This window comes from Paenibacillus sp. FSL H7-689, assembly GCF_000517905.1.
Classification (GTDB): domain Bacteria; phylum Bacillota; class Bacilli; order Paenibacillales; family Paenibacillaceae; genus Paenibacillus; species Paenibacillus amylolyticus.
On the sequence record NZ_ASPU01000017.1, the window covers coordinates 173,015 to 216,214 of the forward strand.

40 protein-coding genes and 1 tRNA gene (1 of these 41 running past the window's edge) are annotated in these 43,200 nt (G+C 44.6%); 13 read left to right on the forward strand and 28 right to left on the reverse strand.

Features of this window, described 5'->3' with window-relative positions; all coding sequences use genetic code 11:
- The 11 genes from C170_RS16775 to rpsF form a co-directional block, all read right to left on the reverse strand.
- Positions 1–922 carry the 5' portion of an MFS transporter gene (locus tag C170_RS16775; protein WP_036611935.1) on the reverse strand. It extends 665 nt beyond the left edge of the window, so 922 of the gene's 1,587 nt are visible here — the first part of the coding sequence; it begins with the start codon at positions 920–922; the stop codon falls past the left edge of the window.
- 251 nt (positions 923–1,173) lie between these two features.
- Positions 1,174–2,079, reverse strand: a complete 906-nt coding sequence (locus C170_RS16780; RefSeq protein WP_036611937.1) for a D-alanyl-D-alanine carboxypeptidase family protein — start codon at positions 2,077–2,079, stop codon at positions 1,174–1,176.
- A gap of 254 nt (positions 2,080–2,333) precedes the next feature.
- Positions 2,334–4,160, reverse strand: coding sequence for an oligopeptide ABC transporter substrate-binding protein (locus C170_RS16785; protein ID WP_036611939.1), 1,827 nt, complete (start codon positions 4,158–4,160; stop codon positions 2,334–2,336).
- Between the two features lie 19 nt (positions 4,161–4,179).
- Entirely contained in the window at positions 4,180–5,085 is a 906-nt protein-coding gene (locus tag C170_RS16790; RefSeq protein ID WP_036611941.1) for an ABC transporter permease, read from the reverse strand.
- Positions 5,086–5,114: 29 nt separating this feature from the next.
- On the reverse strand, positions 5,115–6,077 hold the full coding sequence (gene opp4B, locus C170_RS16795) for an oligopeptide ABC transporter permease (protein ID WP_036611942.1): 963 nt from the start codon (positions 6,075–6,077) through the stop codon (positions 5,115–5,117).
- 7 nt (positions 6,078–6,084) lie between these two features.
- Complete coding sequence (locus C170_RS16800) at positions 6,085–7,017, reverse strand: ABC transporter ATP-binding protein (protein WP_017691436.1); 933 nt, start codon at positions 7,015–7,017, stop codon at positions 6,085–6,087.
- Between the two features lie 14 nt (positions 7,018–7,031).
- Positions 7,032–8,021, reverse strand: coding sequence for an ABC transporter ATP-binding protein (locus C170_RS16805; RefSeq protein WP_036612047.1), 990 nt, complete (start codon positions 8,019–8,021; stop codon positions 7,032–7,034).
- Between the two features lie 727 nt (positions 8,022–8,748).
- Entirely contained in the window at positions 8,749–9,339 is a 591-nt protein-coding gene (locus C170_RS16810; RefSeq protein WP_051447246.1) for a M15 family metallopeptidase, read from the reverse strand.
- A gap of 228 nt (positions 9,340–9,567) precedes the next feature.
- The gene (rpsR, locus tag C170_RS16815; RefSeq protein WP_017691433.1) at positions 9,568–9,840 is read right to left on the reverse strand and encodes a 30S ribosomal protein S18; all 273 of its coding nucleotides are present in this window, start codon (positions 9,838–9,840) and stop codon (positions 9,568–9,570) included.
- A 56-nt stretch (positions 9,841–9,896) separates the two neighbouring features.
- Complete coding sequence (ssb, locus tag C170_RS16820) at positions 9,897–10,382, reverse strand: single-stranded DNA-binding protein (RefSeq protein ID WP_036611943.1); 486 nt, start codon at positions 10,380–10,382, stop codon at positions 9,897–9,899.
- A 48-nt stretch (positions 10,383–10,430) separates the two neighbouring features.
- Entirely contained in the window at positions 10,431–10,724 is a 294-nt protein-coding gene (gene rpsF / locus C170_RS16825; RefSeq protein WP_036611944.1) for a 30S ribosomal protein S6, read from the reverse strand.
- A 202-nt stretch (positions 10,725–10,926) separates the two neighbouring features.
- On the opposite strand from rpsF, the gene C170_RS16830 reads away from it, so the two are divergent.
- Complete coding sequence (locus C170_RS16830) at positions 10,927–11,121, forward strand: YjzC family protein (RefSeq protein WP_036611947.1); 195 nt, start codon at positions 10,927–10,929, stop codon at positions 11,119–11,121.
- 438 nt (positions 11,122–11,559) lie between these two features.
- Here C170_RS16830 and C170_RS16835 read toward each other — a convergent pair.
- From C170_RS16835 to C170_RS16850, 4 genes are all read right to left on the reverse strand, one after another.
- A tRNA-Ser gene (locus C170_RS16835) sits at positions 11,560–11,650 on the reverse strand.
- A 103-nt stretch (positions 11,651–11,753) separates the two neighbouring features.
- Positions 11,754–11,963: a DUF951 domain-containing protein gene (locus C170_RS16840; RefSeq protein WP_036611950.1), complete on the reverse strand. Its 210-nt coding sequence runs from the start codon at positions 11,961–11,963 to the stop codon at positions 11,754–11,756.
- A complete protein-coding gene (locus C170_RS16845) occupies positions 11,953–12,894 on the reverse strand; it encodes a mechanosensitive ion channel family protein (RefSeq protein WP_036611953.1) in 942 nt (313 codons plus the stop codon). The genes C170_RS16840 and C170_RS16845 overlap by 11 nt, the downstream gene beginning before the upstream one ends.
- Before the next feature lie 14 nt (positions 12,895–12,908).
- Positions 12,909–13,172 carry a DUF3343 domain-containing protein gene (locus C170_RS16850; RefSeq protein WP_017691427.1) on the reverse strand — a complete coding sequence of 88 codons (264 nt, stop codon included), beginning with the start codon at positions 13,170–13,172 and terminating at the stop codon, positions 12,909–12,911.
- Between the two features lie 117 nt (positions 13,173–13,289).
- Between C170_RS16850 and yyaC the strand changes: the two genes are divergently transcribed.
- Positions 13,290–13,895, forward strand: a complete 606-nt coding sequence (gene yyaC / locus C170_RS16855; protein ID WP_036611957.1) for a spore protease YyaC — start codon at positions 13,290–13,292, stop codon at positions 13,893–13,895.
- Here yyaC and C170_RS16860 read toward each other — a convergent pair.
- The 12 genes from C170_RS16860 to rpmH all read right to left on the reverse strand — a co-directional run bounded on the left by C170_RS16860 (position 13,870) and on the right by rpmH (position 25,863).
- Entirely contained in the window at positions 13,870–14,370 is a 501-nt protein-coding gene (locus tag C170_RS16860; RefSeq protein ID WP_036611960.1) for a DUF4446 family protein, read from the reverse strand. The two genes, yyaC and C170_RS16860, sit on opposite strands and share 26 nt — an antisense overlap.
- Positions 14,371–14,510: 140 nt before the next feature.
- Positions 14,511–15,665: an aminotransferase class V-fold PLP-dependent enzyme gene (locus C170_RS16865; RefSeq protein ID WP_036611962.1), complete on the reverse strand. Its 1,155-nt coding sequence runs from the start codon at positions 15,663–15,665 to the stop codon at positions 14,511–14,513.
- 161 nt (positions 15,666–15,826) lie between these two features.
- Complete coding sequence (locus tag C170_RS16870) at positions 15,827–16,672, reverse strand: ParB/RepB/Spo0J family partition protein (protein ID WP_036611964.1); 846 nt, start codon at positions 16,670–16,672, stop codon at positions 15,827–15,829.
- Entirely contained in the window at positions 16,665–17,426 is a 762-nt protein-coding gene (locus tag C170_RS16875) for a ParA family protein (protein WP_036611966.1), read from the reverse strand. Before C170_RS16875 ends, C170_RS16870 begins: the two co-directional genes overlap by 8 nt.
- A gap of 185 nt (positions 17,427–17,611) precedes the next feature.
- On the reverse strand, positions 17,612–18,430 hold the full coding sequence (noc, locus tag C170_RS16880; protein WP_036611968.1) for a nucleoid occlusion protein: 819 nt from the start codon (positions 18,428–18,430) through the stop codon (positions 17,612–17,614).
- A 515-nt stretch (positions 18,431–18,945) separates the two neighbouring features.
- A complete protein-coding gene (gene rsmG, locus C170_RS16885) occupies positions 18,946–19,668 on the reverse strand; it encodes a 16S rRNA (guanine(527)-N(7))-methyltransferase RsmG (protein ID WP_036611970.1) in 723 nt (240 codons plus the stop codon).
- Positions 19,668–21,557 (reverse strand): tRNA uridine-5-carboxymethylaminomethyl(34) synthesis enzyme MnmG, encoded by a 1,890-nt coding sequence (gene mnmG, locus C170_RS16890; RefSeq protein ID WP_036611972.1) that lies wholly within the window; start codon positions 21,555–21,557, stop codon positions 19,668–19,670. Before mnmG ends, rsmG begins: the two co-directional genes overlap by 1 nt.
- A 222-nt stretch (positions 21,558–21,779) precedes the next feature.
- Positions 21,780–23,156 carry a tRNA uridine-5-carboxymethylaminomethyl(34) synthesis GTPase MnmE gene (gene mnmE, locus C170_RS16895; protein ID WP_036611974.1) on the reverse strand — a complete coding sequence of 459 codons (1,377 nt, stop codon included), beginning with the start codon at positions 23,154–23,156 and terminating at the stop codon, positions 21,780–21,782.
- A 211-nt stretch (positions 23,157–23,367) separates the two neighbouring features.
- On the reverse strand, positions 23,368–24,069 hold the full coding sequence (jag, locus tag C170_RS16900) for an RNA-binding cell elongation regulator Jag/EloR (protein ID WP_036611977.1): 702 nt from the start codon (positions 24,067–24,069) through the stop codon (positions 23,368–23,370).
- The gene (locus C170_RS16905) at positions 24,066–24,944 is read right to left on the reverse strand and encodes a YidC/Oxa1 family membrane protein insertase (protein WP_036611979.1); all 879 of its coding nucleotides are present in this window, start codon (positions 24,942–24,944) and stop codon (positions 24,066–24,068) included. The genes jag and C170_RS16905 overlap by 4 nt, the downstream gene beginning before the upstream one ends.
- A 75-nt stretch (positions 24,945–25,019) precedes the next feature.
- Positions 25,020–25,370 carry a ribonuclease P protein component gene (gene rnpA / locus C170_RS16910; RefSeq protein ID WP_036611981.1) on the reverse strand — a complete coding sequence of 117 codons (351 nt, stop codon included), beginning with the start codon at positions 25,368–25,370 and terminating at the stop codon, positions 25,020–25,022.
- Positions 25,371–25,728: 358 nt separating this feature from the next.
- The gene (gene rpmH / locus C170_RS16915) at positions 25,729–25,863 is read right to left on the reverse strand and encodes a 50S ribosomal protein L34 (protein WP_017691413.1); all 135 of its coding nucleotides are present in this window, start codon (positions 25,861–25,863) and stop codon (positions 25,729–25,731) included.
- Between the two features lie 576 nt (positions 25,864–26,439).
- Between rpmH and C170_RS16920 the strand changes: the two genes are divergently transcribed.
- The 9 genes from C170_RS16920 to gyrB all read left to right on the forward strand — a co-directional run bounded on the left by C170_RS16920 (position 26,440) and on the right by gyrB (position 37,603).
- A complete protein-coding gene (locus tag C170_RS16920; protein WP_036611983.1) occupies positions 26,440–27,114 on the forward strand; it encodes a GntR family transcriptional regulator in 675 nt (224 codons plus the stop codon).
- 210 nt (positions 27,115–27,324) lie between these two features.
- Positions 27,325–28,686 carry a GntT/GntP/DsdX family permease gene (locus tag C170_RS16925; RefSeq protein ID WP_036611985.1) on the forward strand — a complete coding sequence of 454 codons (1,362 nt, stop codon included), beginning with the start codon at positions 27,325–27,327 and terminating at the stop codon, positions 28,684–28,686.
- Positions 28,687–28,752: 66 nt separating this feature from the next.
- Positions 28,753–30,300 (forward strand): gluconokinase, encoded by a 1,548-nt coding sequence (gene gntK, locus C170_RS16930; protein WP_036611988.1) that lies wholly within the window; start codon positions 28,753–28,755, stop codon positions 30,298–30,300.
- Positions 30,301–31,172: 872 nt separating this feature from the next.
- Entirely contained in the window at positions 31,173–32,519 is a 1,347-nt protein-coding gene (gene dnaA / locus C170_RS16935; RefSeq protein WP_036611990.1) for a chromosomal replication initiator protein DnaA, read from the forward strand.
- 220 nt (positions 32,520–32,739) lie between these two features.
- Complete coding sequence (dnaN, locus tag C170_RS16940) at positions 32,740–33,882, forward strand: DNA polymerase III subunit beta (RefSeq protein ID WP_017691408.1); 1,143 nt, start codon at positions 32,740–32,742, stop codon at positions 33,880–33,882.
- 16 nt (positions 33,883–33,898) lie between these two features.
- Positions 33,899–34,114, forward strand: a complete 216-nt coding sequence (gene yaaA, locus C170_RS16945; RefSeq protein WP_036611994.1) for a S4 domain-containing protein YaaA — start codon at positions 33,899–33,901, stop codon at positions 34,112–34,114.
- Positions 34,115–34,171: 57 nt separating this feature from the next.
- Positions 34,172–35,284 carry a DNA replication/repair protein RecF gene (recF, locus tag C170_RS16950; protein ID WP_017691406.1) on the forward strand — a complete coding sequence of 371 codons (1,113 nt, stop codon included), beginning with the start codon at positions 34,172–34,174 and terminating at the stop codon, positions 35,282–35,284.
- A 14-nt stretch (positions 35,285–35,298) separates the two neighbouring features.
- Complete coding sequence (gene remB / locus C170_RS16955; protein WP_017691405.1) at positions 35,299–35,547, forward strand: extracellular matrix regulator RemB; 249 nt, start codon at positions 35,299–35,301, stop codon at positions 35,545–35,547.
- 145 nt (positions 35,548–35,692) lie between these two features.
- Positions 35,693–37,603, forward strand: a complete 1,911-nt coding sequence (gyrB, locus tag C170_RS16960) for a DNA topoisomerase (ATP-hydrolyzing) subunit B (protein WP_036611997.1) — start codon at positions 35,693–35,695, stop codon at positions 37,601–37,603.
- A 93-nt stretch (positions 37,604–37,696) separates the two neighbouring features.
- Here the strand turns inward: gyrB and C170_RS16965 are convergent, their stop codons facing one another.
- Positions 37,697–38,644, reverse strand: a complete 948-nt coding sequence (locus C170_RS16965; RefSeq protein ID WP_036612000.1) for a YheC/YheD family protein — start codon at positions 38,642–38,644, stop codon at positions 37,697–37,699.
- A gap of 427 nt (positions 38,645–39,071) precedes the next feature.
- Here C170_RS16965 and gyrA point away from each other — a divergent pair, with 427 nt between their 5' ends.
- A complete protein-coding gene (gyrA, locus tag C170_RS16970) occupies positions 39,072–41,636 on the forward strand; it encodes a DNA gyrase subunit A (protein ID WP_036612002.1) in 2,565 nt (854 codons plus the stop codon).
- Between the two features lie 222 nt (positions 41,637–41,858).
- Positions 41,859–42,977: an HD-GYP domain-containing protein gene (locus C170_RS16975; RefSeq protein WP_036612005.1), complete on the forward strand. Its 1,119-nt coding sequence runs from the start codon at positions 41,859–41,861 to the stop codon at positions 42,975–42,977.
- Positions 42,978–43,200: the final 223 nt, after the last annotated feature.

A 43,200-nucleotide genomic window follows, 5' to 3' on the forward strand; every position in this document is an offset into this window, starting at 1 on the left:
AGTACCCGGAAGCTGTATTGGATACGCCGAGATATTGCTCAACAAATCCGGGAATGAAGATCACTGAGGCCAGAATGGCTCCCGAGAAAAAGGCAATTAGCAACGTCCAGCGAAAGGAAGCAATGCCCAGAAGCTGTGTCGATACAACAGGTTCACGTTCAGATCCTTCCAGCCTTTTTTCCATGAAGTAAAAGAGCACCAGGATGATTACACCTGCTAAGAAAAAGCCGTAGAACATCGGTGATCCCAGACTTTGAAGCATGTTCACACCGTCCAGATTGCTGAAGCTATACATTAAACTGAGTACACCCAACGTTAGGACAGCAATACCGCTCCAGTCCACTGCTGCACGATTCAGTTCCTGCTCTTCCTGAATAAATCGAATACCTGCAATGAACAGCAGAATCGCGATAGGTACATTGATCAGGAATAACCAATGCCAGTTGCCCGTAAGGTCCAGTATAAAAGCACCGACATTGGGTCCCAAAATAGCGGCAACACCATTCATCCCTCCGAGCAGACCCAAGGCTGTACCTTGTCGCTCCGCCGGGAACTTGCTTAATACGTATGAGCTGGCAATGATAAAGATCCCCCCACCGCCCAAAGCTTGAATGACACGAGCAATCAGGAAAAAGGTAAACGATGTGCTCAGCGCGACGAGCAGGGACCCGATCCCAAACAACGCCACTTCAATCAAAAATAGCTTCTTGCGACCATAACGGTCCGACAGTTTGCCCGCAATAGGTACACTCACCGCAAGCCCCAGCGTGTAAAGCGTAATCGTCCATGCTCCCCATGTTGGCGACACACCAAATGATGCATTTAAGGTGGTCAGTGAAGAGGTGATGATCCCGTTATCCAGCGCAGCCATAAATACCCCTATGGCAAACAGGATTAGCGGCCATTTCATTTGTTTTTGCATCACATGTTACCTCCCGATCAGATCTTAAATTCAGTATCGTACAGTTGGTTTGGTACATATATATTAAACCGAATTGAATAATAATGACTCACTGGTCATTTTAAAACAAAAGAAATCCATATGTCAATTTAATAATATGGTTATATGGATCAATTTACCTCAGATTCGATAAAATAGAGCTACCACATGTTCAGTCGAACCTGCGGACAGCCCTCATATCTTATCTAACGTACTAACGCTTGCGTAATGCTTCAATAATCTGGTCTGACTCGGTTTCCCGAAAACCCATAGTTGAATAACTTCCGAGTCTCCACAAAACGCCCTTCACGAGTATCTGTTCCAAATACAACTGATATCAGTCTTTTGCCATCACGTTCAGCTGTCCCCACAAAATGATATCCGGAATCTTCATCATACCCGGTCTTTAATCCGTCATTCCCATCATAAGCATACGGTCCACCAATAGAGGACAACATCCAGTTCGTGTTACTCATGTACATCCCTTTTTGGTGCATTGATACTTGCATTTGACTGGAGATTCTTAAAATCTCGGGATGGTTATTTAGCAGATATCGCGCAAGCTTGCATGCATCTATAGCCGTCATTAAGGTCTGCCCTTGTATATCCATCGGACGGTTAGGACCAAGCAGCTTTTCACTGAGGCCCGTTGAATTCGTGAATTGTGTATCCTCAGACAGCCCAATCTGAGTTGCTTTCTGATTCATCTGTTGCACAAACTTCTGCTCTGTACCACTGATATGTTCAGCCAGAGCAACCGCTGCATCATTGGCTGAATAGACAGCTATGATCTCGAACAACTCCTGAACGGTGAATTGCTCTCCTTGTTTCAGGGTCAGTTGACTGCCCCCCACGGAGCTGGCATACAGACTCACATTAACAAGATCATTCCAGCCTATATGACCATTGATCACGGCCTCCATTACTAACAGTTCTGTCATCAATTTACTGACGCCTGCCGGAGCAATCTCTTCGGAGCCGTTAAAATCCATTAAGATCTGTTCAGAGTTCATATCCATTAAGACCGCAGATTCAGCTTTAATTCCCGGTTTGCCTACCAGCATGTCCGGTTTCACACCCAAATATATAATAAGCAAGAGAGCCAGCAGCATACCTGCCCGTTTCCACCATTTTTTCATAAGATGATCACCTCTTACCTATATAGACGAAGTAAAGAGGCATTTTGTCTGCACTTTTTTGAAAAAAAGTTAAATTTTTTTTATTTTTTGGTTACAAAAAAAACATGAACCCCATACACCCATGCCAGAGTGTACAGAATCCATGTTTTTAAAGACACTTTTTATTCATTTTTCCAGGAGAATTCTTCATTAATAATCTAGCAACCGGCTTCTTAAAGGACCCCAATCCTTACAGCTGCTAATTTAAGAATGTTTTACTGAGCTACAACTGCTTTGTCTGCATTAACTTGCAGGTCGCTCAGGTAAACGCCTGTTCCATCACCAATCGCATAGTTCATTACACGTTTGTTAACGGGTGCTACAACTGCACGATACAGTGTAGGGAATACAGGAACTTCATCTACCATGTATTGTTGCCATTGATTGTAGATCTCTTTACGCTTGTCTACATCAAATGCTTCAGCAGAGATACCTTGTGCCAGCAATTTGTCATTCTCTTCGCTGGAGAATCTGGAGAAGTTGTAGAGTGCATCACGGCCATACAGACCAGATGGATCTACGTCAATACCAACGCCCCATGCTGCTTGATACACATCAATGTTCGGATCATCTTTACCTGTGTTACCTACACGGTCATAGAAGCTGTTGAACTCAACCATTTCCAGATTTACTTTCAAACCAATAGCTGCCCATGATTGAACATAATAACGAGCCAATGGTTCAGCTGTGTCTCCACCAGTCATGGATACAAAGTTGATTTCGAGTGGTGTTCCATCCGGATTCGTACGGAATTCACCATCCAGTTTGTAACCAGCTTCGTCGAGCAATGCTTTCGCTGCTTCTGGATCATATGTTACACCCGGATTGTTGGAATCATGGAATTCTGGGTGAGACGGTGGAATCAGGGTTGTTGCGTTCCAACGCAGGCCATTATAGAAACGTTTACCAACTTGATCGTTATCTACAGCCATCCACATTGCTTTACGCAATTTTTTGTCGCCCATTTTTGCTTCGGCATTGCTTACAACTTTTCCGTTCTCTTCATCCCACGTACCCAGTTTGAAACCGATGTACGTATAAGCACGATCGATTGCGCCCAGGAATTCTACGTTGGACAGGTTAGCATTATCTTTGTATTGATCTGTCGGGAATGCATCCACGAGGTCTACCCCGCCAGATTTCAGTTCTTGAACAACCGTTGTCGGGTTGATAACTTTCAGAGTCACTTTGTCCAGTTTCGGAGCCCCACGCCAGTAGTCTTCGTTCTTAACATAAGTTACAGACTCACCCGGAGTGATTACATCCACTTTAAATGGACCAAAACCAATTGGTTTTTCACGTACTTCTTTGGAAGAAGACATTTTTGCTACATCCATATCGCCGAAGATATGTTTAGCCAGTGGATACGTCCATACGCCACCTGTCAGCAGGGACGGAGTGGATTCTTTATACGTAATGCTGATTTGTTTGTCGCTCAGCACTTTAATACCAGAGATTGTTTTTGCTTTTCCAGCATGGAATTCTTCCATACCTACTATGCTAGTAAAGTTGGAGTCATAACGTGGACCATCATACGCTTTGTTACCAATAACTTCATAAGCAAATTGCAGATCTTCAGCCGTTACCGGCTTGCCATCATGCCAGTTTACGTTGTCACGAATGGTCAGTGTGAACGTTTTGCCATCTTCAGATGTCTCATATGTTGCTGCACCATCATTGGTGTACACATAGTCTTTGTCCCATGTAAGTAATGGCTCATCGAACCATTGCAGTACCTGAACATCCGGGTTACCGGAATAGAAGTTATAGTTCAGTGTACCTTCAAAAGCAGTATCCGATACAAGTCCGAATGTAATCGATCCACCCTCGATCGCAGTACCCTCATTCGTTTTGACATTGTTGAAGTCATCAATGGAGTAAACGCCCTCTTCATTAGCAGGCTTTTCCTCCGTTTTTCCCTCTTCTGTGTTGGAAGCTGGAGCTGGAGTAGCTGCCTCTTTCTCAGAGCACGCTGCGAGCACCAATACAAAGACCAACATCATCGTGAAAAATAGTCCCCGTGAAAATAATCCCTTTTTCATGAACCTTTCCTCCCTTTTTTTAACCTCTTCTTTGTCTTGCATCAGTCGCACGCTTTAGGGCTTGACCGACATTATTTATACTCAACATCAATACCAGAATCAGTACCGATGCGGGTAGCCATATCCACCATCTGGATTCCAGGGTTTGCGGATTACGTGCATAACTTACGAGTGTTCCAAGACTAGGCGTACTTTCGGGAAAACCAAACCCGAGGAAAGACAGCCCGGATTCGAGGCCAATATTGGCAGCGAGATTCAATGTCATCGTTACAATAATAATGGAGCTCAGATTCGGAAGAACCTGTGAGAGCATAATCTTCAGATGAGAAGAGCCCAATGTTTTTGAAGCTTTTACATAATCCAGTTCCCGTTCCTGTAATGCTTTGGAGCGAATCAATCTGGCGATACCCATCCAGAGAAATGCCGTCATGATTAGAGAGAACGAGATGATATTGTATTTCGGTACTGCCGTAACAAACGCGATAACAATCATCAACATCGGAAGGATCATGAAGAAATCAACAACACGCATAAACAGGTTGTCTATCATTCCACCGAAATAACCGGATAAAAGGCCAATTAAGATACCTATGAAGCCAGTCATTAACGTTACGATAATTCCAATGGTCAGGGAGTTACGTGTACCGATGACCAGCTGGCCAAATACATCACGACCTCCATAATCCGTTCCTAACCAATATTTCGCGGATGGTGGTTCATATAAGGCAAACAGATCCACGCGTACGATATCATCCTGATTCAGAATGAGAGACGTGCCATATACCAGCAACATGACCAAGCCCAAGAAAATGAGCGAGATTAGTGCCACCTTATCTCTGACAAGCTCCCTCCATAAAATACTCAAGCTGGAGGGGCTTTTATCAACCTTTTGTGAAGTTACAACTACCTCGTTGGCCTTGCTCATCTTGTTTTCACCCCGAAATCTTCAAGTTCTTACTTGATCCGTATACGTGGATCTACAATTCCTAGAATTATGTCAGACAGCAATGCCCCGAGAATGGAAGCTACGCCATACAACAATACGAGTGCAGTCACAACGCTGAAGTCACGCAATGAGATGGAACTCAGGAACAACTGCCCCATACCTGGATAACTAAATATACTTTCAATAAATACCGTACCTCCGATAAGCCCTGTAATCTCATATCCGAAGAACGCGGCGATAGGTAATAGTGAGTTCCTCAAGATATGCCTGTTGTAGATCCGGGATTCCGAGGCGCCTTTGGCTCTGGCAGTAATAACGAATTCCTTATGCTTGATATCAATGATTTCACTACGTAAATATTGAACCGTAGATACCGTTGTAATTAGTGCCATCGATAATGCCGGCAATAATAGATGATAGAACTTACTCATTACGTAGCTGAATGTGCCTGGTGTAAGACCCGGCGCAACGCTACCTCCTGTCGGGAACCAGCCGAAGTGGAATCCGAAGATCCATACCATCACCAGTGCGAAGATGAACAATGGTGCGGCAAACCCCAGGTAAGTGTATCCCGTGATCAACCGATCAGACCAGGTATCGTTGTAACGACCACTGATGATACCCAGTGGAATAGCGATCAGGTAAGTCAGTACAAGTGTCGCCAGTGCGAGCCAGAATGTATTTGCTACACGCTGACCGATCAAGTCGGTAACCGGCATTTTGAAACGGAAGGATTGCCCAAAATCACCTTGGATGGCGTTTTTGATCCAGTCCCAATATTGCACATACCAAGGATTATTCAATCCCAATCTCTCTCGCTGGGCTTCCAATGCTTTGGGATCAACGCTTGGATCAAGCAATCCGGTTAGTGCATCGCCCGGCATGGCCTTGGCCATCAGAAAGACCAAAAGACTAAGTAAAAAGATCTGAGGGATCATTATGATAATTCTGCGTACTATCGTTTTCCACATATGGCCTTCAACCTTTCTGAGGTAGAGCTACTCGGTGAGTATCGGAAATGGATTTGAGCGAGTATGCAAGTCCTTCCTCATCAAAGAAATTTCGGTATGAATGTTCATACTCGGATTTGACCTGTTGACGGAAGGCTACCATTTCCTCTCGTTTGGTTGGGTCCATATCCGGAATGGCTGCAATGAGACGTTTGGTATAGATGTGTTGCGGATTCTCAAAAATATCATTTGTTGTGCCCTGTTCCACATATCGACCTTTATACATAATTCCAATCTCATCACACATATGACGGATGATACCCAGATCGTGACTGATGAACAGATAGGTCAGATTTAATTCTTTTTGAATTTCCTGCATGAAGTTGAGTACCTGAGCCTGTACCGATACATCGAGTGCAGATACAGGTTCATCAGCGATAATTAACTTCGGCTTCAGGGCAATAGCCCGTGCGATGCCTATCCGTTGACGCTGTCCGCCGGAGAATTCATGAGGATATTTGTAGATTGATTCCGGACTCAGGCCAACCTTTTCAAGTAATTCTCTTACTTGTCTTTTCTCCTCGGTAGCTGTCAGACGCTCATAGTTACGAAACGGCTCAGCGATAATATCGATAACCCGCTTCTTTGGATTCAGTGATGAATATGGGTCTTGAAAAATCATTTGTACATCCCGCTGGAGCTGCCTGTTCTTACGTCGCTCCGTAGCCAGATTTTTGCCGTTAAACAGGATCTTTCCGTCAGTGACATGGTTTAGCCCAATAATGGCTCTGCCTGTTGTTGTTTTTCCTGAACCTGATTCGCCAACCAGACCATAAGTCTGTCCTTCTTCAATGGAGAAGCTAACATCATCAACAGCCTTTACACTGCCAATTTCCCGTTTAAGCAATCCACCGCGAATCGGAAAGTGTATCTTAAGCCCTTCTACTTCGAGTAATGCCATTATGTTATTCCTCCTCAGCTTTGGTCAGGGAAATGAAAGTGCTGGTAACAGGTACACCGTACAAAGTGACCTGGTGCAATTTCATGCATCTGTGGGTTCTCTTCATGAGCCGATTCACTAATCCATGGAATTCGGGCTTTGAATCTGCACCCTTTGCGAGGAAGATTTTTGAGTGATGGTACGATGCCTTGGATGACATGTAATTTGGATCTTTCTTCAGACAGGGTGGGAATAGAGTTCAACAATGAGCGGGTATATGGATGCTTCGCATCGTTCATCAATGTGAAGATATCTGCGATTTCAACAATTTCGCCTGCATACATAACTGCTACGCGATCAGCCATCTCAGCTACGACACCCAGATCATGTGTAATCAGAATAATGCCTGCGTTAATTTCACTCTTCAGATCACGGATCAGCTCCAGAATCTGTAGTTGAATCGTAACGTCAAGCGCCGTCGTTGGTTCATCGGCTATGAGTAGTTCCGGTTTGTTGGCAATCGCAATGGCAATAACAATTCTCTGTCTCATACCACCAGATAGTTCGTGGGGATACTGCTTGTATATTTGTTCGGGACGTGGAATCCCTACCTGATTCAATAAGTGAATGACCTTTTCTCTCTTCTCTCTGGAAGACAGCTTGGACTGATGAAGTGTGAGAATCTCTTCAATCTGTTCACCAATAATCATTAGAGGATTTAGTGCGGACAATGGGTCCTGAAAAATCATGCCCATTTCTTTGCCGCGTAGCTTGTTTAATTTGCTTGGGGAGATGTTGGCAATATCTTGTCCTTTATAGAGAATCTGGCCTTCGATCTTTGCTTTGTTATGCAAACCCATAAGAGAGAATGCAAAAGCACTTTTACCTGACCCGGATTCACCTACAATCGCCAACACTTCATTTTTCTTCACCGTAAGGTTAACGTGATCCACTGCTGCATAATAGTCATCTTCAATTCTGAATGATGTTGTTAGATTTCTGACTTCCAATAGCTCTGTATTCAAATCAATCACCCTAACCCCATAATTTCCGTAGATTGTATTCGTGTGTAGAGAAATGCATCCACTGTATATTTCCAAGTTCTTGAAGATAACGAACAATAGCTTATACAAAATACCAAATTGTTAGGAGAAACAAGTTTAAAAGACTTATATTTAGACCATTGGTCAATTAATGTTGATAATTCCTAGCGGAATTATATATCAAAATAATTAATGTAATCATACGTGTAATTTTAGCTAACGTCAATGCTTATTTTGAGATTTTTGGTATAAATGTTTTTTATACTACAGATTTGGATATTAGTAATACTATAAAGGCTTATAGCAGGGAATTTGAGAGGCGTTATCTTGTTTTTGGCTGTGAGGTATGCATAGGCAATTGGTCAAAATAACATATACATAACATAATAGTTACATCTAGTGTATGTTTATGCTTTAAATTAAGTAGACAATCTCAATTTTGCGTGAGGTAAATGTTACATATATGAGTGATGATTATATCTCGATCTATAGCTGAATTTTATTGAACCGGAGCCGTTATGCTTACAATTGAAATAATATGTGCGATCAGAGTAAAAAATCTAGTTAATCTAGTATAGTTTTATTTATTTGCTAATGTAAAGACCAAATTGTCATCTTTTATCATTTATTTTACAAAAGAAAGAAAAAAGCCCTGCAAAATGCAGAGCTTATCTAATAATTATTCATTTAAGTGTATATATAACACCTTTTACTGAGAGTCAGGGGGTCTTTTACCACGTTTTAACTCATTAATACTCAGTCCAAAATCCATCTGCAAGTGAGGATAGTCCGGAAAGTTTGCCCAATCTCCACCCCAAGTGAAATCTAACTCTTTGGCGAGATCCACAACTTCCATCCAGTCTGCCTTGCCATTGCCGTTATCATCCCGTTCCATATCCCACACCACATCACCCTCAGGCGTCCTCAATGCAAAATCAATTGCTAATCCGTAGTTATGATATGACTCACCACCACGTGCATTAGTAACGATATTGCCTGCGCTTGAGCGTCCTTGGTTGAATAGTGCATCTTGCTCCTCGGAACTTCGGTAACCGTGGGTGATAACAATCTCTATTCCACGTCTCACTGCCTTACTTGCCAATAATTTCTCATTCTCTGCTACCAAAGGATGTAGGCCGGTGATTGGCAGAGCTTCTTGGATTGTTGTCCCAGGCCACATATTATCTATATCATCTTTTTGCTGTAACCATACATATATAATGGAAAGTAAAAGAGTAGCTATAATCCAGATTTTCAGACTTTTTTTTCTCTGTTTGCCTTTACGTTTTGATGTATTCATATCCACTCCTGGTGTTTATTCTGAAATAAACAGCTATTCCTGCTGCCTGAACCTTTTCAGTAGATTAGACTCTATTATAATTCATTTGAGCCTTGAATGCTTCTATCACCACAGTATTGAATTCTTCCATTTGTTAGAGTGGATCTGTTATTTCTAATAATTCTATTGATATATACAAAAAAGCAGCCGGCTATAAGCCGACTGCTTCGTATGCAAGCTGAGTAAAAACTACTCAGTTGTGTATGGCAATAATGCGATTTGACGGGAGCGTTTGATTGCAATCGTCAGCATGCGTTGATATTTAGCGCTAGTACCTGTTACACGGCGTGGCAAAATTTTTCCACGTTCGCTGATAAATTTACGAAGCAAGTCCGTATCTTTATAATCGATGTGAGTAATTTTGTTAGCTGTGAAGAAGCACACTTTACGACGTTTATTACGGCCGCCACGACGTGCCGGTCTTTTATCGTTGTCTCCGCCTTCTCTTTGCTTGAAGCCCATGCTTTTCAGTCCTTTCCTATCATGTAACCCATATCTCCTAAGAGTATCAGCTCATGTTAAAATGGCAAATCATCATCCGATATATCAATCGGTTTTCCGTCATCGGAAAAAGGATCCTGATTGTTGTTACGCGAATTATTGTTATTGTTCGCGCGTCCGCCGCCTCCATAAGAAGGCTCTTCACGCATTGGTTGCCCACCGCCGCCACCGCTATTATCACGGTTAGCTGACTCCAAGAAACGGACATTATCGGCAATGACTTCGGTCACGTATACACGTTTTCCTTCGTTATTCTCGTAGTTCCGTACTTGAATGCGTCCTTCGACTGCAGCCAGGCGTCCTTTGCGCAAGTAGTTCGCACAGGTCTCGGCAAGCTGTCTCCAGGTTACGACCGGAATGAAATCGGCTTCCTTTTCTCCCCCTTGGCTTGTAAACGGTCTGTCCACTGCCAAAGTAAATTGCGTAACTGCCACTCCTGCTGGAGTGTAACGCAACTCAGGATCCCGGGTTAACCGTCCGATCAGAATGACACGGTTCAACAATGTAATCCCCTCCTTCAGAGCGTATTGGTGCGTTAATCACGAGTAGTCTTAAGCAGACTTAACGTCGTTGGTAATGAGATAACGAATTACTTCGTCAGAAATCTTCATGAGACGCTCAAGTTCAGTTACAACTGCTGGTTCAGCAGTGAAATGTACCAGAACATAAAAACCATCACGGAATTTCTTGATCTCATACGCAAGACGGCGTTTACCCATAACGTCGTGAGCTGTAACTTCACCACCGCCGTTGGAGATGATGCCTTGGAATTTATCGACTGTAGCTTGAACAACTTCTTGCTCAATGTCAGGACGAATAATGTACATCACTTCATATTTGCGCATAATTTTCACCTCCTTATGGACTCTGGCCCTCAATCTAGGTTGAGAGCAAGGAACGAGCACAAACTCGAACTATATTAATATAACAAATACCGAGTCAAAGTGCAAGCAAACGTTCCCTGTACATATTGGCACATGATCAGGCCGGCTATGGAGCACACTACAGAAGCAACAAAGTAACATAATTTGCAGAGGAGGTTTTATCATGGGTGAAAAAACCGAGTTTGAACCAGGAGACAAAGCACCAAACGATGGAGAGTACACGGAAGTTGGGGAAAAAAGCTTTGTCACGGAAATTCAGAACCCAAAGCGGGTAACGCTGCAAAAAGGTGAAGCTTTTCCCGAAACAAGCAATCAAAATCGCAAGTGGAAGAAGCTGACCAAAGCCCGCGTCCATTAATCGCAATACTTTTTTACGATCCATGTATATAAAGCGGAATAAAGCACATAATACAATCAGGCGGTGCACGAGAGAGGTGTGGTTCCGTTGGACAACGAAGCCGATCATTCGCTGTTGGAGATTCATCACGTAATTTAAGAAGCAAGTGGTTATGTGTAGTAAGGCCCTTCGTCTGAAGCACGCGTATTGCTACGTGCAGTACACCAAGTGTCTGATTGTTACGACCGATTGTTTCCTAACAAACAAATGCACCGCCTGATAAAGAGCCCTTCGGGGCTCTTTGTTTTTCGTTCGAGTCATTAATGATGCATCTGATGTGGATACATGTTCAATACATATTCAATAAACCGTTATACCAAAAAAGACTTTCCTAATGGAAAGTCTTCTTATCGATCTTTTTATTAAACTCAATGTGTATTGAGTAAGTTACAATTGAAGTGGCGGAAAGGGTGGGATTCGAACCCACGCACGCTGTGACACGCCTAACTGATTTCGAGTCAGCCCCCTTGGGCCTCTTGGGTACCTTTCCGCAGCAATATTGATTATAGCATGATCATTTACAGAACGCAACACTCCTACGGAGCCTGCATGTAAACGTTATTACGCATACTGCATACCGAATTATTGCAAGATCAGGATTCAGTGGAATCTTCGGCTGAACGCAGTACCTTCTTCATGTTTTTCTCGAATTTCGCTCTTGGAATCAACACGCTGTGTTTACATCCGACACACTTAATCCGAATATCCATACCCATACGAATGATCTCCATCTCATTGCTGCCACAGGGATGCTGCTTCTTCATCTGCACGATATCCCCAAGCTGGAAACTTTTACGCTCCACCTGTGCCATCCCCCTCATCTTTCTCCAAAGCTACTGCCTGTTCCAATACAGCTTGATTGCTCATCTCATGATACTCCAGCGTTTTTTTCACATCGCCCTGAATCTGACGTTCCACCGAAGCACGAGAGTTAGGCATACATTCAGCCACAATTCGCACCACATACTCAGATGTAGACATCGACTGTATACCGAGCACATCCGGCACCTTCACAATATTTAGGTCACGCTCTTCAATCCCAACCAAAGACTTTTTCACCAGATGTACTGACTCATCGAGACTTAAGTCCGCCTTCATCGGAATATCCACTACAGCCAGCGAATTCGACATGGAGTAGTTCGTTACACTTGCAATCGCCCCGTTTGGGATAATGTGCACTTCGCCTTGCCAGCTGACTAGTTTCGTTGTTCTAAGTCCGATCACTTCAACCGTTCCCTTGTAGGTTCCCGTCTGAATAACATCCCCCACAGCGAACTGGTCCTCCAATATAATGAAGAAACCGGTAATAACATCCTTGACCAGACCCTGTGCACCAAAACCAATGGCAAGCCCGAGCACACCAGCACTCGCGAGTAGCGGTCCAACTTGGATATTGATCTCAGATAACAGTAGCAGAATCATAATAAAATTACATGTTATGGAGGTCGCATTTTTCAACAGTTCCCCTACGGTTACGAATCTGCGCGGATTCACGCGAATCTTGCCTTCCTGCTTGCGTTCCATGGAACGATCTATAATTCGATAAACCACCTTAATGACAATACGGGTGATGATAAAAATAATGATAATCCGGATTGAGCTGAACATAATGTTAAGCCACATTTCTGGATCTGCAATTTTGTTCCAGACTTTATCCGTCCATCGAAGGGCTTCACCGACGGCCGCTACCGCACCGCCGCCATCATTCCCTTGAGCAAACTCAAATGACAACATTCATCATGCCTCCTCTACATCGGTATGTTATCATAGCTGTCTTCTGTTTTGAAATAGAGGCCTCGGATCTCTACGAACTCATTACGAATGATCTTCTGCACTCGCTCCAGATCCTCTTTTGGAAACTGAATACATAACGCACACCCTGCTGTAATTTCTTTTGGTGTAGGGAACAAATCAATCTCTATCTCAGCAAACTCCAGCAGCATTTCAGCACGCAGTGCCTGCTGGGTTGAATCAAATGCAATCAGCATCCAATCGTTAATCCATTCGTCCATGTTCGGCTCCTTTCGCCATACGTCCAACCCTAGAGAAAAAGCTTGTCCTCGTGAAGTATAAAACGCTCTACCTTTCCATATACTGTTACTACTATTCCAAGGGAAAGGATAGATCCTATGAATCCTACTTCGCGTTCCTTTTCATCACAAGACATGACCAGTTTAAAAATCCCCCATACCGATCCAGGTATTCACTCAGCCATTACCCATCGTTTAATGTTCCATCTCTATAAAGCCCATTCTCTGCAAAATGTAGTGATTGTCTGCATCGGCACAGATCGCTCAACAGGCGACTGCCTTGGTCCTCTGGTCGGATCAGCCCTTTCCAAGTGGGACAGCCCTTTATTCCATCTATATGGTACCTTGGATGAACCAGTCCATGCGATGAACCTGCAAGATACACTCCACAACATACAGAAAACACACCATAACCCTTATGTGATTGGCATTGACGCCTGTCTCGGTCAATCATCCAGTGTGGGATGCATTCAAGTTGTGAATGGTCCACTCAAGCCGGGTGCGGGGGTAAATAAAGAATTACCGCCGGTCGGCGATATCCATCTGACAGGTATCGTTAACGTCGGCGGCTTTATGGAATACTTTGTTCTACAGAACACACGGCTCAGTCTTGTTATGCGCATGTCCGAGATTATTTCCAGCAGTCTATACTCGGCCATTCGGGAATGGCATACACGTTCTACTCTGCTTGCTGTGCCAGAGTAATAGCTTCCTTTTCCTCTGGGGACAGAGTATACGTGGACTCTCCCCCTTTAAGAGGTTTGGCATATACGTAAGAACCGTCACGGTTATATATCCCCGTAAGAATCATGCCATCCTGGCTATCGTTAATCATGGCCATTGAGAAGCTCAGATCACTGCCACGCTCTCCATATGCATTGTACCTTTTCACGCCAACTTTACCTTGAATGCGGGTCAGCTTTTGCATGACAACTTGCAGCTGATTCGTTTGCAGTTTGTGTTCATCCTCAATGCTGTCCATCTGAATTTTCAGATTAACCAGCAACGATTCCAGGTCCTCTACTCCACTGCCAGCCATCATGGCTTCATATTTACGTTTAAACTTTCGTAACTTTGCCCCTTGAACAATACTCACAATCAGCAAGATCACCGTAAGTAATGCCATTCCGCCAATAATCCATAACAGCTGTTCCAGAATCAGCTCGTTTAATTCAGCCATGTAATTGCAACTACCCCTCTATATTTTTGATCAGATTAACGTCTGTCCTGTAATATTATCATTCATTATAAATCAACCCGATATCCATAAGCTTAATCAAGCAACCCTGTATCAAATGAGTTCATCATTTCAACTCTAATCTAGTCTGCCTCAGTTAATTCCAACACTGCCTTAACGAGTGCTTCCACATGTTCTCTAGTTGAATTGTATCCCACACTGGCCCTTACTGCTCCGGTAGCGGTTGTACCAGCAGATTCGTGTGCAAGCGGTGTGCAATGAAAACCGGAGCGAACCGCAATCCCATAATTCCGATCTAAACGGAAGGCCAGTTGTGCTGAATCATACCCATCTACAGTAAAAGATACTAATCCGGTGCGTGGCTGTCCAATCTCTGGACCAAGCATTCGAATGCCCTTAACGGATGACAGCCCATCCATCATAAGTTGGGTCAGTTCCCACTCATGTTGGTAGATGACCGCTGGTGTCATCTCAAGTACATGTTTCACACCCGCATTCAGCCCTGCGATCCCGACTGTATTCGGCGTCCCCGCCTCATACCGATCAGGACGCACCTTTGGCTGCTCTAGAGCTTCTGACTGACTTCCTGTTCCTCCATGAAGTAAAGGCTCTATATCGAGCTCTGGAGCAATGTACAAGCCCCCTGTACCCTGAGGACCGAGCAGTCCCTTATGCCCTGGAAAAGCCAACATATCAATGCCCAATTGTTGTACATTCACAGGTATAACCCCAGCACTCTGAGCTGCATCTACCAATAAGATCGCCTGATGTTTACGACATAGGAGCGAAATCTCTCCAATAGGAAGAATACTGCCAAGCAGATTCGAACTATGTGTACATACCACCAATCTGGTATTGGAACGAAACATACGTTCCATTTGCATCAGATCAATGGCCCCCGAAGCATCAACAGGTACATAATCAATCTCTACATTTCGGAGTCTTCGCATGTACTCCAGTGGTCGTCTGACTGAGTTATGTTCCGCCATGGTGGCAATCACATGGTCGCCCTCTCTGAGCGAGCCTTGAATCGCCAGATTCAGTGCTTCTGTCGTATTTGATCCGAATGCAATATCATTCGCATTTTTGATTCCAAAGATATTGGATATGGATTTTCTCGCCTCGAACAATACACGACTTGCCTGAACAGCCATACGGTGACTTCCTCTGCCAGGATTAGCTCCGGCAATCTCCAATGCACTCAACATCGCATCACCGACAGCAGGTGGTTTGGGCCAAGATGTTGCTGCATGATCTAGATAGATAACTCCCTCCACCTCACAACCACCTCTGTCCTATAAATTAATAATTCTCCTGCACATATTGCACATATAACCCTATAAACAAAGAATGACATATCGTTTCTCCATGGTACAGAGGCGATATGTCATGACATGAGTAAGCCCCGCATGTTGTTAATGAATCATAGACCCGACTGTTATTGTAACAATTCCAATAGCCGTTCCAGATCCTGTTGACTGTAGTAGTTGAGCTCAATTTTACCTTTATCTTTATTGTGCTTGATTTTCACTGTGGTTTTGAAACGTTCACGAAGAGATTCTTCCAATGTATCAATGAATGGATCTTTCTTTTTTAACTTCGATTTGGCTTTAGCCTCACCTGTTTTGGAGCGATCCAGTTGTTGAACAGCTTCCTCCAACTCACGTACACTCCATTGCTGATCAATGGTCTGTTTCGCAAGTTGCTTCACTATAACCTCATCTTTAACACCCACGATCGCACGTGCATGTCCCATAGATAATGTTCCACGTGAAACATGGTCTTTTACTTCTTCGGGCAATGATAAAAGACGCAAGAAGTTAGCAATGTGAGAACGTGATTTACCTACTTTTACAGACAACTCTTCCTGAGTCAACGCGAATTGATCCATTAACCCCTGATAAGCAACTGCAACTTCCATGGCGTTCAGATTCTCCCGTTGCAGGTTCTCGATCAACGCAATCTCCATTACCTGCTGATCACTAAAGTTGCGGACTACAGCCGGTACCGTGGCATTACCACAATATTGCGAAGCTCTGAACCGTCGTTCTCCGGCAATAATCTCATAACCTCGTAATACAGGACGAACAATAATGGGTTGTATGACACCGTGCTGACGAATGGACTCAGCCAGTTCATGTATTGCGCCCTCATCAAATACTTTACGTGGTTGATAGGGGTTAGCCCGCAGTTGACTAATCGGGATTTCTACGACTTTATCATCGTCATTAATTGAAAGCGAAGGAATGAGGGCATCAAGACCTTTTCCAAGCCGCTTACTCATAAGAAATCACTTCCTTTGCGAGCTCTAAATACACTTCCGCCCCTCTTGAACGAGGGTCATACGTGATAATGGATTGACCATGAGATGGTGCTTCACTAAGCCGTACGTTACGCGGAATAATCGTTTGATATACTTTTTGTTGAAAATACTTTTTCACTTCTTCAATAACCTGAATTCCCAGATTGGTCCGCGCATCAAACATCGTCAGCAATACCCCTTCAATCTGCAGGGATGTATTCAGATGTTTCTGTACCAGACGAACCGTATTGAGCAACTGACTTAATCCTTCAAGTGCATAATACTCACACTGAATCGGAATGATCACCGAATCGGAAGCAGTCAACGAATTGATCGTTAACATACCAAGAGATGGTGGACAATCGATCAGTATGTAATCATAGTTTTTTTTCACCATGGCGAGTGATTTTTTCAGGCGAACTTCCCGTGATATCGTGGAAACCAATTCGATCTCGGCTCCGGCAAGCTGAATCGTTGCAGGTATGATATGAAGGCCTTCAATCTGAGTCTCCAAAATCGCTTCTTGAGGAGGAACCTCATTAATAATGACATCATATATACAATTAGCCACATCTGCTTTATTGATTCCGACTCCGCTGGTTGTATTCCCCTGAGGGTCAATATCGACAAGCAATACTCTTTTCCCGAGTGAAGCCAGTCCTGCACCCAAGTTAACAGATGTCGTCGTTTTCCCCACACCGCCCTTTTGATTTGCTACGGCCATAATCTTAGACAATTACTTCACCTCAAATAAAATAGGAGTCTTTTCTGTAGGTTGTGAGATATTGTTAACAAAAAGCAGGCGGCTATCGTCCACACAAACAACAACTACCGTTCCATCAATATACCGTTCTTTAAAAATGTCTGACCTAACTTGCTTTATAGACATAAAAAGCGGCCCATTGCCGCCATAAGCTTCAATTATTTGCGTTTTGGAATATGGATAACGATCTCATAATGATCCTCATGGTCTGCTTCTTTGGTTTTGATGTCCAGACCAGAGCCAGTTACCATATCAATGGATTGGCGAATTGTATTAAGTGCAAGCCTTACATCCTTGGTAAAGGAAACACGTCTAGATTTTTTAATCTTGGAAGATTCCTTGTAGAAGGCAACACGTGCCTCTGTCTGTTTCACATTCAATTCTTTTTCGATAATCTCACCGAGCAACTTCATCTGCAGTTCTTCCGTATCCAGAGAAAGTAATGCTCTTGCATGCCGTTCAGAAATTTTGCGTTCCATCAATGCAGCTTTAATGCCGTCCGGAAGCTGTAACAACCGAATTTTGTTCGCGATGGTTGACTGGCTTTTGCCGAGTCGTTGTGCCAGACTTTCCTGTGTCAATTGATGCAAGTCGATGAGCTTCTGATAAGCGACAGCTTCCTCAATGGAAGTCAATCCTTCACGCTGCAAGTTCTCAATCAGTGCAATGGATGCGGCCTGAGAGTCGTTGAATTCACGCACAATAGCCGGAATCGTATCCAAACCCAATTTTCGAACTGCACGCCAGCGACGTTCCCCGGCAATAATCTCATATGATCCATTTCGCACGCGAACGACAATAGGCTGAATTACACCATGTGTTTTGATCGTCTGCAACAACTCATCAATTTTATCATCATCAAAAATAGTACGGGGTTGATATGGGCTGCTCACAATTTCATTAACCGGAATCTGTTTGATCTCATCTCCGTTATTGCGCTCCGCCAAACCAAACAACTTCGAAAATTGTTCTTTCATTCCGCAGATTACCACCTAGTTTCGTAATAGCTCCCACAGTCTTTGCAGGTGCTTCTTATTCAATAAGCGACCTTTCACATGCATCGTTCTTGGAATAAGTTTTGCCTTTCATAACGCTTTCTGTCATGCAACATCGAACGCATATCCATCTATCTATACATATAATCTATGATCGCTGTGACCCAGGATCGGATACTTCTATTCTATCATCTTTTCTATCATAATCCTATGCTTACCTATTCTTTAAACTCTGCTAATTATCCTGCTTTTTCTTTGTGAATATTGGAAATATGACGACTTGCACACATTCAATTAATGAAATTGTTCATGAGTTACTGTGCGTAAAATTCATCAATACAGGTTCTTTAAAAGATATGTAATACGAAGTATTTGTAATGTTGATCCAGTCCTCCATTTTAGAAAACAAAAAAAAGAGAATGTTTCACGTGAAACATCCTCTTCATCCATGTCTAAAATTCTATTTTGTTTTGACTTACTTCAAAACCATCACGCAACTATATCAGCGGAGTCTTCATTGGAGTACCTGGTTTACGCGGATACTTATATGGTGTCTTATCAAATTTCTGAATCAGAATGATGTGACGCTCTGATTCTTCAACCGGCAGCTGGAAAGGATGAACGGCCTTAACCCGTCCTTTCAGCTGATTGAAGCTGAACTCCGCTTCCTTCATTTCTTCACGCGGGTCTCCGCCCTTCATGGCAGCGAATATTCCACTTTTACGAACAAACGGAAGGCAGAATTCATTCAGCACAGCCAGCTTGGCTACTGCACGCGCCGTAACGAGATCGTAGCTGTCACGATACCCTTCTTTGCGTCCAATCTCTTCAGCACGTCCATGGACCAATTCTACATCAGTCAGACCAAGGATATCTACCACATGCTGTAGAAAGCCAATACGTTTATTTAATGAATCAATGATCGTAAGCTTAATATGAGGAAAACAGATCTTCAGTGGCAATCCCGGAAAACCCGCTCCTGATCCAATGTCAGCAAGCTTATTCACTTTGGTCATGTCAGTATAAAAAGCCAGCGATACCGAATCATAGAAATGTTTTGTATACACTTGCTCCCGATCCGTTATGCCCGTCAGATTCATCTTTTCATTCCAGGATACCAGTTCCTGATAATACAGTTCGAATTGCTCCAACTGGAGTTCGCCCAGCTCTAATCCATGTTTCTTTAAGCGCCGCTGCAGTTGCTGTTGAATATCGTCCATTATTGTCCCCTTGCTGCGGTTACACGGTTATAATGCTCCAGGTAGACCAGCAGAATGGAGATGTCGGCAGGAGTAACTCCAGCAATACGAGAAGCCTGACCAATCGAGATTGGACGAATCGTAGCGAGCTTCTGTTTGGCTTCCATAGCAAGACCATGAATCTCATCATATACGATGGTGTCCGGAATTTTCTTTTTCTCCATCTTTTGCAAACGTTCCACGTGGATCAATTGTTTCTCAATATAACCCGCATATTTAATTTGTATTTCCACTTGTTCTTTCATATCTGCTGTCAGTTCTACCTCAGATGGTGAGAGCTGTTCAATCAGTTCATACCCCAGCTCCGGGCGACGCAGCAAGGTAAGCAACGTACTGCCATCCTGAATAGGTGTAGATCCGTACTCTTCCAGCTTGGCATTCACTTCAACCGGGCGAGCTTTAGCCACTTTCAGACGTGCAACTTCCTGCTCGACTTTCGCCTTTTTATCCAGGAATTTCGCATAACGTTCTTCAGGGATCAGGCCAATGTCATGTCCGATTTCCGTCAAACGCATATCTGCATTATCATGGCGAAGCAACAGACGATACTCAGCGCGTGAAGTCAACAGACGATACGGTTCATTTGTACCCTTTGTCACCAGATCATCAATCAGCACGCCAATATAACCTTGGGAACGATCCAATATTACCGGCTCTTTCCCCTGTACTTTGAGTGCAGCGTTGATTCCAGCCATAACACCTTGTCCTGCTGCTTCTTCATAGCCGGAGGTACCATTAATCTGACCCGCCGTAAACAGACCTGGTAGACGTTTAGTTTCCAGTGATGGCCACAATTGTGTAGGAACCATCGCATCGTATTCAATCGCATAACCATTACGCATCATTTCCACTTTTTCCATACCTGGAATGGAACGCAGCATAGCCAGTTGAACGTCTTCTGGCATACTCGTAGACAACCCCTGTACGTAATACTCGGATGTGTTCTTGCCTTCCGGCTCAAGGAATATCTGATGTTTCGGCTTGTCGCTGAAACGAACAATTTTATCTTCAATGGAAGGGCAATAACGTGGTCCGGTTCCTTCAATAAGCCCCGAGAACATCGGAGCACGATGCAGATTATCATTAATAATCTGATGTGTATCCACAGATGTATACGTCAACCAGCAAGGCAACTGCTCATTATCGGAAGATTCTGTTTCATAGGAAAAGAACTTCGGCTTGTCATCGCCAGGCTGAATTTCGGTTTTGCTAAAATCAATCGTATCCTTATGCACACGTGGTGGTGTACCCGTTTTGAAACGAACCAGATCAAAGCCCAGTTCACGCAGATTCTCTGACAATTTAAGAGAGGGTTGTTGATTGTTCGGTCCACTCTCATACATCAACTCGCCCATAATTACTTTACCGCGCAAGTATGTGCCTGTTGTCAGAACGACCGCTTTAGCCCGATACTCTGTTCCGGTCTGAGTCACAACGCCTACACATTTTCCGTCTTCAACGATCAGTGAATCAACCATACCCTGACGCATTGTCAGATTACGTTCATTCTCCATCGTTTCCTTCATTTTATGCTGGTAGGAGAATTTATCTGCCTGAGCACGAAGCGCGTGAACAGCAGGCCCTTTACCCGTGTTAAGCATCCGCATCTGAATAAAGGTTTTATCGATATTCCGTCCCATTTCTCCACCAAGTGCATCAATCTCACGGACAACATGTCCTTTAGCCGGTCCCCCAATAGATGGGTTACAAGGCATAAAAGCCACCATGTCCAGATTGATCGTAATCATTAGTGTTTTGGACCCCATACGGGCTGCGGCCAGCGCGGATTCCACACCAGCATGTCCTGCACCAACGACGATTACATCATAACTGCCGCCATCAAAAGCCATTCCCGTTTACCTCCTTATTCCGCTGCATTTGGTGTAACTCACGCAGACGGATCATGTTCTAAAATAATGAAACTACTTCTAACCGTTCATCGGAACTTGCATTCCTATCTATATGAAACCAACACGTAATGGCTACAATATCATTCTATCCTTTGACAACAGGCAGAAATTGTACCTCTCCATCATACACTACGATTTAACTCAATCGGCAGTATATTATTTTTACTTTCCTAGACAGAACTGGGAGAAAATCTGATCAATTAATGCATCATGTGCTGTATCTCCAACAATCTCGCCCAAATGCTCCCACGCCAAACGAACATCAATCTGAATCATATCGATCGGAATGAACTGCTCTGCTGCTTCATAGGCATCAACCAGAGACTGCTTCGCTTTTTTGAGCAAAGCAATATGACGCACATTACTGACATAGGTCAGATCTGCGGACTCCAGTTTACCACTGAAGAATAGCGTAGAGATGGCATCTTCCAGTCGATCCACACCCAGATCATCTTTCACCGACATCGGTACAAGCCGTTCTTCCGGAATGTAACGAAGCAGCACGTCACGTTCTACCTGTGGCGTTAAGTCCATTTTATTCATAATGATTATCGATTGTCTACCGCGGATTTGTTCCAATAATTCAATCTCATCGGGATGAAGTGGCTCCGCAGCATTCACAACCATCAAGATCAGATCAGCTTCACTTACCGCAGTACGAGAACGTTCTACCCCGATCTTCTCAACAACGTCCATCGTTTCCCGTATTCCTGCCGTATCAAGCAACTTGAGCGGGATATTATTGATCGTAATGAACTCCTCGATTACATCACGAGTTGTTCCTGGAATGTCCGTGACGATGGCCCGGTTGTCTTGCGCAAGTGTATTCATCAATGAGGATTTACCTACGTTAGGTCGTCCAACGATAGCCGTCGTGATACCTTCTCGCAGGATCTTTCCTTGCTCTGCTGTAGTCAGCAATTTATCAATTTCAGTCATAACCTGACTGGACTTTTCTTTAATAAAATCAGACGTTAACGATTCCACATCATGCTCGGGATAATCGATATTCACTTCAATATGTGCCAGTGTTTCCACCAGTGTATATCGTAGATCACGCAATTTGGAGGACAGCTTGCCTTCAACCTGTTTCAGCGCAACCGAGAAAGCTCGGTCCGACTTGGAACGAATAAGATCCATGACACCTTCCGCCTGAGACAGGTCAATCCGCCCATTAAGGAAAGCACGCTTCGTGAACTCACCGGGTTCAGCCAGACGAATATCAAGCTGCAATAGGAGGTCCATGACCCGTTTTACGGACACCACACCACCATGCGCACTGATCTCCACCACATCTTCTGTTGTGAACGAGCGTGGTGCTCGCATGATTGTAACCAATACTTCCTCAATCTTTTCCCCATTAACGGGATCTATGATATGACCATAATGAACCGTGTGAGATGCTGCCTGAGTTAAAGGGGTTTTGCTGCGAAAAATCTTTTCCGTCTCCGACACTGCTTCCGGGCCGCTGACCCGGATCACGGCGATACCCGCCTCTCCGACAGCCGTTGATATCGCTGTGATCGTATCACTGATCATGGTTATCTCTCCTTGCTCTATTTTAAAATTGCCGTCCCTTGGAGGACGCCATATCCATTTTCAAATCTATTAATGATATATCTTATGGCATGTCAATTATCGTATTAAGTTCACTCTTTACTTGTTCTAAACACCTTATCAAATTGCTTCTGTACGAAAAAAGCAATGGCTTCTGCACCGGGCAGGAAGCCATTGCGTCTTCAATTTCGTGTTATTTCGTCGTAATAACCACACGCCGATTAGGCTCCTCGCCCTTACTTAACGTCTTAATCTGCGGGTGATTTTGCAGTTTTGCATGGATGACTTTTCGTTCGAGCGGAGGCATTGGTTCCAGTACAACTTCCTTACCGGTACGGATAGCTTGTCCAGCCAACCGTTCAGCCAGATCCTCCAGCGTCTTCCGCCGACGTTGACGGAAATTCTCCGCGTCGAGCACAATTCGAACGAAGCTTTCCGAATATCGGTTCGCTACAATGTTCGTTAGATACTGAAGCGCATCCAGCGTCTGTCCACGTCTGCCAATAATCATGCCCAGATCTTCCCCGGCAATATTGAAGATATGTCCATCCCGCTGTTTTTTGATATGCACTTCAACATCCAGTCCCATACCTGCTGCGACCTCTTTCAAGAAAGCAGCCGCTTCTTCATAGGGATTTTTAGCTGCAACATCCTCGAGTAATGCATCCACTTCAGATTTGTATGCAGCTGGCTTGATCGGCTGTGGAACAACTTCCGGTACAGGCAATAATTTCACTTCAACTTTGGCCGCCCTCACCCCGAACAAACCCAGGAATCCTTTTGACGGCTGCTCTAACACTTGTATCTCGACCTTGTCCCGACTTACGCCAAGCTCGGTCAATCCTTGGTTTACAGCATCTTCAACGGTTTTTCCTGACGTAATGACTTTGGTCATTTCGATTTTTTGGCCCCTTTCGACCCTTTTCCAGATACGGTCGCTTTGCCACCGTTTTTGCGTTTAGCTCCATTTTTGGAAGAGCTATTCTGCTTCACGTTGACCTCAGCCACGATTTTATCATTATTCCGGTAAAGGAAATAGTTTTGCACGATCGTGTAGATGTTACTGTAGAACCAGTACAGCGGAAGTGCTGACGGGAACTGATAAGACATCACGAAGATCAAAATCGGGTACACCCACAGCATAAACTGCATCGGACCCACTTGCTGTGCAGGATTCATACGCATCATCATCCATGTTTGAATGAATGTTGTGATGGCAGCCAGCACTGGCAAAATAAACAGGTGATCGGGTGATCCGAGCTGGAGCCACAAGAAATCATGCGTTCTCAGACTGGAGTTTCCGTAAATTGAGTTATAAAGTGCGATGTAAATCGGCATCTGAATGATAAGTGGCAGACAACCGGCCATCGGATTAACTTTGTTCTCCTGGAACAACTTCATCGTTTCTTGCTGAACTTTCTCAGGTGTATCTTTAAACTTGGCTTGAATCTCCTTCAGCTGCGGCTGAATCGCCTGCATAGCTTTGGAGCTACGGACTTGTTTCATTGTTAGTGGTAAAATCAATGTCCGTACAATAAGCACCATCACGAGGACGGCCAGTCCATATTCACCTTTGAACCAGTTGGCGAATGTATCCAGCGCCAGTGAGAACCAGTACACAACATTGGCTTGCCAAAAAGAATCACTATTCTTTAGATCTTCCGTAGTAACCCCAGCTCCTTGTGGAGTACATCCGGCGAGTACAGTGACCATTGCAATGACTGCAATGAGGAGAATCCACTTCCCCTTTGATGTCTTCAATCGCGACACTTCATAACCCCTCTCTTAACCATTCCATTCCATCGTAAAATCATACCATAATTAGGAGGACAAATAAACCGAAGCTTACCGCTTGCTCGACTTCAAAAGAGAGCCCTTTCGCATCGCATGTAGCAGGCTTTTTTCCATTTCCTTATAGGGCATGTCCAGTGCACCTTTTCTGACGATAAAAATCAGATCCATCTGCGTGACGATCTCATGCTCATGATGACGAACAATTTCCTTGATCATGCGTCTCATCCGGTTGCGTACGACAGCGTTTCCGATTTTCTTGCTGCATGATACGCCGACCCGAAATTGTTCCGTATCTTTACGGCGACAGCCATACACCACGAATTGATGATTGGCAAACGATTTCCCATACCGGTATACGCGGCTAAAGTCCGCCCGGTTTCGTAGACGCAGTCTTTTATACACGGCGCTTCTCCTTGCTCTTCTCCACCAATGTTATTGACGGAGGCCTCATTACTGATTTAGTATAGGCTTTCTTGAATGACGGTAAACCGCCTTGGCGACAACTTCATTTGGGATGATTGTTAATCAGCTACTTGAATTGATCCGCATTCATCCGGGATGAATGTTGATTGGCCATTTAAACCTATCAACGATTCATCATTATATAAGGTAAGTTTTCGAAAAATGGAAAACTCACTCAACATACATTCGTGTGTGTTCAGCACTTTTTCGCAGACCATTCAGACCTGATCTGTAGCAGCATCCAGTCTGATTTGAGCTAATTAAGAAAAAAAAGACCACCTCGGTGGTCTTCAATGCATTAAGCACTCAGGTTTTTACGGCCTTTAAGGCGACGTGCGGCCAAAATTTTACGGCCGTTGCTCGTGCTCATTCTTTTCCGGAAACCATGAACTTTTTTACGTTTGCTAACGTTCGGTTTGAATGTAGGTCTCAATGTATTGCACCTCCTCACAAGGAAATACTTATGTGATGAATCACTTTCATCTTCACAGAAAACACCTTTATATATTTAACCATGATCACCTGGAAAAGTCAACTGCATGGCGCAAGGCTTCTCCCTCTTTTATATACACTCTTCATCCCACCCATAGTAATGACCACAGTCCGTTCACTTCAATACCAATTTCAAGCCCCGAAGAGAGTCCTGAAAGTTATCCCCAGACCCCGATCAGATCACCATATTTCAGCTTTTATAGTTATCCACACCCTCCAATACCTGTTATCTCCTTCATTTCATCCTGTTTAAAGTTATTCACATGTGGATAATGATTATAGGCTATTAATATCGTCATATTCTAATCCGGTTGTATCCGCTTCAATTAAGGTTTACAAGCTTTTGAGAAAGGTGTAGGATAAAAATCACATCTTGTATACAAGTAGTCCTTTGAAAAGAACATTAACCGTTAGCTTGTAGCTACAGACTATGGATTGAACTGAATGTCCAGTCCGCAAAATAGTTATGCTATGATCAGTAATGAACTGATTACTTATTAATAGGAGCGTTAGCCATATGTTATTTCCTTCTTCCTGGCTTCAAGGGGCTTCCCGTGGTGAAGCCATTGCCTGCGAATTAAGGCTGCGGATCATCAGCGGTACCCTTCGACCTGGAGAGATTTTGTCGGAAAATCGAATTGCGGCTGATTTTGACAGCAGTCGTTCACCTGTTCGTGAAGCGTTACGAACATTGTCCAATGAAGGACTTATTCGACTTGAACGTATGGGGGTCGTTGTCATTGGACTACGAATCAAGGATGTTGAAGAATTGTATGATGTCCGTTTCCTGATTGAAAGTTTTGTGCAGCAGCGACTCGCTGGTGATGTCCCAGAATCATTAATCACCCAGTTGCGTAACGTGATCGACAAAATGCAACTTGCTGGACGGCATCAGGACGCCGTCGAATTCGCCTATCAGGATCTCGTTTTCCATGAAACGATTATTGAAGCTGCTCAGCATTCCCGTATTTCACATCTATGGAAGAGTATTCGATATGTTGTGATGACCGTTATGTTGCTCACAACGCGCAGAGTATTTGTTCAAGGCGAGCAGAAAGTAAGCGCTGTAATTGAGAAACACCTTTTGCTTGTTGAAGCACTTGAATCAGGTGACAAGATGCTCATTCAGGCTGGAGTCCGCACGTATTTCCAAGATTCTGGCAAAACCCTGCACGAAAGCTTTGATTCCTAATCGGTGCAGGTGTTTGCAATCATATCCGTCGTGAATGATTGCGGCTTAACTTGTCGACAAGTATACAAAATGCGATTTTGTTTCAAATTTGGGCATGATAAAACTACATTTTTTCGCCAACACCTTCTGCGATACTGGTACACATTTATTTGTTGACGATAATTTTACTTGTAAGCGTTCTATATCAGAAATAAAGGAGCACACAACATCATGAGCACTCTTTTTGGACTATCCCACAACGCAACATTATTGGTTTGGACGTTAATTGCGATCGTTTTTCTGATCGTTTTGATTTCCAAGTATAAATGGAATCCCTTTATCACCCTGCTGTTGTCCGCATTAATGCTCGGTTTGCTTACAGGCATGAAACCTGCCGATCTGATCTCTTCCATTACCGGGGGACTTGGCGGCACACTTGGAACCATTGCAATTGTTATTGCTCTCGGTACGATGCTTGGTAAGATGATGGCCGAATCTGGCGGTGCCGAGCGCATTGCAACTACATTGGTTGATCGGTTCGGTGTGAAACGTGTGCACTGGGCCATGATGATTGTTGGATTTATCGTGGGTATTCCCGTTTTCTTCGAAGTTGGCGTGATTTTGATGATTCCCATCATTTTTACCGTTGCACGTAAAACCAACATGTCTTTGCTGCAGATTGGTATTCCCATTTTGGCAGGTCTGTCGACTGTACACGGTTTGGTTCCACCCCATCCAGCGCCAATGATAGCAATTGAAGCCTTCAGCGCGGATCTGGGTAAAACCATTTTGTACTCTCTTATTGTTGGTATTCCTACAGCGATTATTGCAGGTCCCTTGTTTGGTAAATTTATTGGAAAAAGAATACACACCGAACCGCCAGCAGAACTGGCTGAACAATTCGCAACCAAAACAAACAGCAACATGCCTGGGTTTGGTATTACCCTGTTTACCATATTGCTGCCGGTTATTTTGATGCTGATTGGTTCCATAGCAAGCATCATTGACCCAAATGCCACGAGCGGTTTCACCGTTTTCAGTGAATTTATCGGTCATGAGATCATTGCTTTGCTCATTTCAGTTGTATTTGCCCTCTTTTCACTCGGCTTTGCACGTGGATTCACCAAACACGATATTTCCCGTTTCACCAGTGAATGTCTGGCGCCTACGGCGACCATCATTCTCATTATTGGTGGAGGCGGTGCCTTCAAACAGGTATTGATCAATAGTGGTGTGGGTAACGCGATTGCTGAAGTCGCTACCCATGCCAACATCAACGTGATCCTGTTTGCCTGGCTTGTCGCTGGGCTCATTCGTGTAGCTACCGGTTCAGCAACCGTAGCCATGACAACAGCCGCCGGTATTGTCGCTCCAGTGCTTGCACTCACACCAGGGGCCAATATTGAGCTGGTTGTACTCGCCACAGGTGCGGGGTCACTCATCTTGTCTCATGTAAACGATGCGGGATTCTGGATGATCAAAGAATTCTTTAATATGAGCGTTTCCCAGACATTGAAAACGTGGACCGTTATGGAAACACTATTATCTGTAGTGGGACTGATCTTTATTTTGCTCCTGAGTACAGTGGTATAAATGGAGTATCTATAGTAGAAAGAAATTAAAATCTTATCGCTTTCTGGAGAAAGAAGGATTAAATACATGAACAACTATATGATTGGGATCGATATTGGTACCACCAGTACCAAATCCGTGTTATTTACCGAGCAGGGCTCCGTCATCAGTACCTCAACGCAGGAATACCCTTTGTATACCCCGGCACCCGATGTTGCCGAGCAGGACCCTGAAGAGATTGTACAGGCGGCCCTCCGCTCTGTACGAGGAGTCATGGATCAGAGTGGTGTTGCTGCCGAGCAGATCCTGTTTGTATCCTGCAGCTCGGCTATGCATAGTGTCATTGCCATGGGACAGGATAATAAACCCTTAACCCGTTGCATCACCTGGGCGGATAATCGAAGTGCAGCTTGGTCTGCCAAGCTGCAAGAGAATGGATTGGGCCATCGCATCTATCTGCGCACAGGTACACCGATCCATCCCATGTCACCGCTGACCAAATTAATGTGGCTGCGCCACGATGAACCTGAACTTTTTGAGAGTACCGCCAAATTTATTTCGATTAAAGAATATCTGTTCTTCCGTCTATTCGGACAATATGTCGTCGACCATTCCATCGCTTCCTGCACAGGTTTGCTCAATCTGGAACAACTGGACTGGGACGCAGAGGCCCTTGAGGTTACAGGCATTACACCCGACCATCTCTCGAAGCTTGTACCTACAACACATATATTAGAAGGAATGAATCACGAATCGGCTGAAAAAATGGCTCTCTCCCCCTCTACGCCCTTTGTTATTGGCGCAAGTGATGGGGTTTTATCCAATCTCGGCGTAAATGCCATTGAACCTGGTGTTGTCGCAGCAACCATCGGAACCAGCGGGGCCATTCGCACTGTCGTGGACCGTCCGGTTACCGATCCCAAAGGTCGAACCTTCTGTTATGCCCTCACAGAGAATCTTTGGGTCATTGGTGGACCTGTGAATAACGGTGGCATGCTGTTTCGTTGGGTGCGGGATGAATTCGCCGCGTCTGAAGTGGAGACAGCGAAACGACTTGGCATCAATTCCTATGATGTACTGACCAAAATTGCCGAACGTGTCCGGCCGGGATCGGAAGGGCTTCTGTTCCATCCGTACCTTTCGGGCGAACGTGCCCCTTTATGGAATCCGGATGCCCGTGGCTCCTTTTTTGGCTTAACACTCCATCACCAGAAAGAGCATATGATTCGTGCTGTCCTGGAAGGGGTTATTTTCAACCTATATACGGTACTGCTCGCCATGGAAGAACAGATTGGGCAACCTACCTCCATTCAAGCCACAGGTGGGTTTGCACGTTCTCCTCTCTGGCGCCAGATGATGTCTGATATCTTCAATCAGGAAGTGGTTGTGCCCGAGAGCTTCGAAAGTTCCTGTCTGGGTGCCGTCGTGCTTGGTTTGTACGCTACAGGGCGGATCCAATCGCTTCATGCCGTTTCTTCCATGGTCGGTACAACGCATCGACATACCCCTGTCAAAGAGAATGCTGTACTCTACCAAGAGCTGCTGCCCATCTTTATTCGGATCTCTCGCAAACTGGAAGAGGAATACGCAGATATCGCTGAATTCCAGCGTAAGATGTCCCTTCCCCGTCTCTAAATCATCAATCCATACTTCGTCCCTGCACCAAAAAAAGAGGGTGTCCTCTAAAACCAAAAATCGGTTTTAGAGGACACCCTCTTTTGCTATACACGCATAATCTATCCTTTGATTTCATATTATACATTCATACACTTCAACCTCCATATTCGATCATCAGCTTACCTCTTGATCCTGATAATTCTCATTACATATGTCTCAAAATGAAGTCATCTATGTCCATTATCCTTATACATTGTCATCACAGAATTACCATCTACTTAGAAAATACACCACTGATCTTGTTCAATTAAAAGCATGAGTTTACTCCCCCTCTCCGTCTCCCATCCAGATACTGAATTCGTCGCTTTCACCATCGCCCCATTGGCAAGAAAAACACGAGGGTGAGAGGTCACTCTTTTTCCGATCTCAATCATGCTCCATTTTCACTTCACGGTTATCCACAGACAGGTTATTCACAAACGAAGAATACTTTTACACACAATTTGGCATCATTTGACGGATAACCTGTGTATAAGACATTTTTGGTTTTTGGGTCATTCTGTCGAAAATTAAACAGTTTATAAACAATATATTGTGTTGTGACTAAAAATTATACACAAGTTATTGAATTTGTGGATAAAATCACGCGATACGTTGAAATGCGGGGTTTCTTTTGCTATGATTGTATTACTTTTGGATGTGAATATGTGATCTGACCCATAATATTATCAACAGCCTGTGGATAAAGTTGTGAACAATTTTCCGTTGTTCATACTTTTTTTGTTTTCGACCTGCGGGGGTTTGGGGATAAATTCAACAATATATCTCGTATTTCGACACTGCATCATGGCTTAAGCCACACTTGGAACATGTAAAAGGAGTGACAGTCTGTGGACAGCCATACTTCTGATTTATGGCAGCAAATTTTATCAATCATACAAAACAAACTCAGCAAACCCAGCTTTGACACCTGGTTCAAAGCAACCAAAGCCACAAAGCTGAATGACCGTTCAATCGTCATTTCCGCACCAACCACGTTTGCCGTCGAATGGCTGGAGAGCCGTTACACCAAATTGGTTGGCTCGACGGTATACGAGTTGCTTGGCAAGCAAGTCGATGTGAAATTTGTCATCGAAGAGAACAAGCCTGCTGAACCGGACCCGCAACTGCCGGCGCCAACGCCTACAGTTGTACAGGAAGAAGCCGTACTCAGCATGCTGAATCCGAAATATACGTTCGATACATTTGTCATCGGGCCGGGCAACCGTTTTGCCCATGCCGCATCGCTGGCGGTCGCTGAAGCGCCCGCCAAAGCTTACAATCCTCTCTTTCTGTATGGAGGAGTAGGTCTCGGTAAAACTCACTTGATGCATGCGATCGGACATTATGTTCTGGAGCATGATCCGGGCAGCAAAGTCGTTTATTTGTCGTCTGAGAAATTCACGAACGAATTCATTAACTCGATCCGTGACAACCGCGGGGAGAGCTTCCGTAACAAATACCGGAGCGTCGACATTTTGCTCATTGATGATATTCAGTTCTTGGCGGGAAAAGAATCAACACAAGAGGAATTTTTCCATACGTTTAATGCGCTGCATGAGGAACGGAAGCAGATTATCATCTCCAGCGACAGACCACCGAAGGAAATTCCGACATTGGAAGAACGGCTTCGTTCTCGCTTTGAATGGGGGTTAATCACGGATATCCAGCCTCCAGATTTGGAGACAAGGATCGCAATTTTGCGGAAAAAGGCACGTGCGGAAAACTTGGATATTCCGAATGAAGCGATGATGTACATTGCCAACCAGATTGACACCAACATCCGTGAACTGGAGGGCGCCCTGATTCGGGTCGTTGCTTATTCTTCACTGACTAATCAAGATGTAACCACTCATCTGGCAGCTGAAGCACTGAAGGATATTATTCCTTCCAGTCGTCCCAAAATGATCACTATTCATGACATCCAACAAAAGGTCGGCGAGTATTATAGCCTTAAGCTTGAAGATTTCAAAGCACGGAAACGGACCAAGGCAGTTGCTTTTCCAAGACAGATTGCCATGTATCTCTCTCGTGAACTGACAGACTTTTCTCTGCCCAAAATTGGGGAAGCATTCGGAGGACGAGATCACACCACTGTCATACATGCTCACGAAAAAATCTCCCAAGCGATTAAAAACGATCAGGATCTCTATAAAGTTATCAACAACTTAACCGAAAAAATAAAGAATCCAACCTGAACAAGTCCCAAGCCTATGCACAACGTATACACATGTGGATAGGCTTGGGTGTACGGGTTTATACCCACTTATCCACATATTCAGTGCCCCTATTACTATTATTACTAAAAAGATCTTAAAGATATCATCTCCAAAATAGCCATTTCGGAGCTTAGCCTTCGGCCTTTGAAAAACACCTTTTAACACCCCAACACCCAAAAAAACAGCTAGGAGTGAAACCATGAAAATCAGCATAATGAAAAACTACTTAAACGATTCCATACAGCAAGTATCCAAAGCGATCTCAAGCCGTACGACGATTCCGATCCTGAGCGGTATTAAATTCGACGTCAATCATCAAGGTGTAACGTTGACAGCAAGTGACACCGATATATCCATTCAATCCTTCATCCCGCTTGAAGATGGAGATAAAAGCGTAGTTCAGGTAGATCAACCCGGCAGTGTAGTTTTGCCAGCCAAGTTTTTTGTGGAGATCATCAAGAAGCTGCCATCACAGGAAGTGCACATGGAAGTCAAAGAGAACTTCAACACCTTTATCTCCGCAGGTGCTACCGAAATTCAACTGGTAGGTCTGGATCCGGAAGAATTCCCGGTACTGCCAAGCATCGAAGAAAACCAAACCGTCTCCATTCCAGGAGATTTGCTGAAAAATATGATCAAACAAACGGTCTTCTCCATTTCCACACATGAGACTACTCCAATCCTGACAGGTGTACTCTGGAGTTTGGGTGACAACGAATTGAAATTTGTGGCAACAGACCGTCACCGTCTTGCTACTCGATCAGCAATGCTGGATAATGCAGAAGGTATCCGCTTTAACAACGTGGTCATTTCCGGTAAAACGCTGAACGAACTCAGCAAAATTGTTCCGGATCAAAATACCCTTGTGGATATCGTTGTTGCAGATAACCAGGTTCTGTTCAAAATCGACCGTGTATTGTTCTACTCCCGTATTTTGGACGGAACATATCCGGATACTTCTAGAATTATTCCAACGTCATACAAAACAGAACTTGTTTTAGATACAAAAAAATTAAGTGAATCCATTGACCGGGCTTATTTGCTGTCGCGTGAAGAGAAAACAAACATCGTGCGTATGCAAACGATGGATTCGGGATCCGTTGAAATTTCTTCAAGCTCTTCCGAGCTAGGTAAAGTAAGAGAAGAAATCGAACCTGCCGAGTTTACAGGAGATCCGTTAAAAATCTCGTTCAACTCCAAATACATGCTGGATGTGCTGAAAGTTGTTGAAAGTGAGCAACTGATGATCGCTTTTACAGGAGTCATGAGTCCAATCATCTTGAAACCGCTGGATGACAGTCACAGCCTTTACGTGATATTGCCATATCGGACGACCAACTAACGAAAGGAAGATCATAGTGAACCAAGTTACGATTCGTACGGAATATATTAAGCTTGATCAATTTTTGAAATTGGCTGATTGCATCCCAACTGGAGGTATGGCCAAAGCTCTGCTTCAGGAAGGACTTGTACGTGTGAATAAAGAGCCTGAGGAACGCCGGGGACGTAAGTTATACCCTGGGGATATCGTTGAAGTGGACGGAGAAGGCACATTCGAAGTTGCTGCAGAATAAGAAGACCAGTTCGATCCTGCTGCCTCCTGACGGACGGGATAAAAGGGAGGTTACCGCGTGTTTGTGAACAGCATTGATCTGCAGAATTTCCGCAATTATGAACATCTGAGACTGGATTCTTTTGGTCCCGTAAACTTGTTGATCGGGCAAAATGCCCAAGGCAAGACCAATCTTGCAGAGGCGATTTTTGTACTTGCACTCACCAAGAGCCACCGTACATCCCGTGATAAGGAGTTAATCCGTTTCGGTGAGGAACGTGCCAGACTTGCAGCAGAGGTCGACAAAAAGTACGGATCGGTCAAGCTTGAACTATCTTTGTCGCAACAAGGCAAAAAAGCAAAGATTAACGGCCTGGAGCAGCGCAAGTTAAGTGATTTTGTCGGAGCGCTCAATGTGGTGATGTTTGCACCGGAGGATCTGGAGATTGTAAAAGGCACACCGGGGGTCCGCCGCCGGTTTCTTGACATGGAGATTGGACAGGTTGCACCTGGCTACCTGTACCACCTGCAGCAATACCAAAAAGTGCTCGTCCAACGAAATAATTTGCTTAAGCAGTTATGGGGAAAAGGGGCATCGGCCCAGACCATGCTTGAGGTGTGGAATGAACAACTGGTCGAGCATGGTGTTAAAATCGTCAAAAAAAGGAAACAATTCATAAAGAAACTGCAAAAGTGGGCAGAAACGATTCATCAGGGGATCACCGGAGGCGGAGAAGTCTTGCGGCTGGCCTACCTTCCTTCCTTCAGCGAAGCCGCTGAGGAAGATGAAGCTGTCTTAATGGACCAATTTATGATAAAATTATCACAAATGAAAGAGCAGGAGATTCGCCGAGGCACAACCCTTAGTGGGCCGCATCGGGATGACCTGTCCTTTTTCATTAACGATCGGGAAGTACAAACATATGGCTCGCAGGGGCAGCAGCGCACAACGGCGTTGTCCCTTAAACTTGCGGAAATTGAACTGATTCATGAAGAAATCGGAGAATATCCAGTTCTGTTGCTGGATGATGTTCTGTCCGAGCTGGACCCTTTTCGCCAGACGCAGCTGATCGAAACGTTCCAGAGCAAGGTGCAAACCTTTATTACGGCTACGGGGATCGAGAGCCTGAACGTTGACAAGCTCAAAGATGCCAGTATTTATCACGTTCATGCCGGACAGGTTGAACGCTAAGGAGTGAGGGGCTTATGTACATTCATCTGGGCGGTGAGAAGATCATCCGTTCTTCCGAATTGGTCGCTATTTTTGATATATCGATTGAAAAATCCTCAAAGATCTCCAAGCAGTATGTCACGCATGCCGAGCAGGAAAAAACAGTGGAACACATCGGCGAAGAGGAAGCCAAGTCCATTGTGGTGACCAAAAACATTGTGTACTACTCGCCTATTTCCTCAGCCACGCTGAAAAAGCGGGCTCACATTTTTCCGGATCTCTAGCGTTGTGTGGCATAAAAGATGTCTCTTTTGCTGCTTGTCTTTAAATTTGAATAGCTGCTGAAATGAAGGACGTTGCCTATTTCAGCAAACAATTATTAGTTAACGCATATTTACGATATTGAATCTATAGAAGTAGGTGAAAGGCATGTCTATGAATCAACCGTCATATGATGCGAATGAAATTCAGGTCCTTGAAGGATTGGAAGCCGTACGGAAGCGTCCGGGCATGTATATCGGTTCCACCAGTTCCAAGGGCCTGCATCATCTGGTCTGGGAAGTAGTGGACAACAGTATTGACGAAGCGCTTGCAGGTTACTGCGACCACATTGAGGTTAGTATCCATGAAGACAATAGCGTGACTGTAGTCGATAACGGACGGGGTATTCCTGTCGGCGAACATACCAAAATGAAACGTCCTGCACTTGAGGTAGTTATGACTGTCCTCCATGCAGGGGGAAAATTTGGCGGCGGCGGATATAAAGTATCCGGTGGTTTGCATGGTGTTGGTGTGTCCGTTGTGAATGCACTCTCTGAAAAAGTGGTTGTAACGGTTAAACGTGAGGGACATATCTATCAACAGGAATATCGCCGTGGAGCTCCACAGTATGACCTGAAAGTGATCGGTACAACCGACGAAACAGGAACAACGGTTAGATTCCATCCAGATCCTGAAATTTTCACGGAAACAAGAGTGTTCGAATATGACATCTTGCTTGCCCGGATTCGTGAGCTGGCATTCCTGAACAAGGGCATCGGTCTTACATTGACGGATGAGCGTACAGGTGCAACCAACTCGTTCATGTACGAAGGCGGCATTATCGAATACGTCTCCTACCTGAACCAGAAGCGCGAAGTCCTGCATGAGAATCCAATTTACGTCGAAGGTTCCAGAGATAACATCCAGGTGGAAGTTGCCCTGCAATACAATGACAACTACACCGAGAATATCTATTCCTTCGCGAACAATATCAACACGCATGAGGGCGGAACGCATGAATCAGGTTTCAAGAGTGCCCTTACGCGGATTATCAATGACTACGCCCGTAAGGCGGGGGTAATCAAGGACAGCACGGGGAACCTTTCCGGGGATGACGTGCGTGAAGGTTTGACGGCCATTATTTCGGTCAAGATTCCGGAACCGCAATTTGAAGGACAGACAAAGACCAAGCTGGGCAACAGCGAAGTGCGTGGGATTGTCGAATCCTTGTTTGCCGAGAAACTTCAGGAGTTCCTGGAAGAGAATCCTTCCGTATCCCGTCGCATTTTGGAAAAAGGTCTGCAAGCAGCACGTGCGCGTGAAGCTGCCCGTAAAGCCCGTGAACTGACACGTCGTAAAGGTGCACTCGAAGTGAGCTCACTTCCAGGTAAACTGGCAGACTGTTCATCCAAGGATGCTTCAATCAGCGAATTGTACATCGTCGAAGGTGACTCTGCAGGCGGATCAGCAAAGCAAGGTCGGGATCGTCATTTCCAAGCGATTTTGCCACTGCGTGGTAAGATTTTGAACGTGGAAAAAGCTCGTCTCGACCGAATATTGGGTAATGCGGAGATTAGAGCAATTATTACGGCAATGGGTACGGGTATTGGTGATGACTTCGATATTGCCAAAGCACGCTATCACAAAATCATTTTGATGACCGATGCCGACGTTGATGGTGCTCATATCCGAACACTATTGCTGACATTCCTGTATCGGTACATGCGTAAAATCATTGAGGCAGGTTATGTATATATTGCACAACCGCCATTGTTCAAGATTGAGCGTAACAAAGTGATTCGTTATGCCGGTTCCGAGAGAGAGCGCGATGAAATTATTGCAACGCTCGGCGAAAATGCGAAATTCAACGTTCAGCGTTACAAAGGTCTTGGCGAGATGAATGCCGGACAATTGTGGGAAACGACGATGGATCCGGAGAGCCGGACCATGATGCAAGTATCGATTAATGATGCCATACTTGCTGATACCATGTTTGACACCCTGATGGGGGATAACGTTGAACCGCGTCGTGACTTTATCCAGGAAAATGCAAAATACGTGAAAAACCTCGACATTTAACATATTCGAAGAGGCGCCTGAGAGGGCGCCTTTTTTATATTAGGGAAGGTATGGAACAGGGAAGGCGTATACTTAGATCTCCATATCCCTTTGTTATCTGCGTATACGTTTTTTGGCAGATGAAGCCTGTGCTTTAGGGGATGGACGGGAGCTCTTACCCTTTTTGGAGGGCAAACGACCGTACGCAATCGCATAACGTTTGATCTTCCGGTACGCCTCCTTGTCCGGTAATAAGCCAAAGGCGTAAATGCCTGGAAGTGTGTTGACTTCAAGAATCCAGGGACGCCCTGCTTCGTCTAGCGCAATATCAATACCAATCTCTTTGAGTCTTGGAAATGATGTTTGCAATTGCACAGCGGTATGAATACCTAAGCGGTACAGCTCAGTGCGAAGTTTTTTGAAGCCATCCTGGTGAAGATGGGGGAGTACGAGTTCTTCAAACGTGGCCAATCGCCCACCGCCATGAATGTTGGTGATGATTTTACCAGGGGCAGCAACACGTCCCAGAACACCTGTTGTTTCCCAGTTGTGTTGCAGATTTTTCTGAGTTAACACACGCAAGTCAAAAGGCAAATCTTCATGCTTCATCAGCGATATTCCCTGTTGAATGATATAATCACGTTCCTGAATGCGATCATTCAGTGCTCGTTCGAGTTCGTCCAGAGAATGAAATGATCTCTCCTCTGTACCGTATTGGAGATGATATGTTGTTGTGAGATAGGTAGCTCTGGAGATAATAGCACTTGCTTCGGGTTCATCAGGCAGGTTTCGATCATTGGTTTCTTCCGAAACCTCTGCATCTGTGGTGGAATCTTCGGAATTAACAACAGGTTCGTATAAACGGGTTGTTCTCACCCGCATAACGCCATTACCGTAAGTGCCACGGTCCGGTTTGATATAGTTGGACTCAAATAATTCAGTCATTCGTTCCAGAGTTTGACGGCTATATTTTCGGGTCACTGGGATATATTCATTCACAATGCGACTGCGTTGTAACACGGCTGTTTTGGCCCATTTGCTGGAGACGCGTTGGATACCCAAGATTCATCAGTCCTTTCATGTTTTGTTCAGTTCTAAAGAGGGACCAGACACGGAGAAATCAAGGGACAAGAGACGATTTCAGTGGTATAATAGAGAAATATGGCGTTTTGTGCGATGAGCTGCACAATTTGCAGTTTGATCGTAGGACGGGAATGGCTTTAGCCTCGGTAGGCACAGTACATATGCCGTTTTTCTAGCATTGTATGTGCAATTGGGGAGGAAGGCAGGGCGTATCCCTAGACACGCAGAAGTTCCCGGAAGAAAGGCTATTGCCCAGCGGACGTTTAATTGTGTAACTTTTGTGAAAGTAATATAATAAAGAGTAGCGTTCTTGCGCGGTTTTAGCCTTGTTAGGCTTTTCACATATAATCAACTTTTTTGCATGACGGAATGGAACGTTTGTTGAAGGACAAGAAGGAGGTCCAGCATGGCGGAAGAAATGAACTCTCAGATTACAGATCGGGATATAGGCGTCGAGATGCGTGAATCGTTTATGGATTATGCGATGAGCATCATCGTTAGCCGTGCCTTACCTGACGTGCGTGATGGATTGAAGCCGGTTCACCGGCGTATTCTGTACGCGATGTCAGAGCTTGGCATGACACCCGATAAACCACATAAAAAATCAGCCAGAATCGTCGGCGAAGTTATCGGTAAGTATCACCCACACGGTGACTCTGCTGTTTACGAGACGATGGTACGGATGGCACAGGATTTCTCCCTGCGTTATATGCATGTAGATGGACATGGTAACTTTGGATCGGTCGATGGTGATATGGCAGCAGCCATGCGTTATACCGAAGCACGTTTGTCCAAGATTGCTATGGAAATGCTCAGAGATATCAACAAGGATACGATTGATTTCCAACCAAACTATGACGGTGAAGAACATGAGCCAATCGTTCTGCCTGCTCGTTTTCCTAACTTGCTTGTCAATGGGGTCGGCGGGATCGCGGTAGGTATGGCTACCAATATTCCTCCTCATAACCTGGGTGAGGTCATTGATGGTGTACAGGCCATGATTCAAAATCCGGACATTACATCCATGGAACTCATGGATTACATTCAAGGACCAGACTTCCCTACGTCCGGCTACATTTTGGGCCGCTCAGGCATCCGCCAGGCGTATCAGACCGGACGTGGTTCAGTAACGATGCGGGCTAAAACCAACATCGAAGAGAACAACAACAAGGCGCGAATTATCGTTACAGAGTTGCCTTATCAGGTAAACAAGGCGAGACTCGTTGAGAAAATCGCCGAGTTGGTACGTGATAAAAAGATTGATGGTATTACTGACCTTCGTGATGAGTCTGACCGTAATGGTATGCGGGTTGTAATTGAGCTTCGCAGAGACGTGAATCCGGGGGTTGTCCTGAACAACCTGTACAAACATACATCGATGCAATCCACTTTCGGGATTAACATGCTTGCGATTGTTAATAAAGAACCTAAAATCCTGAACTTGCGCGAAGTGTTGTATCACTACCTGCAGCATCAGATTGAGGTTATTCGCAGACGTACGCAGTTTGAACTGAAAAAGGCTGAAGCTCGTGCACACATTCTGGAAGGTTTACGTATTGCGCTGGATCATATCGACGAGATTATTACGTTGATTCGTTCATCCAGTAATGCGGATGCAGCAAGGGAAGGTTTGATTGAGCGCTTCTCACTCAGTCATGATCAGGCTCAAGCTATTCTCGATATGCGTTTGCAACGACTCACAGGTCTGGAACGCGAACGTATTGAAAATGAATATAACGAACTTATGGTCAAAATCAGAGAGTATCGCGAAATTCTGGCCAATGAGCATCTGGTGCTTGAGATTATCAGTACGGAGCTGCAAGAGATCCGCGACCGCTTCAGCGATGATCGTCGTACGGAGATCACTGTAGGTGAAGAGAGTATTCTGGATGAGGACCTGATTCCACGTGAAGAGGTTATCATTACGATTACTCATACAGGCTACGTGAAACGTCTGCCGGTATCCACATACCGCAGCCAGAAACGTGGTGGACGTGGAGTCGTGGGTATGGATACGAAAGATACTGACTTTGTCGAGCATCTGTTTGTGACCAACTCCCACAATTACCTCATGTTCTTCACTGACAAAGGTAAAGTGTACCGTCTCAAAGCTTACGAGATTCCAGAGCTTGGACGTACCGCTCGGGGAACGCCGATTATCAACCTGATCCAGATCGAGCAGGGCGAATCGGTCAATGCCGTAATTCCGGTCCAGGAATTCGAAAGTGACAGATATTTGTTCTTTGCTACCCGCCAAGGGGTTGTGAAGAAGACGCCACTTGAGGATTACACCAATATCCGCAAAGGCGGCTTGATCGGTATTTCCTTACGTGATGATGACGTTCTGATCGATGTTAAGCTGACCGATGGATTGCAAGAGATCATCATGGGTACAGCTCACGGAATGTCTATTCGATTCTCGGAAGGTAATGTACGTTCCATGGGACGTAGCGCAACCGGGGTCAAAGGGATTACATTGGATGAACAGGATGCTGTTATCGGCATGGATGTAGTTGATAAAGAGCTTGATGTTCTGATCGTTACAGCCAAAGGTTACGGTAAACGTACACCTGTCAGTGATTATCGGATGCAGACTCGTGGCGGTAAAGGGATCAAGACTATTAATGTCACAGAGAAGAACGGCTCAGTAGTCAGCCTCAAAATGGTTAAAACCGAAGAGGATCTGATGATTATCACGTCCAGCGGTACGTTGATCCGGATGAGCATGGAAGGCATATCCACTATGGGTCGATACACGCAGGGTGTGAAGCTGATTCATATTCGTGACGAGGATTCAGTAGCTACAGTCAGCCGAATTGACAAAAATGAAGAGGAACCAGACGATGAGTCGCTTGAAGGCTTGGAAGGCGAGGAGTCCCAAGCTCCGGAAGTAAGCTTGGAAGAAGGCACCGTTTCTGACGCTGAGGTTAATGAAGTTGAGGGCGACGACGATTCCGGTTCGGAAGCATAAAATAGAATTTTATAAAGACTGATCTCTTTGAGATTGGAAGAAGATTGCGAGGGCTCCCACCGGGAGCCCTTTTGTTTGTATAAAGGAATCTCTTCTTTTATTCTTCCGAATCTGGGATGTACAGCCTGATTCCTGAGTAATATAATGGGAAATATCATGAAAAACCGGGACTATGGTCTTGTTTGTATTAACATAGAAGAACGATGAGTGAGGGGAATACACATGGGATTAATCACCCTGTCAGAAGTCAAACCAGGACTCAAACTTGGGAGTGATGTGCAAACACTTCGCGGCAACGTTCTGCTTCAGAAGGGAAAAGTCATTTTACCCAAGGATATGGAAGTGCTCAGAGCCTTTATGATTCAACAGGTAGATATTGAACAAGAAAGAATGGCGTCGAGTAGTACAGGAACCAAAGGTGCATCTGTGTCCGCAGGAAGTTCTGCCAATGATAACAATGGTGAACCGGCAGGGAAGACAGGGAACGTCACCACAGCTCCTGTAGTAACGTCTTTGCAGGATGAGTATGAGAAGATGGTTGGTCTAACCAAAAATGCTTTCCTGTCCTCTCTGGCGGCTGAATTACCGGTCTATGAGTTACGTACACAGTTGGAGGCTGTGTTTGCACATCTCAAACAATATAATGTGCTTACCTTCAGTCCACGAGTAATGCAAGAACATGATTATGTATATCACCATGCCGTACTGAGTGCGATCACATCCTATCAACTGGCTCAATGGATCGATCTCCCCTCCAAGGATTGGATGCAAGTGGCTTTTGCAGGCTTGTTCCATGATATTGGTAACAACAAGGTAGATCCGCAGATACTCCATAAACCATCCACGTTGACGGCTACAGAGCAGGAAGAGATTCGTCAGCATACGAAATATGGTTATCAGATCCTTAAACAGGCAAAGGCCATTAATGAGGGAGCCAGACTTGCAGCTTTACAGCATCATGAAAAAGTGGATGGTTCAGGCTACCCGTTGCAGCTTAGTGGGACGCAGATTCATATTTATGCCAAGATTGTAGCTATCGCTGATATTTTCCACGCCATGACGCTGGAGAAGATCTACCGCAAGGCACAATCACCATACCTAGTCCTAGAACAGATCCAAAGTGAGGCATTTGGGAAATTGGATCCTGCAATCGTAAGTGTATTTGTTCAACGGTCGACCCAGATCCATAATGGCATCCGAGTGAAACTCAGCAATAACCAGATTGGAGAGATCGTATTCTCTGATCGAGATCATCCTACACGGCCTATGGTGTCAGTAGAAGGAACCATCATTAACCTGATGCAGCAACGGCAGCTTCACATCCAAGAGGTTATCGGATAACAATAGATATTAAAGTAACTTGATGAGAGGGCCTTTCTTTTATAGAGAGGCTTTTTACGTGAGATAAATGTGGAAGTGTAGAAAAAACAGAAAGATTGTAGAGTTATATATAATTACTCAAAAAAAGACTTGCATTCAAAATCTCTACATGGTATATTCTAATTCCGGCCAAGAAAACACGGTTTACACGGTGCGGCAAGCAAATGAAATAAGCTTCGAAAGA

Excerpts from the sequence above, each read along its gene's own strand:
- C170_RS16845 (WP_036611953.1), bottom strand. The coding sequence starts at position 12,894 with ATGTTGTCATTTGAGTTTGCTCAAGGGAATGATGGCGGCGGTGCGGTA.
- remB (WP_017691405.1), top strand. The coding sequence starts at position 35,299 with ATGTACATTCATCTGGGCGGTGAGAAGATCATCCGTTCTTCCGAATTG.
- yyaC (WP_036611957.1), top strand. The coding sequence starts at position 13,290 with ATGAATCCTACTTCGCGTTCCTTTTCATCACAAGACATGACCAGTTTA.
- mnmE (WP_036611974.1), bottom strand. The coding sequence starts at position 23,156 with ATGATCAGTGATACGATCACAGCGATATCAACGGCTGTCGGAGAGGCG.
- C170_RS16800 (WP_017691436.1), bottom strand. The coding sequence starts at position 7,017 with ATGGCATTACTCGAAGTAGAAGGGCTTAAGATACACTTTCCGATTCGC.
- noc (WP_036611968.1), bottom strand. The coding sequence starts at position 18,430 with ATGAAAGAACAATTTTCGAAGTTGTTTGGTTTGGCGGAGCGCAATAAC.
- C170_RS16975 (WP_036612005.1), top strand. The coding sequence starts at position 41,859 with ATGGGATTAATCACCCTGTCAGAAGTCAAACCAGGACTCAAACTTGGG.
- gyrB (WP_036611997.1), top strand. The coding sequence starts at position 35,693 with ATGTCTATGAATCAACCGTCATATGATGCGAATGAAATTCAGGTCCTT.
- gyrA (WP_036612002.1), top strand. The coding sequence starts at position 39,072 with ATGGCGGAAGAAATGAACTCTCAGATTACAGATCGGGATATAGGCGTC.
- dnaN (WP_017691408.1), top strand. The coding sequence starts at position 32,740 with ATGAAAATCAGCATAATGAAAAACTACTTAAACGATTCCATACAGCAA.
- rpsR (WP_017691433.1), bottom strand. The coding sequence starts at position 9,840 with ATGGGCTTCAAGCAAAGAGAAGGCGGAGACAACGATAAAAGACCGGCA.
- C170_RS16925 (WP_036611985.1), top strand. The coding sequence starts at position 27,325 with ATGAGCACTCTTTTTGGACTATCCCACAACGCAACATTATTGGTTTGG.
- C170_RS16830 (WP_036611947.1), top strand. The coding sequence starts at position 10,927 with ATGGGTGAAAAAACCGAGTTTGAACCAGGAGACAAAGCACCAAACGAT.
- C170_RS16860 (WP_036611960.1), bottom strand. The coding sequence starts at position 14,370 with ATGGCTGAATTAAACGAGCTGATTCTGGAACAGCTGTTATGGATTATT.
- jag (WP_036611977.1), bottom strand. The coding sequence starts at position 24,069 with ATGACCAAAGTCATTACGTCAGGAAAAACCGTTGAAGATGCTGTAAAC.
- rsmG (WP_036611970.1), bottom strand. The coding sequence starts at position 19,668 with ATGGACGATATTCAACAGCAACTGCAGCGGCGCTTAAAGAAACATGGA.
- C170_RS16810 (WP_051447246.1), bottom strand. The coding sequence starts at position 9,339 with ATGAATACATCAAAACGTAAAGGCAAACAGAGAAAAAAAAGTCTGAAA.
- C170_RS16920 (WP_036611983.1), top strand. The coding sequence starts at position 26,440 with ATGTTATTTCCTTCTTCCTGGCTTCAAGGGGCTTCCCGTGGTGAAGCC.
- C170_RS16780 (WP_036611937.1), bottom strand. The coding sequence starts at position 2,079 with ATGAAAAAATGGTGGAAACGGGCAGGTATGCTGCTGGCTCTCTTGCTT.
- mnmG (WP_036611972.1), bottom strand. The coding sequence starts at position 21,557 with ATGGCTTTTGATGGCGGCAGTTATGATGTAATCGTCGTTGGTGCAGGA.
- C170_RS16850 (WP_017691427.1), bottom strand. The coding sequence starts at position 13,172 with ATGGACGAATGGATTAACGATTGGATGCTGATTGCATTTGATTCAACC.
- C170_RS16790 (WP_036611941.1), bottom strand. The coding sequence starts at position 5,085 with ATGAGCAAGGCCAACGAGGTAGTTGTAACTTCACAAAAGGTTGATAAA.
- C170_RS16870 (WP_036611964.1), bottom strand. The coding sequence starts at position 16,672 with ATGAGTAAGCGGCTTGGAAAAGGTCTTGATGCCCTCATTCCTTCGCTT.
- C170_RS16785 (WP_036611939.1), bottom strand. The coding sequence starts at position 4,160 with ATGAAAAAGGGATTATTTTCACGGGGACTATTTTTCACGATGATGTTG.
- opp4B (WP_036611942.1), bottom strand. The coding sequence starts at position 6,077 with ATGTGGAAAACGATAGTACGCAGAATTATCATAATGATCCCTCAGATC.
- rpsF (WP_036611944.1), bottom strand. The coding sequence starts at position 10,724 with ATGCGCAAATATGAAGTGATGTACATTATTCGTCCTGACATTGAGCAA.
- gntK (WP_036611988.1), top strand. The coding sequence starts at position 28,753 with ATGAACAACTATATGATTGGGATCGATATTGGTACCACCAGTACCAAA.